The sequence below is a fragment of the Aerococcus sp. Group 1 genome (assembly GCF_000193205.1).
GTDB lineage: Bacteria > Bacillota > Bacilli > Lactobacillales > Aerococcaceae > Aerococcus > Aerococcus urinae_A.
The window spans coordinates 1038087-1095757 of the sequence record NC_015278.1; the positions used below are offsets into that span (position 1 = coordinate 1038087).

Here is a 57671-nt window from a genome sequence, read left to right on the forward strand (position 1 = left end):
TGCCTGCACTCATTCAGACGCGTTATAATAAATCTAATATACTTAGATGTTTGTCTAAAAGATCTTGTAGAATGGAGGGCTTCTTATGTCAGAAATTAAAAACAAAAGTAAAGAAGAAGTCATCGCTTCCTGTGAACAATATATGCCTGAAGATAAAGTGGCTATGATAAAGAAAGCCTGCGCTTTTGCGGAAAGGGCGCATGAAGGACAAAAACGTAAATCCGGAGAACCGTTTTTTATCCATCCCACCCAAGTGGCCGGTATTCTGGCTGATTTACAAATGGACCCGGATACTGTAGCCACTGGCTTCTTGCATGATGTGGTCGAAGATACTGGCATTACTTTAGATGATATAGAATACTTTTTCTCTAAAACCATTGCCACTTTGGTTGATGGGGTGACGAAGTTAGGGAAGGTGAAGTATCGTTCGAAAGAGGAACAGCTAGCTGAAAACCACCAAAAGCTCCTCTTAGCCATGGCCAATGATTTGCGGGTAATTGTGGTCAAACTGGCTGACCGTTTACATAACATGCGCACCTTAAAATGGCACCGTCCTGAAAAGCAAGTCAGCATTTCCGAAGAAACCCTTGATATCTATGCGCCCTTAGCCGACCGCCTAGGGATGAGTCAAATCAAATGGGAATTAGAGGACACCTGTTTGCGCTATATTAATCCAGAGGCTTATTACCAGATCGTTCACCTGATGAACTCAAAAAGAGAAGAACGTGAAGCTTATATTGATGCGACGATTGATGTTTTAAATAAGTATGTTAAGCCCATTATTGATGGCGAATACGATATCTATGGTCGTCCTAAGCATATCTATTCCATCTATAAAAAGATGCACCAGCAAAAGAAAACCTTTGACGAAATTTATGACCTCCTAGCTATCCGCGTCTTGGTTCCCAGCGTAAAGGATTGCTATGCAGTCCTAGGCATTGTCCATACCAGCTGGAAGCCTCTACCTGGACGCTTTAAGGACTATATCGCTATGCCTAAGGCCAATGGCTATCAATCTCTCCATACCACGGTCTTAGGTGAACATGGCCAACCCGTTGAAATTCAGATTAGGACCTTTGATATGCATGAGGTAGCTGAGTATGGGGTGGCTGCACACTGGGCCTATAAAAAAGGGGTTACCGATAAGGTAGAAACAGACGATTTAGATAAACAATTAGAGTGGTTCCATCAAATAGAGGATTTACAAGACGATTCGGATGATGCCACTCAGTTTGTGGAAAGTGTCAAAGAAGATATCTTTAAAGATAAGGTCTATGTCTTCACCCCCAAAGGCGATGTCAGCGAATTGCCCTCAGGCGCCAGCCCCCTCGATTTTGCTTATCAAATCCACACCGAAGTCGGACATAGTACGGTAGGAGCTAAGGTTAACGGAAAGATTGTTCCTTTGAATTATGGCTTACATACTGGTGATATTGTTGAAATCCTAACCTCTAAGAATTCTGCTGGTCCTAGTCGGGACTGGGTGAATTTCGTGGTGACTAATCGGGCTAAAAATAAGATTAAACGGCATTTTAAATTATTAGACCGTGATGAAAATATTGAACGTGGCAGGGAAGCCGTGATTAAAACCGTTAAAGAGATGGACTTTTCCTTTAATGAATTATTCAACAAGGATATGCAGGCTAAATGTTTGGAACGCTTTAATTTTTCAAGTATCGACGACTTATTTGCGGCAGTGGGCTTTGGTGAACTATCCGCTTCCGCTGTCGCCAATAAGATCACTGAAAATGAACGGAAACGCCATGATAAAGAAGAACACCAGTCGAAACTGGAAGATTTCCTCCAAGAAGAAGAGGAGCGTAAAAATAACGGTCAATCCAGCCGGGGGGGCAAGTCAGAGCGGATGGCCGTTCGCCACAATGATGGAATTGTGGTGGAAGGTGAAGATAATGTTCTCTTCCGCCTAGCTCATTGCTGTAACCCTATACCAGGTGATGACATTATTGGCTTTATCACTATGGGACGGGGGGTAACCATTCACCGCCAAGACTGTCAAAATATCCAAAATATGAATGAGGTCCAATCTCAACGATTGATTGAAGTCTATTGGGAAGACGCGGCTACCCACAATAATTCCTATGCGGTAGAAATTATGATCGATGGATTTGACCGTAACGGTTTTCTTAACGATATCTTGCAGGTTATTACGCCTTTGGTAACCAATATTTCTAACGTTAACGGAAACGTTGACCATAAGACCAATAACTTGAAGGTACGCATTAGAATTGTTATTCAAAGTTTAGACCAGTTAGAAAAAATTATTGACCGTATTAAAAATGTTCCCGATGTTTATGATGTTGAACGGGTTTAGAGAATGTCTTTAAAATTTCTGTGATCGGTGAGAAAATAGACGAGTAATTAAGAGTTATAGAAAGGAAGATTTTTTGCGAATTGTTATCCAACGCGCTAAAGAGGCTAGTGTAAGTATCGATGACGCAACAGTCGGTCACATTGACCATGGCTTTGTGCTCTTCGTGGGGGTCCACGATAGTGACACTGAAGAGACCGTTAAATACATGGCTAAAAAGATTGCCAAAATGCGAATTTTTGCTGATGAAAACGATAAATTGAACTTGGATATTAAGCAAGTTGACGGTAAGATCTTATCGATTTCTCAATTTACCCTCTATGCAAGAACCAAGAAGGGCAACCGGCCAAGCTTTATCGATGCGGCCAAAGCAGACCATGGAGACGCCATCTATCAACAACTGAATGAAGAACTGCGTAATAACTATAATTTAGAAGTCGAAACGGGTCAGTTTGGAGCTGATATGCAGGTTCAATTAATTAATGATGGCCCAATAACAATTATTTTAGACTCAGATGAATAGCTTGCTCGATTTTATTCGGTAAAATGAAACATACTAAGATTAGCTCGAAGGTAAATCGACGGATTTATCTTCGAGCTATTTCTATTTTCAGATATAGTGTAAGTGAAAGGATAATCCGGACAAACTCTCAAGGGCTAGGAGCCCGAATTAAAAAACGGATTCTTTCACTCTTGTTTTTAATTTTGGTTTAAGTATGTTGAGCTGTGAGCTCGTGTTTAGGAAATTAGGATAAGAACAATGAAGTGAAAATCTTTCAAACCATTACGAAAGGAAGCTAGAAATGACTAAGTATTTATATGCATTTGATGTTTCCAAAGGAAAAGCGACACAAGTTCTGTATAAAAATAATAGATGTATTGAGGAAAGCCTTTTGGAATTCACTCGTAAGGGATTTGAAGAACTGTTACAGAATATCCAACAGATCTCTGGGGAAGTGACTCTTGCTTTTGAAACGACAGGTATCTATTCAAAGCCACTTGAACGATTTTGTCACAAAAATCATTTAACTTACCACAGTTTGAATCCTTTAGAAGTGTACAATCGAACTAATGGTTTGACATTAAGAAGAAATAAAACAGACCAAGCAGATGCTCATAAATTGGCACAAATCATGTCAATTTTTAACTTTCAACCTTCGGTAAGGAAAGAGCTTCGCTATGAAGAAATGAAGCGCATGAATGCTTATTATTTAGAACTACAAGAAGGTATCGACAGACTCTATGTTAAGTTTTTAGAAGGTATCTATCTTTGCTTTCCTGGTATCGAAAAAGTTTTCTCTAAATTAAAAAATGAATTTGCTTTAACTATTATTGAAAAATACCCACATCCCGACTATGTGCTAGAAACCTCTCGAACAGTCATCAAAAATATATTGAAAAAGTCAACATTAAAAAATATCTCTAAGTAAAGAGCTTTTCAAAAAGCTGATCAAATCATTGAGTGTGCAGCTTCTTCCTATCCTTCTGTCCATAAGGACAGTTTTTATTGTCAGGTGCTCAGTTTTTATGCCGCACATCTAAAAAATTTAATTAATCAAAAAGAACTTATTCAAGATAAGATGATTGCTTTGGGACGTCAGTTTTCTGAATTTATAATTTATGCCAGTGTACCAGGGATTGGGCAACTGTCGGCTTGTCAGTTAATTGCAGAATTAGGTGATTTATCCCGATTCGAGAACCACAAACAATTAAATGCCTATGTCGGAATTGATATTAGACGCTATCAATCAGGTAAATTTATAGGCCGAGACCATATCAACAAACGTGGAAATAAAAAAGCTAGAAAAATACTTTATATCATTATTACCAATATGATTCGCGCCCAGAGACATGCGCCAAATCATATCGTTGATTATTACTATACAAAAAACAGCCACCCTTTAATAAATGCCATAAGGTAGCTGTTATAGCGTGTATGAATAAGCTGCTTAAATGCCTATACGCGCTATTCAATCATCATACGAAGTATGATTATGAATTAAATGCCTCTCACCGCAACTAATTCATTTTTATAGTAACTAAAATTTTTAAAAGTCTCAATACAGAGGCTTATTTAGCATGCCAAATTTTCCGTAGAATATTCAAAAGATTAAATTTCTAAATAACACTATATATATTTAGTAACTTTATACTGATTTTTACTTGACTAATCGTAGGAAAGAGAGTGTGACAAAAGTCAAAAGAGCCCTGAACCACTGGAGCGAACTATGGTAGATAGTTGCAAAACTATCGCACATAGAATGCGAAGTGGACGTCAGGGCTGACTTTTGGAGCACGTTTTGAATAGATAGTTCGTGTTTAAAAAAGAGCCTGGGACTTTTGTCCCAGGCTCTTTTTTCTGCCATTATTTACTTTATTCTTGGTAATTAATAATTAAGGCATTGAGAATACTTTGAGCCACTTTTTGATAATATTCATCTTGGCTAAAGGCTTTGACATCATTCGGATTACTCATGTAGCCCAATTCAATCAGTATTGCAGGGGGTCTTGAATCACGAATGACTTGGAAATTACCGAAACGAGTACCATTACTTGCCAGGGGCATTTTTTCCATCAATTGAGCTTGGACATTTTCGCTTAAAGGAATAGAAGCGTCATCGTAGTAGTAAACGGTGGTACCGGATACTGTTGTTTCTTCAGCAGCGTCATAGTGAAGACTAATAAAGGCATCCGCTTGAGCCTGATTATAGATGTCTGCACGCGGCGCTAGGTCAACGAAAGTATCATCTTCCCGAGTCATTAAGACATTAACTCCATAATCTTCTAACAGTCCCTTCACCACTTGGGCGGTTTTTAGGGTGACATTTTTTTCCTGTTTATCACCGCGGATTGCTCCTGGATCACTCCCCCCGTGACCAGGGTCTAAGACAATGGTTTTTCCTTTAATGGTTGAGGTATTGGCTAGGGATTTTGCCTTATCTTCCATGGCGGTTGAATCTGATTCTGCCAACCAATTGGCTAGGTAACCTTCCGTACCGTCTTGGGCTTTGACATGGTAATAGGCACCTTCTTGGCCAAGATAGGCAAATATTTCATGGATTTGACCCTTATAGATAATTTCTGAATCATTACTTGCCTGGCTACGGATATGGACACCGGCAGCGGTAGCGGTCACTGAGGCGTCATAATTAGCTAGGAAGGCGTCTGTCGCTGCTTTTTCTTCCTTAGTCTGTTGGCGTCCTGGGGCTTGGGTAATGACTCCCGGAGTGATTTCAATTTGATTTTGGGGGATCCAGCCAATGTCGTCCTTGTATTGGATATTAATCATATCACCTGACTGGTAGAGGATATTATATTTTTCATTATCATTGGCTTGGCCAATCACTTGAGAATTGGTGGAATCATCTTGATAAACGTTAACCTGGTCGGATAAAACCGTGGCAATAAATCCTGTTCCTGCCTTCGCTTCTTCTTCATTATTAGCTAAGCTATCATTAGCTAACCAATTGGGAATCCAGCCGCTTTGACCATTGTCAAGAATGATATGCTTCCAATCGTGCTTTTCCTCAAGCACCTGGTATTGACTTCCTTGGTCAATTTGTTGGGAGATATCATAAGTGATTCCAGGACCATTTCTCATATTAATAACACCAGTGGTCACTTCTTTGGTCGACTTGACTTTAACGTGATAAATCAGGGCAAAAGCAATAATGAATAAGGTCAGAATAATAATAGAGAAAACTAAATAGGTATTTTTTTCTTATCTTTTGTTTGTGAAGGAGAATTTTTGGACAAGAGTTGAACCCCCTTAGAACTTTCTTATAAGTCTAGCCTTTTTAATGAAAAACTGCAACTTTTAAAGGAGAAATCAGGCCCTATATGCTTGCCAAGAGGCCAAAGGCAATTAAATGTCCTTCTCAAGGGACATCAATGGGTAAGCGTTTACATTAGAAGCGTAGTACTATATAGGCAAAGGAGAAGTATGACAATGGATAAAAAATTGTTCGTATAAGAAAATTAATTTTTATTTGTTAGATAGGAAGGAAATAGTCACTGCTAAGGAATTGGCGGATTACTTAAACGTTTCTCAAAAAACTATTTACCGCTTAGTTCGTGAGATAAATGAGCATAATCGGAATAAGCCACTAATTGAATCCCATAAAGGCATTGGTTATCGATTGAATTATTCGAATTATATCGAACTGGATTCACAATTACTCAAGGTTGATCAGTCATCACCAAAGTTAAGGCAGCAAAATATTTTAAAAGATCTTTTATCAGCTTCTCCGAACTCAATTCCTATATATAAATTGTATGAGAAATATTATGTTAGTGATTCGGTTATTTCGACAGATAGCTATGAAATTCAAAAGTACATTAGCCAATTTAATTTAAATTTAGTGAGAAACCAGGGGCTATTGTCAATAGAAGGTTCTGAAAGTGATATTAGAAAAATAATTGAACAAGTTTACAAGCGATATTCTGTTCATGATCTTTCAAAAATTCGTAAAGAGTACCAAGAGTTGGGCTTTAATCGTTTTGATATTTCATTTATAGCCAAGCAAATTCAACAAATTGAAGACGAATTAGATACGGTTATTCCCGTTCCATACGATATTAATATTTTTACTCACTTATATATATTAATTGAGCGAACGAAAAAGGGCCAATTTACCGAACAACTCAGTGAAGAATTAGTAAATAGTGAAGGGGATTGGATACAGGAAAAGCGAATTTACCTAGTCGCAAAATCAGTTATCAAAAATATTGAAAATTATTTAAATATCACCGTTTCGACAAGTGAAGTTTATTACCTATACCAATATTTGGTTTCTTCAAGGATTGATTATAATTCTTCCATGAATGCTCAGTATTCTAAAAAAGTTATCGATGTCACTGAATATTATTTGGAACATGTCACTCAAGAGTTGCATATTCCCAATAAAAGCACACAATTTTTTAATGAACTAGCTAATCATATAAAACCGATGATAAATCGTTTGAAAAACGATATTTATATTGAAAACAGTCTCTTAGACCAAATCAAATTATCTTATCCGCAAATATTTTCAGCGGTAAAAAAAGTTTCTCAAGAGGTTAGCGATACATTCTCCTTAAGGAAAATTGATGACAACGAAAATGGTTTTATCTGCCTATATTTTGCCAGGGTTCTTGAAGACAATAAAGAAAGGATAAAAACGATCATTATGTGTACAACTGGCATAGGGACATCTGAATTACTACGCGTTAAGGTAGAAAATAATTTTCCGGAAATAGAAGTTATTGACGTTGTCTCAGAAAGAGTTTTAAAACAGCGATTTAAAGATTCTCGTACCGCAATCGACTTATTATTAACAACAATAAAAACTGATTCTATTCCTGGAGTAAGAACTTTATTAGTGAGTTCCTTATTAAATTCAGAAGATAAATTTCGGATACGAAAGGTGATTAGTGAAATTTATGAATCCAAGTTTTGAAGGATTAGTTAGTTACTATCCAATTGAATCTGTCAAAGATCGTTTTACAGTCTATGAAAAATTTGAAAAAGTCTGCCAAAAACATCAAATAATAGATAAGGATTATCGCTTATCAAATGAATTTTTAAAACGGGAGGAAGCAGGTGATATTGAAATTGCTCCAGGGGTAGTCATGCCTCACTGGAAAGATAGCAAGATCTTAGAAAGTAAAATAATTATTAGTCCATTAAGGCCGTCATTAGCAAAATGGAACGAAGAGATAGATGAGGTAGTTTTAGTTATTGCTGTAATTATCAAAGAAAACGAGAATGAAACGACACTTAAGCAAATTATATCCTTTATACAAGCGTTAGCTAAAGAAGATTTTATTAATCAATTATTAAATGGAGAGGATTTTGAAAAATGAAAATTGTTGGCGTTGCAGCATGTACAGTTGGGATTGCCCATACTTATATTGCACAAGAAAAATTGGAAAATGCTGCTCAAAAAAGAGGGCATGACATTAAAATTGAAACTCAAGGTACCATCGGCGTAGAAAATGCCCTTAGTTCTGATGATATAGCAGCGGCAGATATTGTCATTCTGGCGGTTGATGTAAAAATTAGCAATCGAGAAAGATTTGAAGAGAAAAGAATTATTCAAGTGTCTACAGAAGTAGCTATTAAGTCGCCTAATAAGTTAATTCAAAAGGCTGAAGAGGTTATTAATAATTAAATGAGGTAGGAATATGGAAATCAAGGATATTTTGGATAAACGAATCATAACAACTAATTTACAAGTCAATACTAAGGAAGAGGCCATTTATGCTATGTCCTCATTATTAGAAAAGGCTAACTATCTTAGTAATAAAGACTTATACATTGAAGATGTTTTTAAACGGGAAGATGAAGGAAAGACAGGTATAGGAAATTATGTCGCAATCCCCCATGGCAAGAGCACCGGAGTAAATCAGATTGGGGTGGCTATTGCAATTAATGATAAAGAAATTCCCTGGGAATCTATCGATGGCCAGGGGGTAAAAATTATCATTTTATTTGCTGTGGGTAATGATACCGAAGGGGCCAAACAACATTTAAAAGTACTTTCATTATTTGCTCGTAAATTAGGCAATGATGATATAGTGAACTGTCTACAAGAGGCTAAAAATCCAGAAGATGTCATTAATATATTTATAAAAAACGAATAGGTGAAAGCGATGTTTAAAAAATTAAATTTAAAAGGACATTTATTGACAGCAATCTCTTATTTAATACCGATAGTCTGCGGAGCCGGTTTTCTCATCGCTATTGGTATGGCATTAGGAGGAAGTAGTCAAGAAAGCTTAATTATCGGGGAGTTTAATTTTTGGGATGCTCTAGCAACAATGGGAGGAGCAGCACTAGGACTTTTGCCGGTGGTTATTTCAACAGGAATCGCCTTTTCTATAGCAGGAAAACCCGGCATAGCTCCAGGATTTATTATTGGTTTAACAGCTAACGCAGTCGGTGCTGGTTTTATTGGCGGTATTTTAGGAGGGTATATCTCAGGGTTTTTAGCCCTCTTTTTAATACGGTCGCTAAAAGTACCGGAGTGGGCCAAAGGTCTAATGCCTACCTTAATTATTCCTCTATTAACTTCTTTAATCGGCGATCTAATTATGGTGTATATCATTGGAGGGCCAGTAGCCTGGTTAACAACCTGGTTGACGAATTTCTTAAATAATTTAGGATCTTCATCCAAACTAATTTTTGGAGGCATTATCGGCTTATTAAGTGGTATTGATTATGGTGGCCCTGTTAATAAAACCGTGTTTGCCTTCGTCCTAACCTTGCAAGCTGAAGGAATTAACGAACCAATTACGGCCTTACAGTTAGTCAATACAGCGACTCCTATTGGTTTTGGCCTAGCGCATTTTATAGGAAAATTATTTGGTAAAAATATTTATAGTCCGGTTGAAGTAGAAACATTGAAATCAGCTGTTCCCATGGGCTTCGTGAACATCGTGGAAGGCATTATCCCTATAGTCATGAACGATATTGTAAAGGGTATCCTTGCCACTGCTGTAGGTGGGGCATCTGGAGGAGCAGTTGCATTGGTCATGGGGGCTGATGCTAGCGTTCCATTCGGGGGCTTCTTAATGCTACCTACGATGACCCGCCCCTTAGCTGGACTAGCTGCCTTGGGAGTAAATATACTTGTTACCGGACTAACTTATGCATTAATCAAGGAAGATTTCAGTAAACGTGAGGTTATTGAAGAAACTGACGATGAAGAGGAAATTGACTTAGACGAAATAACGATTATCTAATAAGTAAGAGGAGAGATAAACATGTCAGAAGTAAAAATTGCACCATCGTTAATGTGTATGGATTTAAGTAAATTTAATGAACAAATTACTTTTTTAAATCAAAATGTTGATTCGTACCATGTGGATATTATGGATGGCCATTTCGTACCTAATATTACTTTGTCGCCGTGGTTTATTGAAGAAGTGAAAAAAGTTAGTGACGTTCCGATTTCTAGTCATTTAATGGTTAATGATATGTCATTTTGGGTTAAAAAAATGATTAATTTAAACTGTGATTGGATCTGTATGCATGTTGAACGCTTAAATGGATTAGCCTTTCGTCTCATCGATCAAATTCATGATGCCGGTTTAAAGGCGGGTGTGGTTTTAAATCCAGAAACTGCTATTGAAAGTATCTATCCATATATTGATTTAGTTGATAAAGTGACCATAATGACAGTCGACCCTGGATTTGCCGGGCAGCGTTTTCTTCCTGTAGCTCTAGAAAAAATTAAACAATTAAAAGAGTTAAAAGAAAAGTATAATTATAATTATGTCATCGAAGTCGACGGGTCCTGTAATGAAAAAACATTTAAAGTGATCAAAGAATCAGGAACTGAAAGCTTTATTGTAGGCAATAGTGGCCTATTCAATTTAGCAGGAGATATCGATGAAGCCTGGCAAAGCATGGTTGAGAAATTTGAGAAAGAAACTGGCTGTCAAATTAAATAGTTCTTTTTTACAAATCAGTTGACATTTTTAAAACAATTAGGTAATCTTACTAAGGAATACCTATGATGGGGATGCAAGTAAAGCATTAGATAAGTGTGGTTTAGAGAGAGTGATAGTTGCTGAAAGTCACTTCGTACACTTTTAGACAACCCCTGAGGTGGATAGTGCAAAGCTATTCCGTTATCGCGCGTTAGTCGACAAGGGTAGTAAGACTACTAAACTAAGGTGGTACCACGATTGTCATCGTCCTTATTTCTGAACAGAAATAGGGACGTTTTTTATTACCACTAAATATAAAAGGAGGCAGGATATGATTCAAAAACCTAAAGGGACTGTGGATATTTTACCGGGTCAAGTTGAAATTTGGCAAGCAATTGAAAAAACAGCCCGAGATATTATGGCTAAATATCGCTTTAATGAAATTCGCACGCCCATGTTTGAATCTTATGATCTTTTTGCTCGTGGTGTAGGAGAAACAACCGACGTCGTCACTAAAGAAATGTATGATTTCTATGATAAAGGTGACCGTCATATTGCTTTGAAACCTGAAGGGACAGCACCCATTGTGCGGGCCTTTATTGAAAATAAACTGTATGGCCCTGAACACATTAAGCCTTATAAGGTCTATTACATTAGTCCCATGTTTCGTTATGAGCGTCCCCAAGGTGGCCGGCAACGTCAATTTCATCAGCTAGGGGTTGAGGTTTTTGATGGGAAAACCGCCCTTAGTGATGTGGAAACCATTGCTCTAGCTTGGGAAATTCTTGAAAGTCTTGGAGTTAAAGACTTGAAATTAGTGATTAATTCCTTAGGCGATAATGAAGCCCGTTTAAACTACCGTGAAGCCTTAATTAATTACTTAAAACCTTTTGAAGAGGAATTGAGCGAAGATTCTAAGACTCGTCTTTATCAAAATCCTTTGCGCGTGCTTGATAGTAAGGACCCCAAGGATAAGGAAATTGTTAAAGATGCGCCCAACATTCTTGATTATTTATCAGAAGCTTCTAAAGAACGTTTTGAACAAGTCCAAAGCTTATTAGCATCCCTTAATATTCCTTATCAAATTGACTCTAATATGGTTCGCGGTCTCGATTATTACCAAGATACTATTTTTGAAATTATGACTAATAGTGAAGTCTTTGGCGCGGAAACTACCATTTGTGGTGGGGGTTCATATTCCGGACTAGTGAAAGAACTTTCCGAAGGTCGTGAAGATGTGCCGGGATTCGGTTTTGCGATTGGGATGGAACGCTTGATTTTATTACTGGAAGCACAAAAATCAGATTTAGCAGTTGAAAATCCTCTCGATATCTATATGGTTACCATTGGGCAAAGCGTTGTGAGTCAAGCTTTACAAATTGTTCAAGCCTTAAGACGTCAAGGCTTAAATGTAGAATTTGACCTCAACCAACGTAAGCCTAAGAAACAATTCCGTGATGCAGACCGCCATGGTGCCGCCTATACATTAACCTTGGGCGAAAGCGAACTAGCGGAAAAAAATATTAATGTGAAGAATATGACTTCTGGTCAAGAGCGTCATTTCGCTATTGATGATGTGATTGAACACTTTGACCAGGTAAAAGAAGCAATGAAAGAAGGAAATGATTAATGAAAAGAACAAATTATTGTGGCCTCGTTTCTAATGAAATGATCGGCCAAGAAGTGACCTTAAAAGGATGGGTACAACGTCGTCGTGACTTAGGTGGAGTTATCTTTGTTGATATGCGTGACCGCGAAGGCTTTGTCCAAGTAGTATTTAATGAAGCTAACCTAGGTGACCATTTTAACCGGGCAGAAAAACTACGTTCTGAATACGTTATTGAAGTTCAAGGCCAAGTTGTCGCTCGGGCAGAAGGGGAAATTAACCCAAAAATAAAAAATGGGGATATTGAAGTGATGGCCAGTGATTTGACCATTCTCAATCGTGCTAAAACACCACCGTTCCCAGTGGAAGATACTATCGATGTTAATGAAGATAAACGGATGCAATACCGTTATATCGACTTACGCCGTCAAAGAATGCAAGATAATATCCGTTTACGGTCTCAAGTGACCCACGCCATTCGTTCATTCTTAGACCAAGATGGCTTTTTAGATATTGAAACACCTTACTTATCAAAATCAACTCCAGAAGGGGCGCGTGACTATTTAGTTCCTTCCCGGGTTCATCCAGGTGAATTCTATGCCTTACCTCAATCCCCACAATTGTTAAAACAACTTTTAATGGCTAGTGGCTTTGACCGCTATTATCAAATTGTGCGTTGTTTTAGAGATGAGGACCTGCGTGGGGACCGCCAACCTGAATTTACCCAGGTCGACTTAGAAACCAGCTTCCTGAGCCAAGAAGAAATTCGGGATATCGTCGAAAACATGTTAAAAGCAGTCATGAAACAAGTTAAAGGCCTTGACATGACAGAAGATTTCCCAGTGATTTCTTATGATGAAGCCATGAGCCGCTATGGTTCTGATAAACCTGATACTCGCTTTGGCTTAGAATTGGTTGATTTATCAGATATCGTTGATCAATATGATTTTAAGGTCTTCAATATGGCCATTGAAAATGGGGGAATTGTTAAGGGAATTAACATTAAAGGAGCTGCTGATCAATACTCAAGAAAAGATCTTGATGGCTTGACTCCTTACACTAAGCCATTTGGATCAAAAGGGATCGCTTGGATTAAAGTGACTGAAGATGGGCTAACTGGACCAATTGGTAAATTCTTTAAAGAAAAACCACAGCCATTAATGGAACGGATGAACGCTGAAGCTGGCGATATTTTAGTCTTCTCTGCTGACCAAGCCTCGGTAGTTAATGCCTCATTAGGGGAAGTTCGCATAAAATTTGGTCGCGAATTAGACTTGATGGATAATAATCAATTTAATTTCCTCTGGGTAGTTGACTGGCCTTTATTAGAATATAATGCTGATGAAAAACGCTATACTGCCATGCACCACCCCTTCACTATGCCAAACGAAGAAGACCTTGACCGTTTAGAAAGCGAACCTGAATCTGTCTATTCCCAAGCCTATGATATTGTCTTGAATGGTTATGAAATTGGTGGGGGTTCGATCCGTATTCACCAAAAAGAGGTTCAATTAGCTATGCTAAAAGCTTTAGGTTTCTCAGAGGAAAAAGCTAACCAACAATTTGGATTCTTATTAGATGCTTTGGATTATGGTTTCCCTCCTCATGGTGGTTTAGCGATTGGCTTAGACCGCTTAGTGATGCTCATAGCCGGAGAAGACAATATCCGTGAAGTGATGGCTTTTCCTAAGAATGGTCGTGCGGTGGATGTGCTCACCGATGCTCCAAGTCCTGTTTCTGACAAGCAATTGGATGAACTTAATTTAGAAGTGACTAAAATTGACCTTGACTAATCCCTGCTTGCAAGAAAATTCCTGATTAAGTAAGAAATAAATGTAACTTTTAGTCAGAGAGAAAAGGTGAGGAAAATGAATAAAAAAAGCTGGATCGTTGTCATTGTGGCCGCACTAATCCTATTCTTTGGTGTCCAAAGTGCAGCTGTACGTGAGAAAGAAGCTGATTTGGATGATGCGATCTCAAATAAATTCTTTGCTAGTGATAAAACCATCGAAGAGGGCGATAGCAATTCTCAAATTGCCGTCCTCCAGGTCAATGGGACTATCGCTGATACGGGAGATCAAAACTCTTTGTTTTCAGCTAATCAAAGTTATGATCACCAAGGAACCCTGTCTGCTATTAAAAAATAAAAGAAGATAATAAAGTTAAAGCTTTACTTCTAGAAGTTGATTCCCCAGGTGGAGCCGTTTACGAGAGTGTTGAGCTCTACCGAGCTTTAAAGGACTTGAAGGAAAGTCGCCAAATTCCTATCTACGTCAGCATGAAATCCATGGCAGCTAGCGGGGGATATATGATTTCAATGGCTGCAGATAAGATCTTTGCTGATACTGAAACGACTACTGGGTCAATTGGTGTCATTCTTTCCACTTTTAATATCAGTAAATTACTAGAGGAACATGGTATTAAACCTGAAGTCTTTAAATCGGGAGACCATAAGGACCTATTATCGATGTATAGAGACCCTAGTGATGAAGATCGGGAAATTATCAATAATATTTTAAAAGAATCCTATGATCGCTTTGTAAAAATTGTGGCCGAGGGCCGGGGAATGAATGAAGATGAAGTCCGTAAATTAGCTGACGGGCGCATTTATTCAGGCCAACAAGCCTTGGATAAGCACTTGATTGATGCCATTGGTTATCGTCAAGATGCTTTAGCGGCCTTAAAGGCTGACCACGATTTAGAGGGTAGCCGGGTTTACTTAGTAAGTACTGATGATGACCAACAACAATTTAGCAGTTTAATTCGTCGCTTTAGCCAAGCTATTCCTTTGAGTAAGTTATGGAAAGCAGATACACCAGCTAATGAAATTGAAGCGGTTAAGGAATTAACAGATCAAGCTCCACGTCCATATTATCTCTACGGAGGTGAATAAGATGTTTGGTAAAAAGAAAAAACAGATGATAAGCAAAATATTGATATTTCTGGTTTAAATGATGAACTTTACCAAGGTAGCTTAGAAAATAAATCGGTTCCAGGAGAAGGCTATAAGACCACTTGTTTTCCTAGTTATTCTGAGTCAGTTGACCAATTGCCCCGCCAGGTTTATGGAGGCTTTTGGCAACGTTTATTGGCCTATTGCTTAGATTATCTATTTATTAGAGCCTTAGTAAGTATCCTTTTAGCACTTGCTAGTCTATTTTTAAGTAGAGACTTACTTGAACAAGGCGATTTAGTGAATTTCCTAGCGGTTAATTTTATCTGGGTTTTATACTTTACCTTGTCGACTTATCTCCTTAATGGACAAAGTTTAGGTAAATTTTTCTGTCGCTTAAGGGTTGTTAAGGCTGATGAAAGTCGCTTATCATTGGGAACCTGTCTGATACGTGAAGGTTTAGGGAAAGTCATCCTGCGCCAGTTTCCAATTTTAGCCCTAGTTATTGTTTTCACGCCTAAACGCGAAAACTTTATCGACTTTTTTACCGACACACGGGTGCTTTCGCTCAGCCAAATGGACTTAATTAATTATCCGAGTCCCTCCAAAAGTTAAGTTATTGGAAGTATACCAATCATAGTGATTAGCAAGTGTGTCATTAATTCACTCCTTATGGGATTATACAAAAGAGGTTGCGATGTATCGGTCGCAACCTCTTTTCAATTTTTTTAAGTATATTTGCCTAGAAAATTTGTCACCTTATTTTTGTTGGGGCTTGAAGTTCATGAACATAAGAATGAGGGTAGCTGTTTCTTCAATGCTACGGTCGGCAACATTGATAATAGGACATTGCAGACGCTCATATACCTCATTGGCATAGGCTAGTTCTTTTTCTATGCGGTCATCGGCGCTATAAAGCCCTGATTCATCCACCCCATAGCTACGCATGCGTTCACGACGAAATTTATTTAGTACATTAATATCATTGGTGAGGCCGATTATTTTATTGGATTCAATTTTAAAAATTTCTTCAGGTAATTGTGCTTCTGGGACTAAAGGTAAATTAGCCACCTTATAACCTTGGAAGGCCAGATAGATACTTAGGGGAGTCTTACTGGTACGCGAAATGCCTAATAGAACGATATCTGCTTCCTCAAAACGGTTAGGGTAACGCCCATCATCATTTTGAACCGCAAATTCAAGGGCTTGAATACGTTTATAGTATTGGTCATTTAATTTGTGACGCTGTCCAGGCTTTTGGGTAGAAGGAGTACCAGATTCTTCACCAATCAGTTCAATAATGGGATGAAGGACGTTATAATAAAAAAGCCCATGATCTTGACAAAAGCGATCAGCGGTTTGGTGAAGGTCTTCTTTAACAAAGCTCACTACTACATGGGCTTGATTGTTTTTAGCTGCTTCCAGAACAGGGATCAGCGAGTCCTCATGAAGAATGAAAGGAAAGCTCTTTATATTGATTTCAACATCAGGAAACTGTACCATTACACTATCTAAGAGATCGGTTGTTAATTGGCCGACTGCATCAGATAGTAAATAAAAATCTTTAATTTGTTTTTCTTCAGTCATTATTACACATCCTATTTCATCCATTATGTTTTAAAACAAATTATAACATGGCCATAAAGCAATTGCATGCTATAATAAATTAAATTGGGAGGGGTCTCTATGTCTGAATTTGTAAAAAATGCTATGAACCAATTAAATGATTTAGGCTATAAGTATACGCAAAGACGGGCGGATATGTTAGCGGTTTTTGACCAAGATATTAATCATTTTAAATCAGCCAAGGATGTCCAACAAGCCATGAAAAAGGACCATCCTAATATAAGTTTTGATACAATTTACAGGAATTTGCGCTTATTTACTGATTATGATCTATTAGAAGAAAATGAAATTGATGGGGAGATGGTATTCCGTCAACATTGTGATCCTATCTTAGGCCACCACCATCACTTCGTATGTAACCACTGCGGAAAAACCGTTCCCGTTCGTTTAGGTGATTTATCCTACTATAGCCAACAGCTTCCTGGCTATGAAATTAACGGGCATAGTTTTCAACTTTTTGGGCTCTGTCCTGAATGCTTAGCTGAAAGCAAAAGGCAGTCTTAATAAAGCATAAGAAAAACTCAGTCTCTTATCAGACTCTCTGCCAGTCAAGGTAGAAAAATTGATAAGAGACTGAGTTTTTTGGTTAATTCTAGTAGTGATAGTTTTTTGGGAGACTTTAGGCTAAGGTTGTTTGATCCGTTTCTTTAGGACGATAAAGTTTGCGGGCAATAATTGGAGTAATAATCGAGCTGATAACTACCCCAAAAGCAATTTGAGCAGTAGCCGAGGCGACAAATTCTTGATAGCTTGGAATCAATGAACCAATAATAGCAGGAACGGAAACAGACATCCCAGCAATTGAAGACATAGCTAAGGAGGTGACCCCATCTTCTTTTAAAAGGTAACGTTCAACTAAGACCATGATAAGAACCATAGGAATATAGAAGAGAATGGTTAAGAGCACCCCTTGTGGCCCCGCTTTGATGGCGTCGATTAAATTAATGTTAGCCCCAAAAGCAAAGCCCATGAAGGGGAGGGTAATTGCTGCTCCTGGTGCTAGATAATCCCGCATTTTAGGGTCTAAATTGCCTAGTACCGCTCCAACGATGACGGGGATAATGGTTGAGATAATTGGTGTCCAATTGATGGCAGTGGTTTGAGAAATACTAAAAACTAACATAGGGTAAGCTGGGGTACATAACAAGCCAACTAATCCAAAGGCACTGATGTCATCCTTAGTCCCATAGTCACCTTCCAAGGCTAAGAATAAAGAAGGATTGGTGGAAGCGATAGCAGCAATATAAGCAATGGCTGATATTCCCCAAACCCCATCCATGTCAAAGAATTGAATAAACAAAAGGCCTAAAACAATATTAATGATGACCTTTACTAGGATAAGGACGCCTTCTTTTCTTAAGACCACACTTAAATGGGAGAGATCAATAGAAGCTCCCGAGCAAAGGCAAGCAAATCCGATAATGTAATTCAAACCATCGGCAGTAAAGATAGCTTGCGTAGCCCCACCAATTTCAAAAATACCGGGGGCAAAGGTGCAAAATAATGCTGATATAAGCATAGGGACTAGTAAGAGACCACCAGGAACTTTCTTCATAAAATCGTACATTGAATAACTCCTTATAGCTAATGATAAATAGGTTTAATTGCGCATTAAAGTCAATTATAAGCCTATTTTTTTAATTACAAGATAATAAAAATGAAATTTACAATTAAATAATATAAAAGCGGGTATTGATATTTATATTATGTAAAAAGCGAACTATATTAAAGATATTTAGAAATTTGTCCGTAAAAATATTGTTTTATGCTATAATCTGAGTTATACTTGTCTTGTAGTTAAAACGAACTTTTTATATTAGAGAGGTGCAAAATGTTCGGGAAAAGAGTTAAAACTTTAGTTATTGGTGCTTTAGCAGGTTTAGCGCTTGCTGGATGTCAAGGTCAAAATGCCGGTACCAGTGGATCTTCTACTAGTGACAAATCAGCTAGTGATGAATATCGTATTGCCATGGTTACTGATGGAAATGGGATAGATGACCGCTCCTTCAACCAGTCAGCTTGGGAAGGAATGGAGAAATGGGCCAAGGATCATGGCTTTTCTGAAAATGCACGTTCATTTTATCAATCACATTCAGAAGCAGATTTCATTCCTAACTTATCGACTGCAACAGCTGATAATTATAATATCGTATTTTGTATTGGATCTTTTATGGTTGAGCCTATTCAAAAAATAGCAGAAAACAATCCTGACCAACACTACGGCTTAGTCGATGGACAAGTTGACCTGCCTAATGTGGTTTCCTTATCCTTTAAAGATAACGAATCGGCTTATTTAGCTGGTGTCGCCGCTGCAAAATCAACTAAGAAAGATAAAGTTGGATTTATTGGCGGTATGAAAATTCCAGGCATTGAACGCTTTGAAGCTGGTTTTAAACAAGGGGTAAAGGATACTAAGCCTGAAGTTGAAGTTGACGTCCAATATGCGGATTCCTTTGGGGATGCTGCCCGTGGTCAACAAATTTCTTCTTCAATGTATCAAAACGGCATTGATATTATCTTTACAGCTGCAGGACAAACCGGGAATGGTGCCTTTACTGAAACCCGCAATCGCTTGGAAAATGGGGAAAAGGGCCTTTGGATTATTGGTTGTGACCGTGACCAATCGAGTGAAGGAGAATGGTCTCAAGGTAACTTTACCCTTGCTTCTACCTTAAAACTCATCGGCACGACTATCGCAAAAGTTACTGACCAATCCATGTCAGGAGACTTCCCTGGTGGGCAAAGTCAATTTAATGGTGTTAAAGAAGGTGCAGTTGACTTAGTGGATACTAACTTAGATGATGAAGCTAAGGCAGCCGTTAATGAAGCGCGTGAGGGCATCAAGAGCGATAAAATTACCGTACCTGAAAAGCTTGCTGATTTAAAATAGAAGGATGAATATCGTGTCAAAACAGAATTTAGCATTAGAAATTAAAGATATCAGTAAAAAATTTGGCGATTTTACTGCAAATGATCATATTTCCTTTAATGTTAAGCAAGGTGAAATTCATGCTTTATTGGGCGAAAATGGGGCAGGAAAATCAACCTTGATGAATATTTTGACAGGTTTGTTGACCCCAACTAGTGGTGAGATTCTTATCAACCAAGAACAGGTGACCATTAGCTCACCAGCAGTTGCCTATGAAAAGGGAATCGGCATGGTTCACCAACACTTCATGCTTATTGATGATTTTACTGTGACTGAAAATATTATGCTGGGTGCTGAACTCACCCAGCATGGATTTTTAAAGAAAGATGATAGTGAAAAAATTGTCAGTGAGCTCAGTGAGAACTATGATTTAAAAGTTGACCCTAAAGCGAAAATTAAAGACATCTCTGTAGGTATGCAGCAAAGAGTAGAAATATTAAAATTACTCTATCGAGATGTTGATATTCTGATATTAGATGAACCGACTGGTGTCTTAACCCCGCAAGAAATCACTGAATTGATAAAAACTTTGCGGCATTTAGCGGCTAAAGGAAAAGCAATTATTCTTATTTCTCATAAGTTAAGTGAAATCAAGGCTGCAGCTGACCGTTGCACCATTATTCGTCGTGGTAAAAAAATTGCCACCGTTGATGTGGACGAGGTCAGTGAACAAGAACTCGCCGATATGATGGTAGGTCGTAAGGTGCAAATCCATGTAAATAAAGAAGCTTCCCAGCTAGGTAATGAAGTCCTAAAGATAAAAGATCTAGTCCTAGAAAAACGTCATCAACCGATCCTAAGAGGGATCAATTTAAACTTATTTGCGGGTGAAATACTAGGAATCGCTGGTATTGATGGTAATGGTCAAAGTGAATTGATCGATGTTTTAACCGGATTAAGCCAAGCGAATCTGGGACATATTTATTTAGATGGAGAAGAAATTACCCATGATAGTACTCGCCAGATCGCTGAAAAGGGGATGGGACATATTCCTGAAGACCGCCATAAACGCGGCTTAATCTTAGCAATGCCTATTTCTGATAACTTTATTTTACGTAATTACTATCAAAAACCCTTTAGTAAAAATTTGTTTATGCGCTCTGATGTGATTGAAAATAACGCTAAAGAGCTAGTCAATAAGTACCATATTGCTATTCCTAATATTTCGGCAAAGGCTAGTCAGTTATCTGGAGGAAACCAACAGAAAATTGTTATTGCCCGTGAACTTGAAAACCACCCCAAAGTCTTGATTGCTGCTCAGCCTACTCGAGGATTAGATATTGGCGCAGTTGAAGAGGTTCATGAAAGGTTATTGGAAGAGAGAGGTAAAGGGAAGGCTATTCTCTTAGTCAGCCAAGAATTGGATGAGTTGATGTCTTTATCTGATCGTATTGCTGTTATTCACCAAGGACAAATTACCGGTATTGTGGACAGCCAGGAGACTAATGAAACCGAATTAGGTTTATTGATGGCAGGAGAATCAATTGACAAATTAGAAAAAGTAGGTGAAAACGGTGAATAATAGTAAAAAGATGTCCTATGCCTTAATTATTTCCTTGTTATCGATTGTTCTAGGATTTTTTGTTGGGGCCTTAATTATGCTGTTTTTCGGTTACAATCCTATCCTTGCTTACCAAGCGATGATCGGAAAAGTGATCACTGGCCCTTATTTCTTAGGAGAGGCTTTTCGTGAAGCGACTGTTTTAACTTTTACCGGTTTATCATTTGCTCTAGCTGCTAAGGCTAATTTTTTAACATTGGTATTCCAGGTCAGTACTTACTAGGTTGGATTGCTTCCGTTTGGTTTGCCTTAGCTAACCCTGATTTACCCCGAATAGCCCTAGTCCCACTATGCTTTCTAGTAGGGGCTTTAGCCGGAGGTTTTTGGGGATGTTTAGTAGGCGCTTTCAAAGCTTGGCGTGGCAGTAATGAAGTAATTACTACCATTATGCTGAATTATATTGCCCTGTATCTTACTAACTGGATTATCAGAGGTCCTTTGGGAAGCCAATTGAAAACGCCAGAAATGACTGAAAATGCTAGTTTATCTTTAAAATGGCTCAGTGAATTAAGTAATGGCTCACGGTTAAATCTAGGAATATTTATTGCATTTGTTTTTATGGCTTTATATCACTTATATATAAATAAAACTATAAAAGGGTTTGAGACCCGGTCGATTGGCCTAAATCCGGAAGCCAGTCGTTACGCCGGAATGTCAATTAAAGAAAATATTATCTTAACCATGACTTTATCTGGCCTATGTGCAGGTGTTGGTGGTGTGATTACTGGCTTAGGAACTTTTCAAGGGATAACGATTCAAGGAACACTTCCTAGTGAAGGGTTTAATGGTATTGCTGTTGCTCTGTTAGGAATGAATCATCCACTAGGCATTTTTCTATCCGCTTTACTTTTTGGCATTCTAAATGTGGGATCACGTTTTATGCCCAATAGTGCAGGGGTTCCTGATGAAATGGCCCAAGTGGTCATCGCATGTATAATCTTTTTTGTCGGGACAGCCTACATTATTGATTGGGCAAAAAATAAGTTGCAAACCCTTAAACAAGCCAAGGGAAAGGAGTAGAAAATGTCACTAATTGATATGCTACAATTATTAGTTTCTAATGCTTTGTTATACGCAGCCCCTTTAATCTTGACAGCCATTGGTGGCACTTTTTCTGAGAGATCCGGTGTAGTGAACATTGGTTTAGAGGGGATTATGGTCATTGGTGCTTTTTCTGGCGCCTTAGCGAATTTCTTCCTAGCCCCTCAATTTGGCTCCTGGTCCCCCTGGATTTCCTTAATCATCGCAGGATTATTTGGCCTGATTTATTCTGCTCTCCATGCAGTAGCGACTATTCATTTGCGCGCTGACCACACCATATCAGGAACGGTGTTAAATCTGGCTGCTCCAGCCTTAACGGTCTTTTTATGCCGGGCGCTTACAGGGTCAGCACAAACCGGACCTTTGGCTGTTCCTTTTATCAATCGAACGCTTACATTTCTCAGTAAAATCCCCCTAATCGGACCGATTCTTTTTGTGAATACTCCCCCAGTTGCCTGGTTTAGTTTTTTTCTCGCACTTATCGCTTGGCTAGCCTTATTTAAGACACGCTTTGGCCTACGCTTACGTTCAGTAGGGGAGTCTCCTCTAACCGCTGAAAGCTTAGGGATAAATGTTTACGCGATGAAGTATGCTGGAGTTTTGATTTCAGGTTTTCTGGGAGGCATCGGTGGTGCCATTCAGTCTCAGGCAATTGCTAATGAGTTTGCTGTGACGACCATTTCTGGTCAAGGTTATATGGCTTTAGCAGCCATGATTTTTGGACATTGGCATCCGATTGGTGCGACTCTCTCAGCGGTATTTTTTGGACTTGCCCAAGCTCTAGGCTATGCAAGTAACTATATTCCGGGACTATCAGGAATTCCAGACCTTTGGTTGCAAATATTACCTTATTTAATTACCTTAGTGACAGTCGTTTTCTTTATAGGTAAATCGGTTGGTCCTAAAGCCAATGGAGTAACCTATGTAAAGAGTAAATAAATGAAAAGGAGGATATTCATGCGACAAATATATTTTAATCACGACGGTGCAGTTGATGATTTAGTAGCATTATTTTTATTAAGTCAGGCTAAAGATATTGAAATCCTGGGTGTGGGTGTGGTTCCAGGTGATTGCTATTTAGAACCTGCTTTATCTGCTTCTGAAAAGATTCTGAACCGTTTTGCACCAGGTAAAGCAATCAAAATCGCTCCCTCAGTGGCTCGACCTAAGAATCCTTTTCCTAAGGAATGGCGTGAACATGCCTTTACTGTAGATGCCTTACCTGTTTTAAATGAATATGAAATCAGTCAAAAATTAATAGTTGATCAAGCTGCCCACCTGCAACTGGTTGATATTCTTAAATCAGCTGACCAAGCCATTGATCTTGTCTTTACAGGTCCTTTGTCTGACTTAGCCCTAGCCCTAGATACTGATTCAAGTATCGCGGCTAAAATTAACAAACTATATTGGATGGGCGGCGCCTTTCAAGCAAAGGGTAATGTCCTCGAACCTGAACATGATGGTTCAGCAGAATGGAATGCTTTTTGGGATCCAGAGGCAGTCGAACGGGTATTTCAAGAAGAATTTCCTATTGATATCGTTGCCTTAGAAAGTACCGAAAAAGTGCCTCTAACAATACCAGTACGTCAGGCATGGGCTAAAGAACGGAAAAATTTAGGAATTGATTTTCTGGGTAACTGCTATGCCTTAGTACCGCCATTAGTTCACCAAGTCTCAAATTCGACTTATTATCTTTGGGATGTGTTGACAGCCATTTCCTATATTGATCCTTCATTGACAAAGAAGCATGCTTTAAAGGCCAAGGTTGCTACCAAGGGGATTAATCAAGGGCAGACCTATGAGGACGAAAATGGTCGTTTAGTCGATGTGGTTTATGATGTCAAACATGCGGAATTTTTCCAAACAATTTTTAATTTAGCTTGGCAATAATTAATAAAGTTAATTTTTTATGCCAATAACTTAGCTTTTGACCCATACTTTAATTAAAGTTAAGATTGACTGACTTTCGATTATTCGTTATAATCAACTTTGTACATTTCCTAAAGTGGAGGAAATGGTAAGGATGAAACGAGGGGAGGTATATACCATGTCAAAGACTGTAGTTCGTAAAAACGAATCTATTGATGACGCTCTTCGTCGCTTTAAACGCTCGGTTTCAAAATCCGGCACCTTACGTGAAGCACGCAAACGTGAATATTATGAAAAACCATCAGTTTGCCGTAAGAAGAAATCGGAAGCTGCTCGTAAACGTAAATTCTAATCGTGCATAACCTAAAGGACAGATTGGAGGCGCCTCATGGCAAAAATTGATCAATTAAATCAAGATATGAAAGAAGCCATGAAAGCTAAAGATAAATTCCGTTTATCCGTTATTCGCATGTTAAAGGGCGCTTTACAAAAAGCCGAAATTGACAAAGAAGAAGCGTTAACGGATGATGAAGAACTAAGCATCCTATCTAGAGAATTGAAACAAAGAAAAGATTCTGTGAATGAATTTCATGAAGCTGGAAGAGATGACTTAGCTGACCAAACCGCAAAAGAAATAGAAATCGTTGAAAACTACCTACCAAAACAACTTTCTGAAGAAGAAATTACCCAAGCGGTTAAGGAAGTTATTGATCAAGTAGGTGCCAGTTCAATGAAAGACTTCGGAAAAGTTATGGGAACAGCCGTAGCTAAACTGAAAGGTCAAGCGGATGGTAATCAAATTCAAAAAATAGCAAAATCCTTGCTATCATAGAAGTATAGGGGAGTTGGAGCGTTGATCCAACTCCTTTTTATATGGTCAAGGCGCTTTTAATTCTTCTACTGAATGAAAGGCAGAAGTTTTGTTTCATTATTCGATTTTTTAAACGCCTTTTGCTATACTAATCTTATCAATTAAAAGGGGGCAGATTGCTTTTGACACAGTCACTGACTACTAAGACCATTCAATTAAAGGATCCAGCGACAGCTCTAACTTTATATGGAATCCATGATCGGCATTTGCGTTTGATCGAAGAATCCTATACTTTACAAATCAATGCTCGTGGTGATAAATTAGAACTCATTGGCGCTAGTGATACGATTGAAACAGTAGCAGAAATTATTCAATCTCTTGAAGTATTGATCAATAAGGGCAAAACGATTGGAGAACGTGACATTATTACAGCCACCAAAATGGCTAATAATGGTCAACTCGATACTTTTATTGACTTATATGACCAGGCAATTGGGAAGAGCTATGATGGCAAGATTATCCAACCTAAAACTTTTGGGCAAAAACAATATATTGATGCTATTAAGGCTAACCCACTAACATTTGGTATCGGACCTGCCGGAACGGGAAAAACCTTTTTAGCAGTAGTTATGGCCGTTTCTGCCTTAAAAAAGGGCCAGGTCAAACGTATTATACTCACTCGCCCTGCGGTTGAAGCTGGCGAGAGTTTGGGTTTCCTACCAGGGGATTTAAAAGAAAAAGTTGATCCTTACCTGAGACCTATCTATGATGCCCTATATACTATCTATGGTGCCGACCATACTGAACGATTGTTGGAGCGAGGGGTCATTGAAATAGCTCCCTTAGCTTATATGCGAGGTAGGACCTTGGATGATGCTTTTGTGATTTTAGACGAAGCACAAAACACGACTAAGGCGCAAATGAAAATGTTTTTGACCCGCTTAGGTTTCGGATCAAAAATGATTGTCAACGGAGATAAAACTCAAATCGATCTCCCCAGGGGAATAAAGTCAGGACTGACTGATGCCGAAAACATTATCAAGGGTGTTGATAACATCCGCTTTGTCTACTTTGATACCGATGATGTCGTCAGACACCCAGTGGTTTCAGCAATTATTAAAGCCTATGATAAAGAAGCTGAGCAAAGGAAACATGGAGGTGAATAGGCATGTTATCTGTCTTATTCAAGGATAAAACAGGAGAACTAAGCGAAAATCAAGTTAATATTATATTAGGGGTCTTAGATGCAGCAGCAAAACGACTTGAGCTGAATCGAGAAACGGAAATGTCTGCGACTATTGTTCATGATGACGAAATCCACGCCATTAACCGGGATTACCGTGGTAAAGACCGGCCAACGGACGTGATTAGTTTTGCCATCAACGATGAGAGCGAAGGCGATAGTCCTATCACTGAGTGGCCTGAAGATTTGCCTTATGAATTAGGAGATTTGATTATTTCTTTAGACACGGCTAAACGTCAGGCAGAGGAATATAACCATTCATTAGAACGTGAGCTAGGTTTCCTAGCTTGTCATGGCTTTTTGCATTTGAACGGTTATGACCATATCGAGCCAGAAGATGAAAAAGTAATGTTTGGCCTACAAAGAGAGATTTTGGATGCCTATGGACTCAAAAGAGAATAAAGAGCTAAAGGAAGACTATAAGAATAAGCGCTTCAAAAACCGGTCTTTTATTCGGTCACTCGGCTTTGCTAGTGAAGGAATCGTATTCACTTTTAAACATGAACGTAATTTTCGATTTCAAACTGCTTCACTGTTTTTAGTGGTTTGTTTAGCACTCTGGCTCAAAATTAAACCCTTAGAATTTATCATTTTGCTTTTTTGTTGTCTTATGGTTATGGCTTGTGAAATGATTAATACTTGTTTTGAATGGATGGTCGATTTAACCACAAACTACCAATATCATCCGATTGCAAAACATATTAAGGATGTGGCTGCTGGTTTAGTCTTGCTCACATCTATTTTTTCGGTAATGATTGGTATAATTATTTTCACGCCTTATCTATTAGCACTTCTCTTTTAAATTTAGAAAGGACTACTTGTGTTCAATCCAAATAATTATCATTCAGGCTTTGTAGCCATTGTAGGACGTCCCAACGTGGGGAAATCGACCCTACTTAACCATATTATTGGCCAAAAAGTAGCCATTATGAGTGACAAGGCCCAGACTACCCGCAACAAAATCCATGCCATTTATACCACCGATGAGGTTCAAATTGTCTTTATCGATACCCCAGGAATTCACAAACCTAAGCATGAATTAGGGGAATACATGGTTAAAAGTGCCTATTCTGCATTGGATGAGGTTGAAGTCATTTTAATGCTGGTCAATTCCACTGAAAAAATTGGTCCAGGTGACCGTTTCATTATGGAAAAAATTGCTGCTTACAATACGCCAAAGATCTTAGCAGTGAATAAAACCGACCAATTAGACAAGGAAGACTTGGCGGCTTATTTAGAAAGTATTCCTAATAAGGATATCTTTGATCAAATTATTCCCTTATCTGCTTTAACAGGGGATAATGTGGACCAATTGCTCAAGGAATTAACTAAGGAAATGCCACTTGGTCCGCAATATTACCCTGAAGATCAAGTCACTGACCACCCTGAATATTTTGTTGTCAGTGAAATGATTCGGGAACAAATTTTGCAATTAACCCGTGAAGAGATCCCCCATTCGGTGGCGGTAACCGTCGACAAGATGCAAAAAGATGAGTATGATAAGGTCCATGTTTATGCCAATATTATTGTTGAGCGTAAGAGCCAAAAGGGCATTATTATTGGAAAAAATGGTTCAATGATTAAGAGAATTGGATCCAATGCCCGTCGTGAGATAGAGACCATGCTCGGTTCTAAAGCCTTTCTGGAATTATGGGTAAAAGTCCAACCCCATTGGCGTGATAAACGTAATCTACTCAATGACTTTGGCTACCGCCCAAAAACCGATTACTAATAAACTTTAAGAGTAGCTAGAAAGAGTGAGAATATGACCATCAATCAAGCAACTTTTCCGGGGATTGTTCTCTACCAAAGGCCCTATAAGGAAAAAGATTTGCTGGTTAAGATTTTTACTCAACCCTATGGCAAGCGCATGTTTTTTGTTCGTAATATTCATAAACCTAACAATGTGTTGAAGCAACCTAGCTTTGCCTTTGTTAGGGCGGAATATATTGGCACGATCAATGACCGGGGCTTTTCCTTTCTTAAAGAGGTCAAGTCGATGACTTTTCCCAAGCATACCATGAGTGATTTAGAAGCGATGGCTTATGCCAGCTATCTTTGCCATTTAGTTGACGCCTCTATGCCGGATAGAGAAGTCGACCAGGTACTTTTTACTCAACTTGAACAAGCCTTAGATAAGATTGAGACAGGTTTTAATCCCGCCATTATTTCTAATATTTTAGAAGTTCAACTCTTGGCTAAATTTGGGGTCATGCCCCAATTGCATGCCTGTCAAATCTGCCAAGAGGACCAGGGGATTTTTGATTTTTCCGTTATTTTTGATGGGCTATTGTGCCAAAAGCATTTCGATAGGGATCCTAGAAGACTCCATTGGCCGGCTCGAGCAGCACATTTCGTTAAGCTGTTCAGTCAAATTAACTTTGCTAACCTACAAAGTATTCAGTTAAATAGTCAAAGTCAAGCCATGATTCGACGAGCAATCGATGATTTATATGATGAATATGTGGGCTTGCACCTGAAAAGCAAAAGCTTTATCGATAAGTTGGCGAATTTTTCCAATCCGCTTGACTAGCTTAGAAGTCGTGAAGTATTATAAGTATGATAATATACTAATGTGATAACTAGTAAGGAGTACAAGTCTTCTATCTGCAAAGTGAGCCTTGATAGTGAGAAAAGGCCAGATAAAGCTTGGAAGGGCGTACTAGAGCATTATTAAAAAAGAGCTAGCCTGAGCTAGAAGTAGGGTGGAACCGCGAAACCATCGTCCCTATGTATACCTTTTTGTATACATAGGGTTTTTCTTTGCTAGCAAAAAACCAGCAATTAGTCTATTGTCAATTTCAGATTTGAAATAAAAATGAGAGTGAGGAAGTCAGATGACAACTACTGCCAAAACCGTTCAGGAAATGATTCTTGCCTTGCATCAATTCTGGTCTAATCAAGGCTGTTTAGTGTTAAATGCCTATGATACCGAAAAAGGTGCCGGGACCATGAGTCCATATACTTTCTTAAGAGCCATTGGACCAGAACCTTGGAATGCCTGTTATGTAGAACCTTCACGGCGTCCAGATGATGGACGTTATGGTCAAAACCCTAACCGTCTTTACCAACACCATCAATATCAAGTGGTCATGAAGCCGAATCCAGACAATATTCAAGAATTATATATTGAAAGTCTAAAAAGCCTAGGAATAAATCCTCTGGAACATGATATTCGTTTTGTTGAAGATAACTGGGAAAACCCATCAATGGGTTGTGCTGGTTTAGGCTGGGAAGTTTGGTTAGATGGGATGGAAATCACTCAATTTACTTATTTCCAACAAGTGGGTGGCTTAGATTGTTATCCGACCACTTCTGAGCTCACTTATGGGATTGAAAGACTGGCTTCTTATCTACAAGGGGTGGATTCCGTCTATGATTTGGAATGGTCTCGGGGAGTAAAATACGGAGAAATCTTTAAACAACCTGAATTTGAACATTCGACTTATTCCTTTGAAAAGGCGAATACACAGATGTTATTTAATAATTTTGACGCCTATGAAAGAGAGGCCAATCAACAGATCGATAACGGCCTAGTTCACCCGGCCTACGACTATATCCTTAAATGTTCACATACCTTTAATTTGTTGGATGCCCGGGGCGTTGTGTCAGTGACCGACCGTGCGGCTTACTTGGCTCGGGTTCGCCATATGGCAAGACGGGTAGCACGTCTAATGGTTGAAAAACGTAAAGAATTAGGTTTTCCCTTATTATCGCGCGAAGAAGCCGAGAGCTATTTGAAGGAGGACGGTAAGCATGAATAATCACAGCTATTTAATTGAAATTGGCTTAGAAGAAATGCCAGCCCAATATGTTCGTAGCATCAGTGAGCAATTTCAAGAACGGGTTGAAAACTTTCTTGATGAAAATCGTTTAAGCTATGGATCGATTGAAACTTTTGCTACACCAAGACGTTTTGCGGTTTTAGTAAAAGAGTTGGCTGACCGCCAAAGTACCTTTGAAGAAGAAGCTAAGGGTCCGGCCAAAAGAATTGCCCAAGATGAAGCTGGGAACTGGACCAAAGCTGCTATGGGATTTGCTCGGGGTAAGGGGCTTACTATTGATGATATCTATTTTAAAGAATTGAAAGGCGAAGACTATGCCTACCTTACCGTACGGTCTGAAGGGCTCAATGTTGTAGAGGTATTAGCAGATATTAAAAATTGTGTCAGTGAGATGAACTTTCCGGTCTCCATGCATTGGGATTCTCACGAATTCCGCTACATCCGTCCGGTTCATTGGATTGTATCCCTATTAGATAAAGAGGTTATTCCTTTCAATGTCCTAGCGGTTGAAGCTGGCAATCTTTCTCGCGGTCATCGTTTTCTCCATAATGAAAGTGTTGAAATCAGTCATGCTAGTCTTTATGAAGAAAGCCTGGAAAAAGCAGCTGTCATTGTTGATCAAGATAAGAGAAAACAAATGATTAAGGAACAAATTGAAGCCCTTGCCAAAGAAAATAATTATCAGGTGCCACTTGATCAAGATCTACTCGAAGAAGTGACCCAAATTGTTGAATATCCAACGGCTTTTGTAGGGGATTTTGATGAAAAATACTTATCTCTTCCAGCCCCTGTCTTGATTACAAGTATGCGGGAACACCAACGCTATTTTGCGGTGGAAGACCAAGAAGGTAAGTTATTGCCTCATTTCATAGCTTTAAGAAATGGTAACCATGACCATATTGAAACCGTTAAAAATGGGAACGAAAAGGTGCTAGTAGCTCGTTTAGAGGATGCCATGTTCTTTTTAGAAGAAGACCAAAAGCATACTATTGATGATTTCGCTCAAAAGCTAACCGATGTGACTTTCCATGCGGAGATCGGTTCGATGAAACAAAAAATGGAAAGAACCGGAAAAATTGCTCACTATCTCTATGAAAACTGGGCCATGCATGAAGTCTTTGCCGGGCAATTAGCCACTGACTTTACTCAAGAAATCGATCGTACCTCAGCAATCTATAAATTTGACCTGGTGACTCAAATCGTGGATGAATTTAGTGAATTGCAAGGGATTATTGGGGAAATTTATGCTAAAAAAGCGGGAGAAGATCCACAAGTAGCCACTGCAATCCGTGAACACTATTTACCAAGTGGTAACGCGAGTGAACTTCCCCAAAGCCCACTAGGCTTACTATTCGCTATTAGTGATAAATTAGAATCAATTATTTCCTTCTTTGCTATTGGAAAAATTCCTTCTGGTTCGAACGACCCCTTTGCCTTAAGACGGCAAATGATTGGAATTTTAGCAATTTTAGAAGCTGAACACTTACCTTTAGAATGGCATCAAGCCTTGAAAGATATCTTTGACCAGGTTTATGATTTTGACCAAAATAAGCAAGTCGAATTGAGTCAGGCCATTATCCAATTCTTATCTGACCGGCTTAAGAATAACCTGGCTGACAAGGAAATTCGCTTTGATATTTCTCAAGCTGCTAGGGAAGCTAAATATATCGATGTATTAACCATTATCCAATCTGCTGAATTATTAAATGCTCACAAAGAAGACGAAGACTATAAAGATAATGTCGAAGCATGGCAACGGATCAATAATATTATCCTCAAAGTTAGCCAAGAAGAGGTTGAACTTCCCCTCGTAAACGAAGATTTATTTGAAAGCAATTCGGAAAGTGATCTCTACCAAGCGGTGTCGGATTTAAGACTAGATGAAGGAGTAGAAGAAGCTTATGAGGAAATTACCGCTTTAACGCCAATAATTACTCAATTCTTTGAAGATAACATGGTCTTTACCGATAACCAAGACATCCGCAACAACCGCTTAGCACTCCTAAGCCTAATTGACCAAGCGATCACAAAGCATTATAATGTCCAAGCCTTACAAGCTAAGTAATAATATAAAAAATTTGAAAGGAGGGGGACCATGTCAACATTTTATGATTATGCCAAAATATGGGTTAAAGCCGGCAAGGGAGGCGATGGTTTAGTTGCCTTTCTCCGTGAAAAATACCGTCCTGATGGAGGCCCCGCTGGTGGCGATGGTGGTCGTGGTGGTGATGTGATTTTCAAGGTGGATGAAGGCTTAAGAACCCTGATTGATTTCCGCTACAATCGTCACTTTAAGGCCAAGCCAGGAGAAAATGGAATGACCAAGGGCCGTTATGGACGTGGGGCAGATGACTTAGTCGTACCAGTGCCTCCTGGAACAACAGTTCGAGACTTTGATACAGGTGACTTGATTGGCGATTTAGTGGAAGACGGTCAGGAGCTCATAGTCGCTAAGGGAGGTCGTGGCGGACGAGGTAATATCAAATTTGCTACTCATAATAATCCTGCCCCAGAAATCGCTGAAAATGGCGAGCCTGGCCAAGAGAGAACCTTGCAGCTGGAATTAAAACTCCTCGCCGATGCCGGTTTAGTTGGCTTTCCTTCAGTTGGAAAGTCGACCTTGCTATCTGTTGTCAGTGCAGCAAAGCCTAAGGTAGGGGACTATCATTTCACTACTATTAATCCTAATTTAGGTGTGGTAACGACAAGAAACCATGAGGAATTTGTCTTAGCTGACCTTCCCGGCCTAATTGAGGGCGCCTCGGAAGGAATTGGCCTTGGCATGCGATTTTTGCGTCATATTGAACGAACAAAGGTAATCTTACATGTGGTTGATATGGGCGCTTATGAAAACCGGGATCCTTTTGAGGATTATGTAAAAATTAATAAGGAACTCAGCAATTACGATGAGGAGCTTATCGCTAGACCGACGATTATTGTTGCTAATAAGATGGACATTCCAGAAGCAGTCTTATACTTAGAAGAATTTAAAGAGAAGTTATGCACTTACTTTTCAGAGAATTATCCTGACTTAAGCGTCCCTGAAATTTATCCTATTTCTGCCTTCACCCATGCGGGGATAAACGATTTAATGGAACATACTGCCCAATTGATCAACGAAGAAACCGAACGAAGAGAAGTTCTTGAAGCAGAAAAAGCGGCAGAAGATCAAAAGGAAAGTGTCAATTACCAAATTGAGGAAGAGGAACCTTACTTCTATCTTAACCGGGATAGTGATGGTACCTTTATCCTTTCCGGTAGACGCATAGAAAAAGATTTCAAGATGGCTAACTTAGAATATGATGAAAGTGCTATGCGCTTTGCTCGTCGCTTGAAAAAACAAGGTGTCGATGAAGCTTTGCGAGAAAAGGGAGCCAAATCAGGCGATATTGTGCGCTTGTTAGACTATGAATTTGAATTTTTAGATTAGGTGAATATTTATGGAGTTAACTTTTTTAGGTACTGGTGCAGGGGTACCCAGCAAGGCCCGCAATGTGTCTTGTACCCTGTTAAAATTATTAGACGAGCGCAATGAAATGTGGATGTTTGATTGTGGTGAAGGCAGTCAACAGCAGTTTCTTAAAACAACTTTGAAACCCAGAAAAGTAACTAAAATATTTATCTCCCATGTCCATGGTGACCATATGTATGGTTTACCCGGCTTTTTAAGTAGTCGAAGCTTCCAAGGTGGAGAAAATGTCCCCTTAACTATTTATGGACCCAAAGGTGTGAAAAAATATGTTCAAACCAGCTTAGGTATTTCCAAAACCCGCCTTACCTATCCAATTTATTACCAGGAATTAGACCAATCTGGGATTGCCTTTAAAGACCAGCAATTTACGGTTAAATATGCGACTTTAGACCATATTGTTCCTAGTTATGGTTTTAGGGTAGAAGAAGCCGATTCAGCAGGCGAATTATTAATTGATAAGGCCCGGGAAGCAGGGGTTCCCAATGGACCTCTTTTAGGCAAATTGAAGGCGGGCTTAACTATTCAACTAGAAGATGGTAGGGAACTTCACGGAAAAGATTTTCTTGGGCCGGACAAGCAAGGAAAAATTGTTTCAATATATGGTGATACTCGCTATTGTCAGGCTGGGATTGATTTAGCTCAAAATGCCGATGTTTTGGTCCATGAAGCGACTTTTGAGGCTGGTGAAGAGAAAATGGCTCATGATTATTACCATTCCACTGCTAGCCAGGCCGCCATGGTGGCCAAAAAAGCCGGGGCTAAGCAACTTTACCTGACTCACATTTCAGCGCGCTATGTAGGAGCAATGGCTAAAGAATTGCAAAAAGGTGCCGAAAAAATATTCCCTGCTAGCCAAGTGGTGAAGGATTTTGATAGCTATGCCATTAAGTAATAAGGGTAAGCAAGGGCAGTGGGCCTTGGTTACTGGAGCTTCTAGTGGTATTGGTCGCGCTACTGCAATTGCTTTGGCTAAGGCAGGCTACTCAATCTTACTAACCGCTAGGCACCAGGAACGCTTGGAAGAAAGTAAGCAGCTATGCTTAGAGGCTGGTGAAAAAGCGGTAGATATTTTTCCAGCTGACTTAAAGGATTTAGAAACAGTTGACCGTCTTGTCCACTATGCTTTTGAGCGTTATTCCATAAGGATTGTTGTTCATAGTGCTGGTTTAGGCTATTTTGAACGGGTGATTTAACAAAGTGATGCACACGCTTTGGAACAGATCAATACCAATTTGATAAGCGCCATCTATCTATGTCAACGCGTCGTCATTGCCATGCTAGACCAAGGCTTAAGTAAGACCTACTTGGTGATATTGGCATCAATTGCCGCGCGCATTCAAACCGCTGGCAATGCTAGCTATGCAGCAAGTAAGGCTGGTTTGTTAGCCTTTGCAAATGGATTAAGACAAGAGTTATGGTCAACGCCTATCCAGGTAATGACTGTATTACCCGGTCCAGTAAAGACCGCCTTTTTTGACCAGGCAGATCCGAGTGGGCAATTTATTCAGGCGGTTGATAGCTTCACGGTTGAAGCAGAAGAAGTTGCCCAAGCGATTTGCCAGGGGATAAAAAGAAACAAGATAGAAGTTGTTGTCCCTAATTACTATGCCTACTTAAACAAGATCTTGTCGCTTTCGGTTCCTTTAGGCTACCGTTTGATTCATTGGACCATGGCTCGGATAAAACCGCGTTAAGGACAAGAGACATCAAGATGCTAAAGAAAGGGGTTAGTTATGCTAAAGGCAAATTATGATTGGCAATTAAGACCAAGTTTTGATCAATCTGACCTAGAAAAAGAGCAAGTGATTAAGGAAACTCAATTATCGCCACTCCTGGTCGATTTACTTTTTCAGAGAGGGAAACAAAACACTCAAGAAATTAATGATTTTTTGAGTGAAAAAGCTCATTTTCACGATCCCTTTCTACTCCATGATATGCAGAAAGCCATTGATCGCTTAGAAGAAGCTGTTAGAAATAATGAACTCATATTAATCTATGGCGACTATGATGCTGATGGAATTACAGCAACCACGATTCTCTATGAACTTTTAGAATCTATAGGGGCTAACGTAACGTATTACTTACCAGACCGCTTTGTAGATGGCTATGGGCCCAATAAGGAAGTGTATGCTTACTACATTAAGCAAGGGGTCCAATTAATTTTAACCTGTGATAATGGTGTTGCCGGTCATGAGGCAGTGAAATATGCCGAAGATGCTGGCGTTAATGTCATTATCACTGACCACCATGAAATTGGAAACACTTTACCTGATGCCTATGCTATTGTTCATCCCAGACACCCTGAGGGGAATTATCCCTTTGATGATTTATGTGGAGCTGGAGTAGCCTTTAAGTTAGCCCAAGCGATGACCGGTAGCTTACCAGTCGAATATTTGGATGTCTGTGCGATTGGAACAATCGCTGACCTGGTTCGTTTAGAGGATGAAAATCGCAGCATTGTTCAGCAAGGCTTAAAGATTATGGCTCATAGTGAAAGAATCGGTCTAATGACTTTAATGAAAAATCAAAACATTGATCTAAACCATATCGATGAAGAAACTATCGCCTTTAACATAGCTCCACGACTTAATGCCTTAGGTCGCTTAGCTTCGGCTAAACCAGGAGTTGAACTACTCACGAGTTTCGACCCGGATTATTGTCAGGAATTAGTTAATACCATTGAAACGACCAATCAAAAACGACGAGCAATTGTTGACTTGGTTAGTCAGCAAGCGATTCAGACAGTCGAAGAGTGGGAAGAATTACCAGAAATTATCATTTTATCTCATTCCAATTGGCATGAGGGGGTTCTAGGTATTGTGGCTAGTCGACTGGTAGAGCGCTATCAGCGGCCTAGTATCATTTTAAATTATAATGCTGAGAAGGCAGAATATAAGGGTTCAGGTCGTTCAGTTGCAGGAATCAACCTCTTCAAGCTTCTCCAAGCTGCAAAGGAATATGCCCCTAAGAGCGGGGGACACGCCATGGCAGCTGGTATGACCATTGCTGAAGACCAATTTGAAGCTTGGAAAGCGGCAATCTATCAAGCAGTTGAGCCCTTCAAAGAGCGATTACAAGGGAAGATTCCTTTAACAATTGACGCCAAGATTACTGCCGATCAATTGACCTTAGAAAATATTCAGGAGCTTAATCGCTTAAAACCATTTGGTACAGCTAATCCCAAGCCTATATTTTTAATCGAAAATGAATCGATCTCAACGCCACAGCAATTAGGAAAAGATAAGAACACCTTAAAATTTTCTTTGACTAAGGAAAATAAACAGCTAGAAGTTATCGGCTTTCAGAAGGGGAATTTGGCTAATTATTTACAGACTGGTCAAAGTGTTGATTTGGTTGTCGAAGCATCAATTAATACCTGGCAGGGAAAAAGTCGACCACAAGCCATTTTACTCGATATGGCTAGCGACCAAAAAATAATCGTTGACTGGCGGAGAGAAAAAATCCTGACCTTATTTTTTCCCTTTCCCAAAGTTATTATTATTTTGAAAGCAAGTCCTTAATCGCTCAATATAAGGAGCAGATTCCTAGTCAATCTTGTTTAATAGGGGAAGAAGACTTGAAGCAGAGCAGGGAACATTATAGCCAGTTAGTTATTTTTGAACTACCAAAAAATTTGCAAAAGCTAAGAGACTTCGTTCATAATGAGAATATAGAAACGATCTATCTGTTTTCATATAGTCCGATATCAGCAAGAAAAATTGGTATGCCCAATCGCGATCAATTTGCTCTGCTTTATCGTTATTTCATTTTCTATAAAGAACTTGATTTGACCGAGAAAAAGGCAGACTTGGCTAGGTATTTAAAGCTACCGCTCCCTCTTCTTAACTTATTGCTAAAAGTTTTAGTTGAAGCAGAGCTTTTAGAACAAGATGGCCAGATTTATCGTATTCGACCAGGTCAGAATAAGATCGATTTAAAAGAGTCAACCAGCCTAAAAAATTGGGCAAAGCAAATCGAAAAAGAAAACTTTCTTTTAAATGAAACCATTGATAATTTAACACGGTATTTTTTCCAGGAGGATAATTTATGAACTTAAAAGACTACATTAAGGATATACCTAATTTCCCTGAGGAAGGCATTATATTTAGAGATATTACGCCTTTACTCCAGGACCCTGAGGCTTTTCAATATACAGTTGATAAAATTGCAGATTTTGCTCGTGAAAAATCAGCAGATGTGATCATAGGTCCAGAGGCTAGGGGCTTTATCGTTGGCTGTCCAGTAGCTTATGCTTTAAACAAGGGCTTCGTTCCTGCCCGAAAAAAGAATAAATTACCTCGTGAAAAAGTCAGCATTGAATATGATTTAGAATATGGAAGCAATACTATTGAAATTCATAAAGATGCTATTCAACCTGGGCAAAAAGTCCTCATTGTTGATGATCTCTTGGCCACTGGAGGGACCATTCGTGGCACTAAAAAATTAGTTGAAGAACTTGGTGGGGAAGTCGTTGGCGCTGCCTTTATTATTGAATTAGAAAACCTAAAAGGCCGTCAACTAATCAATGATTTAGATATTTTGGCCCTCATTAATTATGACTAATGGTATCCAGATACTATAAAGCTTATAATCCAAATAAAACCGCTCTCTAAGTCAGTTACACGGACTTAGAGAGCGGTTTTTGCTTTAAAAAGTATGTTCACGGTAAAGGCTAACGACTTTACCTAATATGGTGACGTCATCAAGAATTATTGGCTCTAAACTAGCATTCTCAGGTTGGAGGCGGAAGTGACCGTTTTCTTTGAAGAAACGTTTACAGGTAGCTTCGTCATCATCTGTCATAGCAATAACAATATCACCATTAGATGCCGAACTTTGTTGGCGAACAATGACATAGTCACCATCAAGGATACCTGTTTCGATCATACTTTCTCCGCGAATTTGCAACATGAAATATTCGCCATCTTGACTATTAAGACTTGGTGGGGTGGGGAAATAGCCGTCAACGTCTTCATAGGCATCAATAGGCTGTCCAGCAGTAACCGTACCGATAATAGGAATACCGGGTTGGTCCACGCCTAACATCTTTAAACCTTTATGGGTAATTTCCAAGGCTCTGGGTTTGGTAGAATCTTTGAATAAATAACCACCTGCTTCCAAGCGATTAAGATGGCCGTGAACAGTTGAGGTTGATGCTAACCCTACTTGGTCACATATTTCTCTAACCGTAGGGGGATAGCCCTGATTTTTTACACTATCATAAATGCATTGTAAGACTTGTAAGGGTCTTTCTTTCATATTGTTTCACCGAAACTTTCCATATATATATTATCCGAGTCATTTCATTTTTATCTACTATAAAAATGGATCAAGCGATTCTAATTCGTGCTTTTATTGTAGCATAGCTCGAAATTTTGTGCAAACGTGCGTTCGTTTCTTTTGCTTGATTAAGCAAGTAAATGGGCATCAGGACTTACGAAGACTGTTTTTTGCTCAAAGTAATTAACAAGGCCAGGTTTAGCGCCATTAGTTTTTTTAACATGCTTGACCTGTGTATAATCTACGGGGACATTGTTGGCCTGCCGGTATTTAGAAAAATAGGCGGCATATGTTGCTGCTTCGATGATTTCCTCATCACTAGGTTGGTCAGTTTCTAATATCACATGGCTGCCTGGAATATCTTTAACGTGAAACCAGTAGTGGTTTTTCTTAGCCCGTCTTGTGGTTAGTTCATCATTTTGCGTATTATTACGGCCAACAAGGATAGTGTTTCCTAAACTTGTTTGATACTGTCTCGGTTTTAAAGGTTTCTTGCGCTTATGGTGATTATGTTTTTGTTGTTTAATATAGCCTTCACGGATAAGTTCTTGACGAATATCTTCTAATTCATTGGGTTCAGCAATTTCAATTTGATCTTTAACGCTTTCTAAATAATCTAATTCTGCCTGGGCAATTTGGCTTTGTTCCTTAATATGCTGTTTTGCTGTATTTAGTTTGCGATAACGTTGGAAATATTTTTGGGCATTTTGGGAAGGTTCTAGTAAAGGATCCAGTGCGATATCGATGAGCTTATTATTAGCGTAATAGTTAGGTAATTGGACACTAGTCATTCCCTTTTCCACTTGAAAGAGGTAAGTGGTCAAAATTTCACCTTTTATTTGATAGTCTTCAGCCTGTTTACTTTTTTCCATATCTTGCTTAAGATTAGCTAATTTACGGTGGTTATGCTTAATCCGTTGAGCAACAACCTGGCTAATTTGTTCACTCACCTGGTTGACCCGAGAAAAGAGGGCTTTCTTTTCATAGTAGTCATCGAGGAGCTGGGAAAAGGATTCGTAACTAGTTTGCATTCCGCCTAGAGTATAATAGGGGAAGGCAGTTGCAATGACCTGACCGTCATTTTGACTTAGGGTTGGCTTTGGTTGATTAAAATCATTGAGAAAGGCAGTAAAAGTCGTACCTTTATTTTGGGATTCAGTCAGTCTCTGGGCTAATTCTGCCGCGCTATCTTTGCCAAATCCCATAAAGGTTTTCTGTATCTCTTTAGCATCAGCCTTAAGCTTATATTCATTGGGGTTGATAGTAAACGGATTGACCTTATCCCCTTGAGGAGGCAAATGGTAAGTAGCTCCTGGTAGGAGGGTACGGAAACGGTTTTGGCTAATGTCTATTTTGGTGATGAGGTCGGCAATTTTACCATCCTGATTAAGAACTAGGATATTACTGCGTCTACCCATGACTTCAATAATGAGTTTATAGGGTTCACTAATCCCCAATTCATTTTTGCTTTCAATACTGATAATAATTATGCGGTCGTTTTCATATTGACTGAAATCGATAATCTTTCCTCCATCAATATGTTTACGTAAAAACATACAAAAATTGGGTGGGGTATCCGGCACACTGTATTGGTGATTAGTTAGCTGAACACGGGGGGCTTGGGGTGTCACAGCGAGCAATAATTTATAATTTTTGCGATTTGACCGAACGGTAAGAAGAATTTCTTGGTCGTAGGGCTGTTGCACCTTTGAGATTCTTCCCCCGGCCAAGCAAGCGTTTAATTCTTGTATAAGTCCATGAATGAATAGTCCATCATAAGACATGGAATCACCTACTTTCCTAGCTTATCATTATAGCAAAGAAGCCCAGAAATTGCTAAAAACCTTGATTGTAAGCCTTATCTTTTCGTTTATAACCTAATTATGCTATAATGATGATAAAGTAATGAGAAAGGAATGATTATATGGAATTAAAAGATTATATGAATGTTCTTGAAAATATTGGGGCTTGTGTTTTCTCAACCGTAAATGAAGACGGAGAAGCAGATGCACGTTACGCTAATGTTGGGGTAGCGAATGAACACGGGGTATTCTTCATGACAGCTCCTACCACTAACTTTTATAAACAATTAACCAATAATCCTAAGATTGCCATTACTGGTATGTTAAAAGAGGATGGTATAGAAGTAATTCGTTTACAAGGTACTGTTCGTGAAATTGGTAAAGAACATCTTGAAGCAATCTTGAAAGACAACCCATTTGTACAAGATGTTTATCCTGATGAAGAAGAACGTTCAACCGTTCAAGCCTTCCAATTATATAAAGGAGAAGGTTCATACCAACACCTTCAAAACCACGTTAAGGAAGAATTTTCTTTTGGTGAATAATTAAGAACGTTCTAAAGGGCTGTGACCTATCACAGTCCTTTTTATTGGTTATTATTTTTATAAAAAATGTGGAAAATTACACCAAATAAGATTGATTGAATTTAGATTATATTTTGCGCTATAAGCTTTCTTCAGAGTTCTAGCGCTTTCTTTTACCTATAATATAATCACCCAATGACTACTTATACTGAGTAATTCCTTTTAAGCTAAGTGTCAAAAAGAAATATAGCTATGTAAAGCAAGCCCTCCAAACTATACTTCGAGTAGTTAGGAGGGTTTTTATTTACTTTTTATAGTTATTTTACAAGAAGGATAAATTAATATTTAACGTTTACATTTCTTTTCACGGCTCTAAGCTTTGGTATAATGAGGGTATCAATAATTAGGGGGATAGTCATGAAGCGTATACCTTGGGATCAGTATTTTTTATCACAAGCCTTGGTTTTATCGATGCGGAGCACTTGTGACCGTTTGATGGTAGGGGCTGTGATCGTTAGAGATAATCGTGTTATCGCTGGGGGTTACAATGGGTCTGTCAGTGGAGAAACCCATTGTAGTGAAGGGGGATGTTATTTGGAAGATGGGCATTGTGTGCGTACGATCCATGCTGAAATGAATGCGATTATTCAGTGTGCTAAATTTGGAGTTTCTACTGAGGGCGCTGAAATCTATGTAACACACTTTCCTTGCTTGCCTTGTACCAAGCAAATTATTCAAGCTGGGATAAAAAAAGTTTCTTATCTCTATGATTACCATAATCATCCTTACGCCCTGGAACTCTACCAAAAAACCGGAGTAACGGTCTGGAAGAGACAGTTAGAAGATGACTTCTTCCATCAACTTCACCAACAAAATTTACTCAATTGTGAGAAGGAAAAACAGAGTAAAGAAAAGAATTCGTTTTCATAATCAGAATTGTCTGACATCTAATTCATTATCTGCTATAATCTTCATATGATTTAATCGTTCTCCATAGGAATAGGTTTTATCAGTATATATCTATACTCAATAGAAAGTGTGAATGTAATATGAACGCAAAAGAATATCTTCAAGAAACACGTCAATTGTGGGATAAGAAGTATGAACAGGAACCAGAATTTTTACAAGTTCTTCATGAATTTGTAGATAGTGTTGAACCTGTTTTTGAAGAACATCCCGAATATATTGAGGCTAACCTATTACAAATTTTAGCTATTCCAGAACGTATCATTGAGTTTAGAGTGCCTTGGATGGATGATCAAGGCAAGGCTCGAGTTAACACCGCTTTTCGGGTTCAATTTAATTCAGCAATTGGTCCATACAAAGGTGGCCTACGTTTCCATCCAACTGTCAATAAGAGTATTTTAAAATTCTTAGGTTTTGAACAAATCTTTAAAAACAGCTTAACCGGCTTACCTATTGGCGGAGGTAAGGGCGGTTCTGACTTTGATCCTAAGGGGAAATCTGACCAAGAAATCATGCGCTTTTGTCAAAGCTTTATGACCGAATTACAAAAATATATTGGCCCTGATATGGATGTTCCAGCAGGGGATATTGGTGTGGGTGCCCGTGAAGTTGGCTACTTATACGGCCAATATAAACGTCTAAATGGTTTCCAAAATGGTGTGATTACCGGAAAACCTTTAACTTATGGAGGTTCACTCGCTCGTACCCAAGCCACTGGTTATGGGGCAGTTTACTTCTTGAATAATATGTTAGCTGCCAAGGGAGAAGCAATTGAAGGTAAACGGATTATGATCTCTGGGGCTGGTAATGTGGCTATTTATGCTGCTGAAAAGGCTCAAGAACTTGGCGCTACTGTCCTTACAGTCTCTGACTCCAATGGTTACGTCGTCGATGAAGAAGGCATCGATATTGATTTACTAAAAGACGTCAAGGAAAATAGACGTGAACGGATCAAGGTGTACGCTGAAGAACGACCAAGTGCTACTTATTATGAAGGTGTCGTTTGGGAACACGCTATTGATGTTGATGTGGCGATGCCATGTGCTACTCAAAATGAACTGAAAAAACCGGGTGCTGAACAAGCCGTTAAGAATGGGGTTAAATATGTTTCTGAAGGTGCCAATATGCCTTTAGATAAAGCTGCAACAGATACCCTTCTTGAAGCCGGTGTATTTGTCGGCCCAGCTAAAGCAGCTAATGCAGGTGGGGTGGCCGTATCAGCCTTAGAAATGTCTCAAAATAGTCAAAGATTATCTTGGACCTTTGAAGAAGTCGACCAAAAATTAAAAGATATCATGGACAATATCTATCAACAAGCGACTTCAGCCGCTGAAAAATACACCAATGACCCTTATAACTTAATTGCAGGAGCAAACATTGCTGGTTTTAGTAAAGTTGCTCAAGCGATGTTATCTCAAGGACTTGTTTAATCCTTTTAAAAAGAGTATATTGTTGAAAAAGAGCGATGATTAAAATCGCTCTTTTTCGTAATCAAATTATACTGGGCAAAGAGAAAGGGATGAGCAAATGGAGAAAGTTGAAATTGATAAATCTGAAATTATTCAACATTTTCCCAAGCGCCAAGCCAATTCATATAAGGGTGACTACGGCAATGTTGTTCTGATCGGAGGCAATCAGTCCATGGGTGGTGCAATTCAGATGGCCGCGATGGCCTGTGTCAATAGTGGAGCAGGACTGACGACTGTCTTTACCGATCCAGTAAACCGGCCTGCCATCCATAGCGTTATACCTGAAGTGATGGTTAGTGATTGGCGTCGGCAAGACAGCTTGAAGAAGGCCATTGAAAAGGCTGATGTGATCGGCATCGGGCCAGGATTTGGTCGCGACCATTCACGCTTTAACCAGATTATGTTACTTATTAAACAAGTTATTGCTGAAAAAATATTGGTTATTGATGCCGATGCGATTTCTATTCTCAGTCAAAAAGACCAAGGCTTAGACCAATTATCCCAGGCAAAATATCTCGTTTTGACTCCACATTATGGGGAGTGGGATCGCTTATCGCATGGTGAAATTTCCTATCATGATAATGAAGGCATTCAATCATTCGTTAACCAATATCAACTGAATTTGGTTCTTAAAGGAGCACCTAGCCGTTTATATTTTGCTGACCATTCAAACTTTTATCAATTAGCTATCGGCAATCCTGGTATGGCAATTGGTGGAATGGGTGATACCTTGACTGGGATGGTTTGTGGCTTTATGGGCCAATATACAGATCATGAAGCCGCTTTGAAGGCAGCGGCCTTTCTCCATAGTTATATTGCAGACCGCATTTACCAAGATCAATATATTGTTCGCCCTAGTCAAATCGCTGATCTCTTACCCAGAGTTATGAAAGAGATGGAGGCAGAACGTGAGTAAAAAGCACAAAAAAACCAATGCCATGCGCCTCTTAGACCAGGCCAAGATTCCTTACGAAGAAGCCATCATTCCATATAGAGATGGTAGTTTTCAACCACAAGCAGGGAAATCGTCCTACAAGACCTTGGTTGCCAGGAGCCATGACCATGAAATCATTGTATTTGTGATACCGCTTGACCAAGAACTTGACCTTAAGCAATGTGCCCGTGTGATTAATAGTAAGCGAGTTGAATTAGTCCATGTCAAGGAACTATTGGATCTCACCGGCTATGTACGGGGCGGTTGTTCGCCTTTAGGCATGAAGAAAAAATATCGTACCTGGTACAATGACTCTTGTCTTGAGGAAGAGAAAATATTTGTCAGTGCCGGTGAACGGGGCAAACAAATCGGACTGGATCCTAAGGCTCTAATAGAAGTCACTCAGGGAAAGGTCGATCATTTGATTCGTTAGTCGAAAAGATACCACTTTCACTTATAATGTAATCTGCTTTTATGTCATAGTCTTTGCAAGGAATATCTGAGGTCATTAGTTTATCAAAGTAAGGAATAATAGTTATTCCTTTAAAATCAGCCAAGAGGCGGTCATAATAGCCTCCACCGTAACCTAAACGTTGACCCTGGCGGTTACAACTTAAGCAGGGTAATATGATAAGATCAACCATACTAATGTCAGCTTGGGGACTATTAGCTTGAGGCTCCAAAATACCATATCTACTTTTTTGATAAGTGGTCGATTCATCAATATAGTGCAAATCTAGTGACTTTCCCTGAACTCGGGGAAGAACAATTTGAATTCCTTGCTTAAAACAAAAATTAATCAGTTTTTGGGTATTAAATTCAAAGGGCAGACTGGAAAAAAGAAATATACACTTAGCTTGATAAAAAATCGAAAAGTTGACTAATTGATGGCTAATGATTTCATTTGCCCAGTGATAATAAGACTGAGGAAGGGCTTGACGTTTGCATTTTATTTTTTGCGTAGACTAGCTTTTGCTTTATCGATTTCATCAGTCATTTCGCTTTGTCTCCTTTTCTTGGTGGGGAAGTAATTGCGGGTAACGATAGCATTGAGGGTTACGGGCAGTACAAATCGTCCTGCCAAAGGCAATTAAAGCATGGTGGGCATCCTTCCATTCACTAGCAGGCAGGACCTTAGTAATTCGTTTTTCCACTTCTCTTACCGTAGCATTTGGATCGACAAAGTGATGATGTTTTGCTATGCGACTAATGTGGGTATCGACAGCAAAGGCTGGCTGATCAAAGCCTAGACTGAGGACGACACTGGCTGTTTTTCTCCCCACACCATTCAGACTTTCTAAATCTTTACGTTGACTGGGAACTTGGCCACTGTACTTGTCAATTAATTGTTGGCCCATTGCATGCAAATAACGCGCCTTACTATGATAAAGGCCTAGTTTGTTGATAAAGGGTTCAATATCCAGAGGGCTGGCCTTGGCCAAGTGTTTGGGCGTAGGAAAAGCTTTGAAAAGATCAGGGGTCACTTCATTAACCTTTTTATCGGTGGATTGAGCACTGAGCATCACAGCGATGAGTAATTGGTAAACAGAATTGAAGTTTAAGCTAGGGCCAGCGTCGGGAAAGAGGACCATAATTTCTTTCAGAACGGATAAAGTTTCTGAATCAGTTAAAAGCAATAAAAACACCTTTTCTATTAAATCAAGTCAAGTCTGACTAAAAAAGAAGTTGGCAGGGTGGCCAGCTTCTTTTTTATTAAGCAGGAATTATTTAGCAATGAAAACATCACAGGCCGCATGGATCATAATATACTCAGAAACAGATCCAATGAGTAAACGATCGATTACGCCTTTACCAGTCGAACCCATCATAATTAAATCAATTTCATGTTCTTCGGCAAAGTCAAGAATTTCTTTTCTAGGATCTCCAGGGCGGGCTTCAATGGTGACATCTGTAATTCCGGCCGCTTGAGCTTCTTTTTGGTAATTCTTTAATAATTCTTGGTAGGCGCATAATTCATGATCATGGGCTTTTAAATTAAAGTCATCAAAATCATAGCGTAAGAAATCAGCAGCTACACTAAAAATATAGAGTTTAGCTTGATAAATATGAGCATATTCAAGGGCTTGTTCAAAGGCAGCCTTGGCGGGCTCAGAACCATCAATAGGTACCATTATTTTTTGAATACTTTTCTCTGGCATAATTAACCTTCCTTACTAGCGTACAATGAGCACCGAAACGGGGGAGTGACGGACAACAAATTGAGAAACGGAGCCCATAAAGAGACGTTCTCTAGCGTTTTTCCCAGTTGCCCCAACAACAATCAATTCAAAGGCAGGATCTTCTTTTAAAAGGTGAATGATTTGTCGCTTAGGCTCGCCTACAAAGACCTCAGCATTGACTTGGTCAAAGTCAAATTGATCCTTGGCAAGTTGACGGTAATTATTGAGTAACTCTTGCCGTTGCCCAACGAGACTGTGAGAATAATCACTTTCTTCACGGTTAGATAAGATATCTTCATCGATAACAGATACCAGGTACAAATTGGCCTCTTTAGCTTTGGCGATAGTGGCCGCTTCAACAAAAGCATCGCGAGCTTGGTCAGAGTCGTCGACAGCAACTAAAATTTTTCTTTTTATTGACATAAATATTCCTCCCTTATATAAACGTTTTCTTTATTATTATTTTAGCAATCTAACCACTTATAATCAATAATAGCCTGAGGCTCTAACTTTGACTAGTAGGAGTAAATTTTCCATGGTAAGATATTTAACAGGTTTATCTATCATTCGATAAAAATACATATATAGGAGGATCAATTGAGTGAAAAAAGAATATCGTCAAAGCCTTAATTTAATCACTGATATTTTATTAGTTGCCATCACAGCCTGGGGGTCTTTTCAAAATGGTTGGTTTAATTTACCCAACTTGGTTTCATGGATGGGGCTGATTGGAGTTATTGGTTTGGCTAAGAAGTGGCAAGGAAATTTTATTTTTAACGCGATTCAAAATATCTCTGCTGCTATAGTAGCTGGCCGTAATCGGATCTTTGGTGACATGTTTACCAGCATTTATTATTTATTTACCCAAATTTTTGGTTTTCAACAATGGCAACACCATAAAGATGAATCCGGGGAGCTTATTGTAGACGAAAAAACGAATTGGCGTTTAGTAGGCTTCGCTGTTTTAGTGGGGTTCTTTGGTTTGGGAACCGTTTCTTATTTTCTCGGTGGCGTATTTATCTTCTGGGATGCATTTAATAATGCGACAGCTATCATTGCTCAATACATGCAATTGGTGCAAAGAAAGCGAGCCAGCTGGATTTTATGGTTAATCACTAATCTTATCTCCCTTTATATTTTCCTCATGCAGGGGGTACCACAAATGGCCATCATGTATTTCGTCTTTTCACTCAATGCCTGCCGCGGTTTTATTAACTGGAAAAATTAGGCCAGCATAGACAGGGGATTAGACTGTTAAATAGGCAAAATAATCTGTACAATTAGATTATAATAGTTAAAAGAGGGGGATAATGATGAGGAAGGTTATGATAATTGTCAATCCAGGATCTGGAGATAATCAAGGCGAGGAATACGGTAAACGGCTAGCTGATTTTCTCAACGGTAAGTTTGATCAAGTCAATATAAAAAAGACTGAAGGCGACAATGACGCCTTGAAGTTTGCCCAGGAAGCCTGTCAAGGCCATTATGATTCTTTATTTACTGTTGGTGGTGATGGAACCATTAATGAAGCGGTCAATGGGCTCGCCGGCCAGGACTACCGACCCACTTTAGGTTTCTTCCCAGCAGGAACCAACAATACTTTTGCCCAATTATTTAATATTTCTGAAGATATTGATCAGTACATCGAGGACTTAGATTTGGAAGAACGCCATAGTTTAGATATTGGCCGCTGTAATGATCAATATTTCAACTACTATGTTTGTTTTGGCAAGTTAATTGAAGCAACCACAGGAACCAGCTCCGAAGAGAAATCACAATTCGGCTCCTTTGCTTACCTGAAGAATATTCTATCAGCTCTACCTAAAGATGATACCCATCCTATTAAAATAGAATCTGATAGCGAAAGTTTTGAAGGCAAAGCCAGTCATGTATTTGTTCTATTAACTAACCAAGTGGGAAACCTGGTCTTCTCTAATGAACAAAGCAATTTACAAGACGGTCAATTTCAAGTGTACATTTTAACTGATGAATCAACCGGGTCAAAATTATCTGCCCTTAAAGATATCCTTTTTGGTCAATTAGAAGATAATGACTCGATCAAAAGCTTTGCCTGTTCCAAGTTAACCACCACGAATTCTGATGATAATGAAACCCAGGTCGATATTGATGGTAACGATGGACCTTATCTCCCATGCGAAATTGAATTATTGCCTAAGCACATTAATTTCTATGTTCCTAAGACCCAAGCAGTTCAATAAAGGCTAATTTATATAAATTTAAGACAACTTTAATAAGGGTTTAGTGTATACTAAGGAAAAGTAATAGGAGTCTAGTATGACTCCTATTTTAATTATAAAAAATAAAGGAACATCCTATATTATGAAAAATATTTACAATCGCTATCATAAAATGTTTAAAATAGTATTTTATATTTTACTGATCTTATTTTTCGGCTATCTCATTCAAAATGAGTTACGGTCAATTAATTGGTCCTTGTTTTTTGATTCCTTAGCTGACCTACCTGCCTTTACACGCCTGGCCCTAGTAATCTTTGGATTATTAGGCTTTAGCTTTAACGGGTGGTATGACTATGTCGCTACCCGTAACTACACGGTGACTGCCCATAGCTATAAAATTTTACAAATGGGCTGGATAAGCCAAGCATTTAATGAATTTATCGGCTTAAGTGGCTTTACTGGTGCCGCTCTCAGAAATAATTTTTATCAAAAGCATGGACTGAAGCCTAAGCAAGCCATACAAATTTCCTTAGAAACTTGGTTTGCCAGTTTTCTAGGTTTAGGCGTCTTATTATTAATCGTCTTATTATCAGGAAAAATTGAGGGTTATTCACTATTACTTCCAGTAATTTATTTACTCTACCTGCCTTTGTATTTTTTCTATGATAAATTGCCTTTAGCCAGAAAATTGGGTGAAAAATTTGGCCTTGAAGCTATCACTTGGAAGAAGAAATTTGCTTACCTATCTGCTTCGCTGTGTGACTGGGTAGCTTCTTTTACCTATTTTTATATTGTGATGTTAATTTTTATGCCGCATTTATCACCGATATTTGCCATGATGGTCTATAGCTTCGCTAACGTTGTAGGAATTTTAAGTTTTATTCCTGGAGGTTTGGGGACCTTTGACCTGACGGTATTATTAATGATGCAAAATGCCGGTTATAATCCCGATCAAGTTTTGGCAGCGATTGTTATCCTCCGGGTATGTTACTACGTCATTCCCTGGTTATTAGCTTGCTTCTATGTTTTCCATAACTGGTTTACCAGTAAACTATTCGAAGAAGATATGAAGATAAAGGCATGGGGAAAGTGGATCGTTCGCTTTGTTTCCTTTTTACTCTCAGTCAACGGCTTGGTTTTAATTTCTTCAGTGATTTCACCAGCCGTTTCTGAGCGGATTCATTTGCTTAAATACCTGATTCCTAGATCTTTACAGAGTGTCTCCATTCTTTTGGTCCTTTTAATTGGTTGTACTGCCTTTATTTTATCTTTTGGCCTATTTAAGCGGATCAGAAGGGCATTATGGTTGACGCTTATCCTCTTACCCCTAGGAGCCATTGCTTGTATGATTAAGGGGCTAGACTATGAGGAAGCGATCTTCTTACTCCTGTCGACTTATTTGCTTTATCAGTCCCGCTTTCTCTTTACTCGTAATCATTTGGCATTGAACCGTAAGAATATTTTACTTAGCTTTTTCGCCTGTGCAGGCCTTTTGTTAATCATCTTTTTAATCACCGGGCACTTTAGACATATGCCTTTCACTCGTCATGTCTATTTATTAAATCCTTTACATATTTTCTTCTATCTGGTGATTGCTAGTTTGTTGACTATTTTAGTGCTATTTAGTCGCAGTGAACGACTGGACTTCCTACCACCTTCCCTAGATGAAATTAATCTTTACGAACAGCTTATCGCTGAATATGGGGGAAGTGAATATAGCCACTTAGTCTATTTGAAAGACAAGATGATCTTTTTTAACACGGAACAAACTGTGGCTATTTTATACCGCCCCTCATCGGATAATTTAATTGCCTTGGGTGATCCTATTGGTAACAGTCAGGATTTTCCTATCGCCTTAGAAGAATTTTTGGAATATGTTGAACATATGGATATGGCGGTTGGCTTTTATGAGGTCACCCCGCATTACCTAGATGCCTTTTGTAGTTTAGGCTACGCTACCCTAAAAATAGGGGAGTCAGCGATTATTGATTTAGATGACTTTACTTTTGAAGGGAAGAAGAATAAAAACCGGCGTTCCGTTCGCAATGATATGACCCGGGCCGGCCTCTATTTTGAAGTTTACCAACCTCCTTATAATGATCAATTTATCCATGACTTGCGACAAATTTCTGATCAGTGGCTTAATAAGCGTGAAGAAATGAGCTTTTCCATGGGGGCTTTCTATGAGGACTATCTAGCCAGAGAGCGGATTGCCGTCTTAAGAGATGAGGAGGCGATCTATGCTTTTGCAAGTATTATGCCGATATCGGAAGATATGATTTCAATTGATTTAATGCGTTATATCAGTCATGATGCCGGGGATGTTATGCAGATGCTAATTTTGCAGTTATTGCAATGGGCCAAGGACCTTGGTTACCACCGCTTTGTTTTGGGAATGGCGCCTTTGGCTAATGTAGGAACAAAATCATATGCCAGCCCTCGGGATAAGACCCTACATCTGGTATATGATTTTGGTAATCGTTTTTATGGCTTTAAAGGATTACGTGCCTACAAATCTAAATTCCGTCCTGAGTGGGAAAACCGCTATATTATTTATCCTAATCAGACCACTTTAATCAAGATTTTAATTAGTTTATTAGATATTACCCACAAGACAAGGGATTAATGTTTATTTTTTAAGGGATTTCGATTACACTAAATAGAAACGACGATAGGAAAGGAAGCGATATCATGTCACAAAACGTTTATACCGTATACTGGGAAAATAAACGTGATGGCGTCCGCAAAGAACACGGGACCTTTGCGAGTGAAAAAGAAGCTTTAGCAGGGATTAAAGCTTGGTGGGAGTTACAAAAGGACAAATATGACAATGTCCAAACTGTTCGCACGAATACCGGAGCCTTAGAAATCCAATACGAAGATGATAATTATGTCTATCGGATTGAGGAGGAACTATTAGATGGGCAGCTGCCTAAAAAATCTTATACTTTAAGGAAAGCTGGTCAAATTGAGGCGGAAAGAAACAAATATGATGTCGATGACGATTATTATCTTTTTGATGAGTTAGCCGAACCTTATCGTGACCGCCTGATTGTAGCTATGAATGACAGCCAAAAGGCTCGCCAATATATCTATAACGAACGCGGACAACTCATCAAAAAATTAGGTCAATAAAATTTTAGTTAAAGGCAAAAGAGAGTCAAATCTCCATAAAAGGAACTTGACTCTCTTTTTTTGACCAGATATGGGTATTGGAAACGCTTTATAACAAAAGGGTTATTGAAAAGGCTTAATTTTATGATTATAATAGTTAGGGTGTTCTTAATTGTCAATTGATAGAAGGAGGAAAAAACAATGAAAGAGAAACTTTTTGAAAGTTTGCAACGTTTAGGGAAAACCTTTATGTTACCAATTTCAATTTTACCCTTAGCTGGTTTATTTCTAGGGATATCAGCTTCTTTTACAGGTGAAACATTTGTGAAAATGTATCACTTAGAAAATATTCTTTCGCCGGGAATGCCGCTCCATAGTATTTTAAGCGTTTTAGGAGACTGCGGAGCCGTTGTCTTTGATAACCTAGGTTTATTGTTTGCTATATCTATTGCCTTAGGTTTGGCTAAAAGCGAGAAAGGGGTGGCAGCCTTATCAGCCGTGGTGGGGTACTTTATGATGTACGCTTCACTATCTAGTTCCATCATCCACCTCCGTGGTTTAGAAGAATTGGAAAAAATACCAGGATTGATTACTTCATTACTTGGCTTTGAGCATACCATGAACCTCGGTGTCTTTGGTGGGATTATTATTGGCTGTCTTGTGGCTTGGCTACATAATCGTTATTACAAGATCGAACTCCCTGATGCCTTGTCATTTTTTGCCGGCACTCATTTTGTCCCAATTGTTTCAGCAGTTGCTGGAGTCGTTAGTGGACTTATTTTATCTTTTATCTGGCCGTATTTCGCTGCTGGAATTGCTAATCTCGGTCAGATTATCGCTAATACTGGCCACTTAGGGACCTTCCTTTACGGTTATATTTATCGTGCCTTAATTCCATTTGGATTGCATCATATTTTTTATTTACCATTTTGGCAAACCGCTGTAGGAGGGACTGCTGTCGTTGATGGGACTACTGTTGTGGGCGCCCAAAATATTATTTTTGCCCAATTAAAGGCTGGAGAAGCTATTTCTCCCGATGCAGCTAGATTCTTTGCCTTCCAATTTCCAGAGATGATCTTTGCCTTACCAGCTGCTGCCTACGCCATGTACCGGGCCGCTAGATCAGATAAGAAGACCATGGTCAAGGGGCTATTATTTTCTGCATCCCTAACCTCAATTGTTACGGGGATTACGGAGCCAATTGAATTTACTATTTTATTTGCCTCTCCTTTACTTTATTTTGGGGTGCATTGTGTTCTCTTTGCTTTATCTACTGTCTTAGTCCATATTGCCGGAGTAGGAGTTGGACTAACTTTCTCAGGAGGTTTAATTGATTTTATTCTTTACGGCGTCTTGCCAGGCAATGCAAGAACACATTGGATTCCAGTGGTTATTATCGGTATTATTTACGCCATTGTCTATTTCTTCCTCTTCCATTGGATTATAAAGAAATTTGACTTGGATACTCCAGGAAGAAAAGCAGATACTTCATTACATACTAAAGAAGAATTCCGAAACAAAAATGCGCTTAATGGCTTGAGTGAAAATGACCAAAGAGCTTATCAAATAGTTAGCGGTTTGGGTGGTACCGATAACCTTGTCGATGTTGATAATTGTGCCACCCGTCTACGGGTAACGGTCAAAAACGGTGATGAGGTTAATAAGGAAGCCCTACAAGCCACTGGCGCAGCTGGCGTTGTGGTCCGTGGTAATAGTGTCCAAGTCATTTATGGGACTACGGTGTCAACCATTAAGACCCAAGTCACTGAATTCATCGAAAGTGGCCAAGCTCCCAAAACAGCCGCAACAGTCGTGAACGAAAAGCAAGCAGAAGATCTCAAGGGATCAGCTCAAGTTGTTAATGATCAAGCGATTTTAGATGGTATCCCAGTAGAACTTTATGCGGTTGCAGATGGTGAGGTCATTAGCATTGATAAGGTAGAAGATGAGGTCTTTTCTCAAAAGATGATGGGGGACGGCTATGCTATCCAACCTAGTCAAGGCCAAGTGGTCGCGCCAGTAAGTGGGAAAATCTTAAATATCTTTCCAACTAAGCATGCCCTTGGTCTCCAAAGTGATGAAGGCCTTGAAATTCTCGTTCACATGGGCTTAGACACGGTTGAACTCAAAGGCGAAGGCTTTACTATTCAGGTTGAAGAAGGGCAAAGTGTTAAAGCTGGGGATCCGTTAGCTCAAATGGACCTAGCAAATATCGAAGCCAAAGGAAAAGCTTGTGACATCATGGTTGTCTTAACCAATAGTGATAGGGTTCATAGCCTCGATGTTCTTGATCAAAAACAAGTCACAGCTGGCGAAAAGGTCGGCGAAGCCTTATTAAATAAGGAATAGCGTGTTAATTAGTATTACTTAACTAAAGGTTCTAGCAGTGGAACAAAGCGTCTACTGCTAGGCCTTTTTATATACTAATCGCTCGGCAGAGTTTCGCTTAAAAGTTCTAAACCATTACTTTCTTTATGAATTTACTTAATTATTTTAATAGACGAAACAAGCTTTAGGGTATACTATAAAGAGAAAGTTAGTGCAGTTATTAGGAAAGGGGTTTGACAATGGAAGCAGGTTATCAAAATACAGCTGTCAATCAAAGCTTTTACTTACAAGTGGACGATCAGCATAAATTGTATGTCGAAGACTGTGGAAACACAAAAGGCCAGCCAGTTATTTTTCTACATGGAGGTCCTGGGAGTGAGATTACTCCAAGTTGCCGCTTATTTTTCGATCCTGAAAAATATCATATTATTTTATTTGACCAACGAGGGACTGGGAAGAGTAAGCCTTTTTTATCTACCGAGAATAATACACCTTTTGATAGCGTCCGCGATATGGAACTGATCCGTGAATACTATGGTTATGACAACTGGTTTGTTTTTGGGGGCTCTTACGGGTCGACCTTGGCTTTGGTCTACGCCATTTTACATCCTGAACGGGTGGAACAATTAATACTAAGAGGGATCTTTCTAGGCCGTCAAGAAGAAATCGATTGGTTGTATGAAGGTGGGGCAGCAAAATTTTATCCCGAAGCTTACGAAAAATACCTGTCGTTCTTGAGCGATGAGGAGCAAAAAAATTGCGTCCATGCTTATTATCAAAAAATCCATCAGGGAGATAAAGAAGCTCATCAAGCGGCATGTAGGTATTGGGCCAAGTGGGAATCTTCCTTATTGACCCTACTGCCTCATTTTCCCGAAGAAGACCAACTGAGTCCAAGTGAAGAAACGACAGCCGTTTTAGAATCGCATTACTTTGAAAATCATATGTTTTTTGATGAAGATAATTATATTTTAAATAATGTTCACCGCTTTAATGATATCCCGATGGAAATTGTCCAAGGCCGGTATGATGTCATTTGCCCACCAATTTCAGCCTATCAACTCCACCAAGCATGTCCAAAATCAAATTTACACCTGGTAGAAGCCAGTGGACATAGCCCTTACGATCCTGAAATGTTAAAAGCAATCGTAGCTATTATGGACCAATTAGCCGAATAAAAGAAAAAGCACTCCTCAAGATGACTTAGAAGGATAAGTGATCCTTGAGGGGTGCTTTGCTATTTAATTAAAAAAGGGATTTGTTAATTTTTCTTCAGCAATGGTAGAAGACCCGTAATGGCCTGGATAAACCAAGGTCTGGTCTGGTAAAGTAAACAATTTTCGGGGAATACTTTGCATAATCGCTTGACTATCTCCACCCGGAAAATCGGTTCGACCGATCGTTCCTTTAAAGAGGGTATCACCAGTCATCATAAAGGGATGGTCGCTGTTATTAAAGAATAAACAAGTACTTCCATGAGTATGACCTGGTGTATGAATGGGAGTAAAGCTAATACTTCCTATACTTTGCTCCTGGTCATCTTGGTAGTAGGAATCTGCCGCTTGAAAAGTCAAGTGACCTAAACCAATAAAGGGACTCATGTTATACATAGGATCACTTAACCAGGGCGACTCAGCTTGATTAATATAGACCGGAATTTGGTAATATTGACGGATATCGTCTAGGGCACCAATATGGTCACAATGACCATGAGTAATTAAGACAGCTAGGGGTTTTAGTTGTAGCTTTTGAATTTCAGAACGAATTCTGCCCGCTGAAGAACCGGGATCAATAATTAAGGCTTCTTTATTTTGCTCGTTATAGACTAGATAGGTATTAGCCTCCAAGACCTCAGTAACGACTCGGGATACTTTGAGCATAAGTTGACCTCCTGAATATATACTAAAAGTAAAAATAAAACCATAGTTGCTGGGAATCCAACAGCTATGGCTCACAGAAGTGAATGATTAATTAGTCTTCTTGTTGTTCTTTAATGAAATCAAGGAATTGATGGAAGAGCATGTCTAAGAATTTATCTGTCCCTTCATCAGTCATGCGACCGGTTTCGTCAAATTTGTTAGCAGCTTGTCCCATTAAAAATTCTGCACCTGGGAAAACTCTAGCATATAAACCTGGAGAAGTGAAAATATTACGTAAGTTATCTTGGGCACGAACAGAACCTAGGGTACCTAATGAAGCCCCCACAATCATCACAGGTTTGTTTTGGAAAGGTTTACGAACACTTGATAACCATTCGATAACACTCTTAAGAGCGGCGGTAATAGCGTGGTCATATTCAGCTGTTGAAATAACAACGCCATCAGCAGCTTCAATTTTGTCAGCTAATTCATTGACCACATCAGGAACATCTTGTCCCATGTAATCTGCGTTAAATAGAGGGATTTCATTAATTTCAGCAACTTCAAATTCAACTTCGTCACCGAATTTATTGGCCATATGTTCAATTAAAAGACGGTTATGAGACTTAGAAGCATTGTTACCAATAATACCGACAATTTTCAATTAAAAAAACTCCTTTCGCTAAGCCAGGGATTTCCTGTTTAACAATTTGATTATTTGATATTTAGCGTGATTAAAAATTAAACGCTTTCTTAATCATTGTAAAATGAATTTGGCAAAATGTCTACACTATTGAGAAAATAAATAGAATATAATAGTTATGGATTATTTCTTATCTTCAGGCTCTTTTACTGTTATTATAGATATAACCTATATTTTAAAGGAGCTGGTTGAATGCGTTATTTTTATCTCATTTTAGGTTGGACTTCCTTCGCTTTAGGTGCCTTGGGAACCTTTATCCCTGTATTACCAACAACTCCATTCATGCTATTAGCAGCCTGGGCCTTTGCGCGTAGCTCTAAGCGCTTTGATCAATGGCTGAAAAGTACAAAAATCTACCAATATTATGGAGCAGATTTTGAAGATGGTGGTGGGATTCCTTTAAAAAAGAAAGTACAAATTATACTCATTACCTATACCGTAATGGCTATATCCATTTATTTTGTCCCACTTAAGCCTGTCAGATTACTAATTATTGTCATAGGTATAATATTTGGGTTATGGTTATTTTTCAAAATGCCCACCAAAAAAGAGTAAAGGCCTATTTAGCCTTTACTTTTATTCTTCTCATAGTAGCATCGACACTGTCATAATACACAGTTCCAAACTTAGCCAAATGTAGCATAAGTAAATATAACTGATAAAATTCTAAGCGGAATTCATAACCTTCAGCCATGGGGTAATGCACTTGGTAACTTTGATAAAAATCATGGTTA

Annotated in this window: 60 protein-coding genes and 1 pseudogene (1 of these 61 only partly in view); 49 read left to right on the forward strand and 12 right to left on the reverse strand. The window is 39.0% G+C overall.

What is annotated here, in order from left to right:
• Positions 1 to 85 precede the first annotated feature (85 nt).
• The 4 genes from HMPREF9243_RS04785 to HMPREF9243_RS10710 all read left to right on the forward strand — a co-directional run bounded on the left by HMPREF9243_RS04785 (position 86) and on the right by HMPREF9243_RS10710 (position 4251).
• Positions 86 to 2332, forward strand: a complete 2247-nt coding sequence (locus HMPREF9243_RS04785; RefSeq protein WP_013669933.1) for a bifunctional (p)ppGpp synthetase/guanosine-3',5'-bis(diphosphate) 3'-pyrophosphohydrolase — start codon at positions 86 to 88, stop codon at positions 2330 to 2332.
• Between the two features lie 73 nt (positions 2333 to 2405).
• Positions 2406 to 2852, forward strand: coding sequence for a D-aminoacyl-tRNA deacylase (gene dtd / locus HMPREF9243_RS04790; protein ID WP_013669105.1), 447 nt, complete (start codon positions 2406 to 2408; stop codon positions 2850 to 2852).
• A gap of 280 nt (positions 2853 to 3132) precedes the next feature.
• A complete protein-coding gene (locus HMPREF9243_RS10705) occupies positions 3133 to 3759 on the forward strand; it encodes a transposase (protein WP_049776751.1) in 627 nt (208 codons plus the stop codon).
• Positions 3760 to 3843: 84 nt separating this feature from the next.
• The gene (locus HMPREF9243_RS10710) at positions 3844 to 4251 is read left to right on the forward strand and encodes an IS110 family transposase (RefSeq protein WP_049776752.1); all 408 of its coding nucleotides are present in this window, start codon (positions 3844 to 3846) and stop codon (positions 4249 to 4251) included.
• 452 nt (positions 4252 to 4703) lie between these two features.
• Here the strand turns inward: HMPREF9243_RS10710 and HMPREF9243_RS04800 are convergent, their stop codons facing one another.
• Positions 4704 to 5930: an N-acetylmuramoyl-L-alanine amidase gene (locus HMPREF9243_RS04800; protein WP_013670135.1), complete on the reverse strand. Its 1227-nt coding sequence runs from the start codon at positions 5928 to 5930 to the stop codon at positions 4704 to 4706.
• 388 nt (positions 5931 to 6318) lie between these two features.
• Here HMPREF9243_RS04800 and HMPREF9243_RS04805 point away from each other — a divergent pair, with 388 nt between their 5' ends.
• The 11 genes from HMPREF9243_RS04805 to HMPREF9243_RS04850 all read left to right on the forward strand — a co-directional run bounded on the left by HMPREF9243_RS04805 (position 6319) and on the right by HMPREF9243_RS04850 (position 15858).
• Entirely contained in the window at positions 6319 to 7767 is a 1449-nt protein-coding gene (locus HMPREF9243_RS04805) for a PRD domain-containing protein (RefSeq protein WP_013669104.1), read from the forward strand.
• Positions 7751 to 8173 carry a PTS sugar transporter subunit IIA gene (locus HMPREF9243_RS09905; protein WP_049776754.1) on the forward strand — a complete coding sequence of 141 codons (423 nt, stop codon included), beginning with the start codon at positions 7751 to 7753 and terminating at the stop codon, positions 8171 to 8173. Before HMPREF9243_RS04805 ends, HMPREF9243_RS09905 begins: the two co-directional genes overlap by 17 nt.
• The gene (locus tag HMPREF9243_RS04815; protein WP_013668477.1) at positions 8170 to 8481 is read left to right on the forward strand and encodes a PTS fructose transporter subunit IIB; all 312 of its coding nucleotides are present in this window, start codon (positions 8170 to 8172) and stop codon (positions 8479 to 8481) included. The genes HMPREF9243_RS09905 and HMPREF9243_RS04815 overlap by 4 nt, the downstream gene beginning before the upstream one ends.
• A 13-nt stretch (positions 8482 to 8494) precedes the next feature.
• Entirely contained in the window at positions 8495 to 8953 is a 459-nt protein-coding gene (locus tag HMPREF9243_RS04820; RefSeq protein WP_013669434.1) for a PTS sugar transporter subunit IIA, read from the forward strand.
• Between the two features lie 9 nt (positions 8954 to 8962).
• Positions 8963 to 10054: a PTS fructose transporter subunit IIC gene (locus tag HMPREF9243_RS04825; protein ID WP_013668705.1), complete on the forward strand. Its 1092-nt coding sequence runs from the start codon at positions 8963 to 8965 to the stop codon at positions 10052 to 10054.
• 21 nt (positions 10055 to 10075) lie between these two features.
• Positions 10076 to 10765 carry a D-allulose 6-phosphate 3-epimerase gene (gene alsE / locus HMPREF9243_RS04830; RefSeq protein ID WP_013669622.1) on the forward strand — a complete coding sequence of 230 codons (690 nt, stop codon included), beginning with the start codon at positions 10076 to 10078 and terminating at the stop codon, positions 10763 to 10765.
• Between the two features lie 310 nt (positions 10766 to 11075).
• The gene (gene hisS, locus HMPREF9243_RS04835; protein ID WP_013669757.1) at positions 11076 to 12374 is read left to right on the forward strand and encodes a histidine--tRNA ligase; all 1299 of its coding nucleotides are present in this window, start codon (positions 11076 to 11078) and stop codon (positions 12372 to 12374) included.
• The gene (aspS, locus tag HMPREF9243_RS04840) at positions 12374 to 14143 is read left to right on the forward strand and encodes an aspartate--tRNA ligase (protein WP_013669732.1); all 1770 of its coding nucleotides are present in this window, start codon (positions 12374 to 12376) and stop codon (positions 14141 to 14143) included. Before hisS ends, aspS begins: the two co-directional genes overlap by 1 nt.
• A 75-nt stretch (positions 14144 to 14218) precedes the next feature.
• Positions 14219 to 14497: a hypothetical protein gene (locus tag HMPREF9243_RS09910; RefSeq protein WP_049776755.1), complete on the forward strand. Its 279-nt coding sequence runs from the start codon at positions 14219 to 14221 to the stop codon at positions 14495 to 14497.
• Positions 14494 to 15243 carry a signal peptide peptidase SppA gene (gene sppA / locus HMPREF9243_RS09915; RefSeq protein WP_081456639.1) on the forward strand — a complete coding sequence of 250 codons (750 nt, stop codon included), beginning with the start codon at positions 14494 to 14496 and terminating at the stop codon, positions 15241 to 15243. Before HMPREF9243_RS09910 ends, sppA begins: the two co-directional genes overlap by 4 nt.
• Positions 15244 to 15399: 156 nt before the next feature.
• The gene (locus tag HMPREF9243_RS04850) at positions 15400 to 15858 is read left to right on the forward strand and encodes an RDD family protein (RefSeq protein WP_013669216.1); all 459 of its coding nucleotides are present in this window, start codon (positions 15400 to 15402) and stop codon (positions 15856 to 15858) included.
• Positions 15859 to 16002: 144 nt separating this feature from the next.
• Here the strand turns inward: HMPREF9243_RS04850 and HMPREF9243_RS04855 are convergent, their stop codons facing one another.
• On the reverse strand, positions 16003 to 16830 hold the full coding sequence (locus HMPREF9243_RS04855; protein WP_013668469.1) for a pyruvate, water dikinase regulatory protein: 828 nt from the start codon (positions 16828 to 16830) through the stop codon (positions 16003 to 16005).
• 99 nt (positions 16831 to 16929) lie between these two features.
• On the opposite strand from HMPREF9243_RS04855, the gene HMPREF9243_RS04860 reads away from it, so the two are divergent.
• Positions 16930 to 17373 carry a Fur family transcriptional regulator gene (locus HMPREF9243_RS04860; RefSeq protein WP_013669086.1) on the forward strand — a complete coding sequence of 148 codons (444 nt, stop codon included), beginning with the start codon at positions 16930 to 16932 and terminating at the stop codon, positions 17371 to 17373.
• Between the two features lie 115 nt (positions 17374 to 17488).
• On the opposite strand, the gene HMPREF9243_RS04865 is transcribed toward HMPREF9243_RS04860, so the two are convergent.
• A complete protein-coding gene (locus HMPREF9243_RS04865; RefSeq protein ID WP_013669877.1) occupies positions 17489 to 18436 on the reverse strand; it encodes a 2-keto-3-deoxygluconate permease in 948 nt (315 codons plus the stop codon).
• 264 nt (positions 18437 to 18700) lie between these two features.
• Between HMPREF9243_RS04865 and HMPREF9243_RS04870 the strand changes: the two genes are divergently transcribed.
• The 21 genes and pseudogenes from HMPREF9243_RS04870 (at position 18701) to HMPREF9243_RS04965 (ending at position 38143) form a co-directional block, all read left to right on the forward strand.
• Entirely contained in the window at positions 18701 to 19759 is a 1059-nt protein-coding gene (locus tag HMPREF9243_RS04870) for a BMP family protein (RefSeq protein ID WP_013669697.1), read from the forward strand.
• Positions 19760 to 19772: 13 nt separating this feature from the next.
• Entirely contained in the window at positions 19773 to 21320 is a 1548-nt protein-coding gene (locus tag HMPREF9243_RS04875; protein WP_013668967.1) for an ABC transporter ATP-binding protein, read from the forward strand.
• Entirely contained in the window at positions 21313 to 21582 is a 270-nt protein-coding gene (locus HMPREF9243_RS10715; RefSeq protein ID WP_231286944.1) for a hypothetical protein, read from the forward strand. Before HMPREF9243_RS04875 ends, HMPREF9243_RS10715 begins: the two co-directional genes overlap by 8 nt.
• Positions 21583 to 21587: 5 nt before the next feature.
• Positions 21588 to 22379, forward strand: coding sequence for an ABC transporter permease (locus HMPREF9243_RS04880; protein WP_231286969.1), 792 nt, complete (start codon positions 21588 to 21590; stop codon positions 22377 to 22379).
• 3 nt (positions 22380 to 22382) lie between these two features.
• Positions 22383 to 23339, forward strand: coding sequence for an ABC transporter permease (locus tag HMPREF9243_RS04885; protein WP_013669527.1), 957 nt, complete (start codon positions 22383 to 22385; stop codon positions 23337 to 23339).
• 18 nt (positions 23340 to 23357) lie between these two features.
• Positions 23358 to 24290, forward strand: coding sequence for a nucleoside hydrolase (locus tag HMPREF9243_RS04890; RefSeq protein ID WP_013668546.1), 933 nt, complete (start codon positions 23358 to 23360; stop codon positions 24288 to 24290).
• A gap of 157 nt (positions 24291 to 24447) precedes the next feature.
• Positions 24448 to 24621 carry a 30S ribosomal protein S21 gene (rpsU, locus tag HMPREF9243_RS04895; RefSeq protein WP_013669772.1) on the forward strand — a complete coding sequence of 58 codons (174 nt, stop codon included), beginning with the start codon at positions 24448 to 24450 and terminating at the stop codon, positions 24619 to 24621.
• A gap of 36 nt (positions 24622 to 24657) precedes the next feature.
• Positions 24658 to 25101, forward strand: coding sequence for a GatB/YqeY domain-containing protein (locus tag HMPREF9243_RS04900; RefSeq protein ID WP_013668809.1), 444 nt, complete (start codon positions 24658 to 24660; stop codon positions 25099 to 25101).
• Between the two features lie 155 nt (positions 25102 to 25256).
• Positions 25257 to 26246, forward strand: coding sequence for a PhoH family protein (locus HMPREF9243_RS04905; protein WP_013669959.1), 990 nt, complete (start codon positions 25257 to 25259; stop codon positions 26244 to 26246).
• 2 nt (positions 26247 to 26248) lie between these two features.
• On the forward strand, positions 26249 to 26725 hold the full coding sequence (gene ybeY, locus HMPREF9243_RS04910) for an rRNA maturation RNase YbeY (protein ID WP_013669602.1): 477 nt from the start codon (positions 26249 to 26251) through the stop codon (positions 26723 to 26725).
• Positions 26706 to 27125: a diacylglycerol kinase family protein gene (locus tag HMPREF9243_RS04915; RefSeq protein WP_196793316.1), complete on the forward strand. Its 420-nt coding sequence runs from the start codon at positions 26706 to 26708 to the stop codon at positions 27123 to 27125. Before ybeY ends, HMPREF9243_RS04915 begins: the two co-directional genes overlap by 20 nt.
• Positions 27126 to 27143: 18 nt before the next feature.
• Positions 27144 to 28055, forward strand: a complete 912-nt coding sequence (era, locus tag HMPREF9243_RS04920; RefSeq protein ID WP_013669320.1) for a GTPase Era — start codon at positions 27144 to 27146, stop codon at positions 28053 to 28055.
• A gap of 33 nt (positions 28056 to 28088) precedes the next feature.
• Positions 28089 to 28856 (forward strand): DNA repair protein RecO, encoded by a 768-nt coding sequence (gene recO, locus HMPREF9243_RS04925; RefSeq protein ID WP_013668680.1) that lies wholly within the window; start codon positions 28089 to 28091, stop codon positions 28854 to 28856.
• A gap of 304 nt (positions 28857 to 29160) precedes the next feature.
• Complete coding sequence (gene glyQ / locus HMPREF9243_RS04930) at positions 29161 to 30087, forward strand: glycine--tRNA ligase subunit alpha (protein WP_013668579.1); 927 nt, start codon at positions 29161 to 29163, stop codon at positions 30085 to 30087.
• The gene (gene glyS / locus HMPREF9243_RS04935) at positions 30080 to 32173 is read left to right on the forward strand and encodes a glycine--tRNA ligase subunit beta (protein ID WP_013669979.1); all 2094 of its coding nucleotides are present in this window, start codon (positions 30080 to 30082) and stop codon (positions 32171 to 32173) included. Before glyQ ends, glyS begins: the two co-directional genes overlap by 8 nt.
• 30 nt (positions 32174 to 32203) lie before the next feature.
• A complete protein-coding gene (obgE, locus tag HMPREF9243_RS04940; protein ID WP_013669257.1) occupies positions 32204 to 33538 on the forward strand; it encodes a GTPase ObgE in 1335 nt (444 codons plus the stop codon).
• 10 nt (positions 33539 to 33548) lie between these two features.
• A complete protein-coding gene (gene rnz, locus HMPREF9243_RS04945) occupies positions 33549 to 34472 on the forward strand; it encodes a ribonuclease Z (protein WP_013668842.1) in 924 nt (307 codons plus the stop codon).
• A pseudogene (locus HMPREF9243_RS10720) lies at positions 34459 to 35274 on the forward strand (SDR family NAD(P)-dependent oxidoreductase). The gene rnz and the pseudogene HMPREF9243_RS10720 overlap by 14 nt, the downstream one beginning before the upstream one ends.
• 39 nt (positions 35275 to 35313) lie before the next feature.
• On the forward strand, positions 35314 to 37101 hold the full coding sequence (gene recJ, locus HMPREF9243_RS04955) for a single-stranded-DNA-specific exonuclease RecJ (RefSeq protein WP_049776759.1): 1788 nt from the start codon (positions 35314 to 35316) through the stop codon (positions 37099 to 37101).
• Positions 37101 to 37631, forward strand: a complete 531-nt coding sequence (locus tag HMPREF9243_RS04960) for a single-stranded-DNA-specific exonuclease C-terminal domain-containing protein (RefSeq protein ID WP_231286970.1) — start codon at positions 37101 to 37103, stop codon at positions 37629 to 37631. The genes recJ and HMPREF9243_RS04960 overlap by 1 nt, the downstream gene beginning before the upstream one ends.
• A complete protein-coding gene (locus tag HMPREF9243_RS04965; protein ID WP_013669873.1) occupies positions 37628 to 38143 on the forward strand; it encodes an adenine phosphoribosyltransferase in 516 nt (171 codons plus the stop codon). Before HMPREF9243_RS04960 ends, HMPREF9243_RS04965 begins: the two co-directional genes overlap by 4 nt.
• Before the next feature lie 84 nt (positions 38144 to 38227).
• On the opposite strand, the gene lexA is transcribed toward HMPREF9243_RS04965, so the two are convergent.
• Together lexA and HMPREF9243_RS04975 are read right to left on the reverse strand one after the other, a co-directional pair.
• Positions 38228 to 38839 (reverse strand): transcriptional repressor LexA, encoded by a 612-nt coding sequence (lexA, locus tag HMPREF9243_RS04970; protein ID WP_013669601.1) that lies wholly within the window; start codon positions 38837 to 38839, stop codon positions 38228 to 38230.
• A 149-nt stretch (positions 38840 to 38988) separates the two neighbouring features.
• Positions 38989 to 40644, reverse strand: a complete 1656-nt coding sequence (locus HMPREF9243_RS04975; protein ID WP_013669809.1) for an NFACT family protein — start codon at positions 40642 to 40644, stop codon at positions 38989 to 38991.
• 140 nt (positions 40645 to 40784) lie between these two features.
• On the opposite strand from HMPREF9243_RS04975, the gene HMPREF9243_RS04980 reads away from it, so the two are divergent.
• From HMPREF9243_RS04980 to HMPREF9243_RS05000, 5 genes are all read left to right on the forward strand, one after another.
• The gene (locus HMPREF9243_RS04980; RefSeq protein WP_013669717.1) at positions 40785 to 41207 is read left to right on the forward strand and encodes a pyridoxamine 5'-phosphate oxidase family protein; all 423 of its coding nucleotides are present in this window, start codon (positions 40785 to 40787) and stop codon (positions 41205 to 41207) included.
• Positions 41208 to 41603: 396 nt separating this feature from the next.
• Positions 41604 to 42116 carry a ComE operon protein 2 gene (locus HMPREF9243_RS04985; protein WP_013668568.1) on the forward strand — a complete coding sequence of 171 codons (513 nt, stop codon included), beginning with the start codon at positions 41604 to 41606 and terminating at the stop codon, positions 42114 to 42116.
• Between the two features lie 119 nt (positions 42117 to 42235).
• Positions 42236 to 43582, forward strand: a complete 1347-nt coding sequence (gene gdhA / locus HMPREF9243_RS04990) for an NADP-specific glutamate dehydrogenase (RefSeq protein ID WP_013668585.1) — start codon at positions 42236 to 42238, stop codon at positions 43580 to 43582.
• Between the two features lie 97 nt (positions 43583 to 43679).
• The gene (locus HMPREF9243_RS04995) at positions 43680 to 44537 is read left to right on the forward strand and encodes an NAD(P)H-hydrate dehydratase (RefSeq protein ID WP_013669424.1); all 858 of its coding nucleotides are present in this window, start codon (positions 43680 to 43682) and stop codon (positions 44535 to 44537) included.
• Positions 44530 to 44988 (forward strand): aminoacyl-tRNA deacylase, encoded by a 459-nt coding sequence (locus tag HMPREF9243_RS05000; protein WP_013670038.1) that lies wholly within the window; start codon positions 44530 to 44532, stop codon positions 44986 to 44988. Before HMPREF9243_RS04995 ends, HMPREF9243_RS05000 begins: the two co-directional genes overlap by 8 nt.
• On the opposite strand, the gene HMPREF9243_RS10280 is transcribed toward HMPREF9243_RS05000, so the two are convergent.
• From HMPREF9243_RS10280 to HMPREF9243_RS05020, 4 genes are all read right to left on the reverse strand, one after another.
• Complete coding sequence (locus HMPREF9243_RS10280) at positions 44954 to 45508, reverse strand: 5-formyltetrahydrofolate cyclo-ligase (protein ID WP_081456642.1); 555 nt, start codon at positions 45506 to 45508, stop codon at positions 44954 to 44956. The genes HMPREF9243_RS05000 and HMPREF9243_RS10280 overlap by 35 nt on opposite strands.
• Positions 45509 to 45544: 36 nt before the next feature.
• Complete coding sequence (gene nth / locus HMPREF9243_RS05010) at positions 45545 to 46192, reverse strand: endonuclease III (RefSeq protein WP_013669085.1); 648 nt, start codon at positions 46190 to 46192, stop codon at positions 45545 to 45547.
• A gap of 87 nt (positions 46193 to 46279) precedes the next feature.
• Entirely contained in the window at positions 46280 to 46714 is a 435-nt protein-coding gene (locus HMPREF9243_RS05015) for a universal stress protein (protein WP_013670100.1), read from the reverse strand.
• 15 nt (positions 46715 to 46729) lie between these two features.
• Entirely contained in the window at positions 46730 to 47158 is a 429-nt protein-coding gene (locus HMPREF9243_RS05020; RefSeq protein WP_013669252.1) for a universal stress protein, read from the reverse strand.
• 178 nt (positions 47159 to 47336) lie between these two features.
• On the opposite strand from HMPREF9243_RS05020, the gene pnuC reads away from it, so the two are divergent.
• From pnuC to pip, 6 genes are all read left to right on the forward strand, one after another.
• Positions 47337 to 47963, forward strand: coding sequence for a nicotinamide riboside transporter PnuC (gene pnuC, locus HMPREF9243_RS05025; protein WP_013669740.1), 627 nt, complete (start codon positions 47337 to 47339; stop codon positions 47961 to 47963).
• A gap of 97 nt (positions 47964 to 48060) precedes the next feature.
• Positions 48061 to 48954 carry a diacylglycerol kinase family protein gene (locus HMPREF9243_RS05030; RefSeq protein ID WP_196793317.1) on the forward strand — a complete coding sequence of 298 codons (894 nt, stop codon included), beginning with the start codon at positions 48061 to 48063 and terminating at the stop codon, positions 48952 to 48954.
• Between the two features lie 76 nt (positions 48955 to 49030).
• A complete protein-coding gene (mprF, locus tag HMPREF9243_RS05035; RefSeq protein WP_013668796.1) occupies positions 49031 to 51559 on the forward strand; it encodes a bifunctional lysylphosphatidylglycerol flippase/synthetase MprF in 2529 nt (842 codons plus the stop codon).
• A gap of 65 nt (positions 51560 to 51624) precedes the next feature.
• Positions 51625 to 52068: a hypothetical protein gene (locus tag HMPREF9243_RS05040; RefSeq protein ID WP_013669476.1), complete on the forward strand. Its 444-nt coding sequence runs from the start codon at positions 51625 to 51627 to the stop codon at positions 52066 to 52068.
• Positions 52069 to 52248: 180 nt separating this feature from the next.
• A complete protein-coding gene (locus HMPREF9243_RS05045) occupies positions 52249 to 54396 on the forward strand; it encodes a PTS transporter subunit IIABC (protein ID WP_013668502.1) in 2148 nt (715 codons plus the stop codon).
• A gap of 218 nt (positions 54397 to 54614) precedes the next feature.
• The gene (gene pip / locus HMPREF9243_RS05050; RefSeq protein ID WP_013668789.1) at positions 54615 to 55553 is read left to right on the forward strand and encodes a prolyl aminopeptidase; all 939 of its coding nucleotides are present in this window, start codon (positions 54615 to 54617) and stop codon (positions 55551 to 55553) included.
• Between the two features lie 63 nt (positions 55554 to 55616).
• Here the strand turns inward: pip and HMPREF9243_RS05055 are convergent, their stop codons facing one another.
• Complete coding sequence (locus HMPREF9243_RS05055; protein WP_013669525.1) at positions 55617 to 56255, reverse strand: MBL fold metallo-hydrolase; 639 nt, start codon at positions 56253 to 56255, stop codon at positions 55617 to 55619.
• 91 nt (positions 56256 to 56346) lie between these two features.
• A complete protein-coding gene (locus HMPREF9243_RS05060) occupies positions 56347 to 56898 on the reverse strand; it encodes an NADPH-dependent FMN reductase (RefSeq protein WP_013670063.1) in 552 nt (183 codons plus the stop codon).
• 231 nt (positions 56899 to 57129) lie between these two features.
• Here HMPREF9243_RS05060 and HMPREF9243_RS05065 point away from each other — a divergent pair, with 231 nt between their 5' ends.
• On the forward strand, positions 57130 to 57492 hold the full coding sequence (locus HMPREF9243_RS05065; protein ID WP_013669354.1) for a YbaN family protein: 363 nt from the start codon (positions 57130 to 57132) through the stop codon (positions 57490 to 57492).
• 4 nt (positions 57493 to 57496) lie between these two features.
• Here the strand turns inward: HMPREF9243_RS05065 and HMPREF9243_RS05070 are convergent, their stop codons facing one another.
• On the reverse strand, positions 57497 to 57671 hold the 3' portion of the coding sequence (locus tag HMPREF9243_RS05070; RefSeq protein WP_013669302.1) for a fructosamine kinase family protein. 698 nt of this gene lie beyond the right edge of the window; 175 of the gene's 873 nt are visible here — the last part of the coding sequence; its start codon lies beyond the right edge, outside the window — the gene reads right to left on this strand; it ends in the stop codon at positions 57497 to 57499.

Coding starts and splice junctions, on each gene's coding strand:
- HMPREF9243_RS04785 (WP_013669933.1), top strand. CDS start 86: ATGTCAGAAATTAAAAACAAAAGTAAAGAAGAAGTCATCGCTTCCTGT.
- HMPREF9243_RS10705 (WP_049776751.1), top strand. CDS start 3,133: ATGACTAAGTATTTATATGCATTTGATGTTTCCAAAGGAAAAGCGACA.
- HMPREF9243_RS04800 (WP_013670135.1), bottom strand. CDS start 5,930: ATGAGAAATGGTCCTGGAATCACTTATGATATCTCCCAACAAATTGAC.
- HMPREF9243_RS09905 (WP_049776754.1), top strand. CDS start 7,751: ATGAATCCAAGTTTTGAAGGATTAGTTAGTTACTATCCAATTGAATCT.
- HMPREF9243_RS04815 (WP_013668477.1), top strand. CDS start 8,170: ATGAAAATTGTTGGCGTTGCAGCATGTACAGTTGGGATTGCCCATACT.
- HMPREF9243_RS04820 (WP_013669434.1), top strand. CDS start 8,495: ATGGAAATCAAGGATATTTTGGATAAACGAATCATAACAACTAATTTA.
- HMPREF9243_RS04825 (WP_013668705.1), top strand. CDS start 8,963: ATGTTTAAAAAATTAAATTTAAAAGGACATTTATTGACAGCAATCTCT.
- alsE (WP_013669622.1), top strand. CDS start 10,076: ATGTCAGAAGTAAAAATTGCACCATCGTTAATGTGTATGGATTTAAGT.
- hisS (WP_013669757.1), top strand. CDS start 11,076: ATGATTCAAAAACCTAAAGGGACTGTGGATATTTTACCGGGTCAAGTT.
- aspS (WP_013669732.1), top strand. CDS start 12,374: ATGAAAAGAACAAATTATTGTGGCCTCGTTTCTAATGAAATGATCGGC.
- HMPREF9243_RS09910 (WP_049776755.1), top strand. CDS start 14,219: ATGAATAAAAAAAGCTGGATCGTTGTCATTGTGGCCGCACTAATCCTA.
- HMPREF9243_RS04855 (WP_013668469.1), bottom strand. CDS start 16,830: ATGACTGAAGAAAAACAAATTAAAGATTTTTATTTACTATCTGATGCA.
- HMPREF9243_RS04860 (WP_013669086.1), top strand. CDS start 16,930: ATGTCTGAATTTGTAAAAAATGCTATGAACCAATTAAATGATTTAGGC.
- HMPREF9243_RS04865 (WP_013669877.1), bottom strand. CDS start 18,436: ATGTACGATTTTATGAAGAAAGTTCCTGGTGGTCTCTTACTAGTCCCT.
- HMPREF9243_RS04870 (WP_013669697.1), top strand. CDS start 18,701: ATGTTCGGGAAAAGAGTTAAAACTTTAGTTATTGGTGCTTTAGCAGGT.
- HMPREF9243_RS04885 (WP_013669527.1), top strand. CDS start 22,383: ATGTCACTAATTGATATGCTACAATTATTAGTTTCTAATGCTTTGTTA.
- HMPREF9243_RS04890 (WP_013668546.1), top strand. CDS start 23,358: ATGCGACAAATATATTTTAATCACGACGGTGCAGTTGATGATTTAGTA.
- rpsU (WP_013669772.1), top strand. CDS start 24,448: ATGTCAAAGACTGTAGTTCGTAAAAACGAATCTATTGATGACGCTCTT.
- HMPREF9243_RS04900 (WP_013668809.1), top strand. CDS start 24,658: ATGGCAAAAATTGATCAATTAAATCAAGATATGAAAGAAGCCATGAAA.
- ybeY (WP_013669602.1), top strand. CDS start 26,249: ATGTTATCTGTCTTATTCAAGGATAAAACAGGAGAACTAAGCGAAAAT.
- HMPREF9243_RS04915 (WP_196793316.1), top strand. CDS start 26,706: ATGGACTCAAAAGAGAATAAAGAGCTAAAGGAAGACTATAAGAATAAG.
- recO (WP_013668680.1), top strand. CDS start 28,089: ATGACCATCAATCAAGCAACTTTTCCGGGGATTGTTCTCTACCAAAGG.
- glyQ (WP_013668579.1), top strand. CDS start 29,161: ATGACAACTACTGCCAAAACCGTTCAGGAAATGATTCTTGCCTTGCAT.
- glyS (WP_013669979.1), top strand. CDS start 30,080: ATGAATAATCACAGCTATTTAATTGAAATTGGCTTAGAAGAAATGCCA.
- obgE (WP_013669257.1), top strand. CDS start 32,204: ATGTCAACATTTTATGATTATGCCAAAATATGGGTTAAAGCCGGCAAG.
- rnz (WP_013668842.1), top strand. CDS start 33,549: ATGGAGTTAACTTTTTTAGGTACTGGTGCAGGGGTACCCAGCAAGGCC.
- recJ (WP_049776759.1), top strand. CDS start 35,314: ATGCTAAAGGCAAATTATGATTGGCAATTAAGACCAAGTTTTGATCAA.
- HMPREF9243_RS04965 (WP_013669873.1), top strand. CDS start 37,628: ATGAACTTAAAAGACTACATTAAGGATATACCTAATTTCCCTGAGGAA.
- lexA (WP_013669601.1), bottom strand. CDS start 38,839: ATGAAAGAAAGACCCTTACAAGTCTTACAATGCATTTATGATAGTGTA.
- HMPREF9243_RS04975 (WP_013669809.1), bottom strand. CDS start 40,644: ATGTCTTATGATGGACTATTCATTCATGGACTTATACAAGAATTAAAC.
- HMPREF9243_RS04980 (WP_013669717.1), top strand. CDS start 40,785: ATGGAATTAAAAGATTATATGAATGTTCTTGAAAATATTGGGGCTTGT.
- HMPREF9243_RS04985 (WP_013668568.1), top strand. CDS start 41,604: ATGAAGCGTATACCTTGGGATCAGTATTTTTTATCACAAGCCTTGGTT.
- gdhA (WP_013668585.1), top strand. CDS start 42,236: ATGAACGCAAAAGAATATCTTCAAGAAACACGTCAATTGTGGGATAAG.
- HMPREF9243_RS04995 (WP_013669424.1), top strand. CDS start 43,680: ATGGAGAAAGTTGAAATTGATAAATCTGAAATTATTCAACATTTTCCC.
- HMPREF9243_RS05015 (WP_013670100.1), bottom strand. CDS start 46,714: ATGCCAGAGAAAAGTATTCAAAAAATAATGGTACCTATTGATGGTTCT.
- HMPREF9243_RS05020 (WP_013669252.1), bottom strand. CDS start 47,158: ATGTCAATAAAAAGAAAAATTTTAGTTGCTGTCGACGACTCTGACCAA.
- HMPREF9243_RS05030 (WP_196793317.1), top strand. CDS start 48,061: ATGATAATTGTCAATCCAGGATCTGGAGATAATCAAGGCGAGGAATAC.
- mprF (WP_013668796.1), top strand. CDS start 49,031: ATGACTCCTATTTTAATTATAAAAAATAAAGGAACATCCTATATTATG.
- HMPREF9243_RS05040 (WP_013669476.1), top strand. CDS start 51,625: ATGTCACAAAACGTTTATACCGTATACTGGGAAAATAAACGTGATGGC.
- HMPREF9243_RS05045 (WP_013668502.1), top strand. CDS start 52,249: ATGAAAGAGAAACTTTTTGAAAGTTTGCAACGTTTAGGGAAAACCTTT.
- pip (WP_013668789.1), top strand. CDS start 54,615: ATGGAAGCAGGTTATCAAAATACAGCTGTCAATCAAAGCTTTTACTTA.
- HMPREF9243_RS05055 (WP_013669525.1), bottom strand. CDS start 56,255: ATGCTCAAAGTATCCCGAGTCGTTACTGAGGTCTTGGAGGCTAATACC.
- HMPREF9243_RS05065 (WP_013669354.1), top strand. CDS start 57,130: ATGCGTTATTTTTATCTCATTTTAGGTTGGACTTCCTTCGCTTTAGGT.